Source organism: Haloferax elongans ATCC BAA-1513, from assembly GCF_000336755.1.
GTDB classification, from domain to species: domain Archaea; phylum Halobacteriota; class Halobacteria; order Halobacteriales; family Haloferacaceae; genus Haloferax; species Haloferax elongans.
Map to the genome: position 1 here is coordinate 113769 of NZ_AOLK01000021.1, position 55982 is coordinate 169750.

Below are 55982 nucleotides of genomic sequence, written 5' to 3' on the forward strand. Positions count from 1 at the left end.
GACCGAGAGACACAGAGGTCTCTCGGAGGTTAGTGTTCGTGAGAAGTGCTCGGTAGGGGATTTGAACCCCTGTCCTCGGCTCGAAAGGCCAAGATGATTGGCCGGACTACACCAACCGAGCCAACTGCATTCACGAGTGGTAGTTGGATTATTTTAAGGGTTGCGTTCCGAGTCGAGTGAGTGAGAGGTACCCACCCACGCCCTGCGGTTACTCGCCGGTGAACTCGGGGTCGCGGTCGCTGGTGAACGCCGCGATACCTTCCATCAGGTCAGACGTCGTAAACAGCAGGCCGAAGCCCTGTGCCTCGACTTCGAGGCCAGCGTCGGTGTTCTCCCATCCGTTGTGCATCGCGCGCTTGGTGTAGCGCTGTGCAATCGGCGGGCCCTGTGCGAACTTCTGGGCGTACTCGAACGCCTCCGTCTCGAAGTCCTCGTTGTCCACGACTTCGTTGACGAAGCCGAAGTCGGCCATCGTCTCGGCGTCGTAGCGCTCGGCGGAGAAGATAATCTCCTTCGCGCGACCGGTGCCGACGATGCGCTGGAGACGGACGGTGCCGCCCCAGCCGGGGATGAGACCGAGGTCGTGTTCGGGCTGGCCGAACTGCGAGCGCTCTGTGGCGATACGGAGGTCGGCGCACATCGAGAGTTCCATCCCGCCGCCGAGACAGAAGCCGTCGATACCGGCGACGACCGGCTTGTCCATCTCTTCGAGCTTGCCGAAGGTCTGCTGGCCCTTGCGGGAGAGTTCGACACCCGAGACGGCGTCGCCGCCGCCCGCGGCGATGCTCGTTACGTCGGCACCGGCAGAGAAGGCGCGGTCGCCAGCGCCGGTCAGGAGAATCGCGCGCACCTCGTCGTCGTCCTCGAGCGTGTCGAGTGCGGCCGAGAGGTCGTCCATCAGCTCCGTGCTGATGGTGTTGAGACGGTGCGGGCGGTCGAGCGTGATGTGGCCGACACCCTCACGGATTTCGACGGCGATGTTGTCGAACTGGAGGCTGTCGTCCGCCTCGTCGCTGCCGTCGTCGTAGAAGCCTGCGCCGGATTCTGCGAGTTCGCGGAGGTAGTCGACGGCTTCGTAGCGCTCCTCACCGGTCTCCTCGTGGAGTTCGTCGAGCGTCTCGACGAGCGTCTCGATACCGGCGTCGTCGGCCATCTTTGCGGGGCCGTCGGGGAAGCGCCCGCCGAGTTTGACGGCGCGGTCGATTTCGCCCGCGGGAGCGACGTCGTTGCCGACGAGGCCCGCGACTTCGTTTGCCATGAGCGCGAGGAGTCGCTTCTTCACGTCCTCGCTACCCTCACCGTGGGGAACCTCTGCGCCCTCGCCGTCTTCGTAGTCGTAGAAGCCCTTGCCGCTCTTCTGGCCGAGGTCACCGTCTTCGACCTTCTCAGAGAGGAGTGGGCACGGCTCGTAGGCGTCGCCGAGCACGTCGTGCATGTAGTCGAGGACGTGGTAGCCGACGTCGATGCCGACGTAGTCGGCGAGTTCGAAGCTTCCCATCGGGAGCCCGATGTCGTACTTCGTCGTGGAGTCGACTTCCGCCATCGTCGCGTCGCCCGAGTGGACAATCCACGCCGCTTCGTTCATCAGGGGGACGAGGATACGGTTCACGATGAACCCGGGGCTGTCCTTGCGGACGCGGACGGGTGTCTTGCCCATCTCTTCTGCGAGGTCCTCGATGACATCGAGCGTCTCGTCGTCAGTGTGCGCGCCGGAGATGACCTCGACGAGGTCCATCCGAACCGGCGGGTTGAAAAAGTGCATCCCGCAGAAGTGCTCTGGGCGCTCGGTCACTTCGGAGAGGTCTGTGATGGAGAGGCTGGACGTGTTGGTCGCGAAGATGGTGTGCTCGGGTGCGTACTCTTCGAGTTCCGTGTACACCTCCTTCTTGATGGACATCTTCTCGGGGACGGCCTCGATGACCACGTCGGCGTCGGCGACCGACTCTTCGAGGTCGACGACTGGTGTGACGCGGTCGAGTGCGGCGTCGGCGTCGTCCTGCGAGATGCGGTCGTTCTCCGCGAGCTTGTCGAGCGACCACTCGATTTGGTCGTAGCCTTTCTGGACGAACTCTTCTTTGATGTCGCGAAGGACAACGTCGTACCCAGCGAGGGCTGCCACTTCCGCGATGCCGTGGCCCATATTGCCCGCGCCAAGAACAGTGATGCTGTTGATATCGTCTACCTTCATGGACGAACGTTACAGTGTCCATTGGTTTCAACGTTTCCCTCGCGCAAAAAGTAAACGCAATAGCTGTTTACTACGCCACTCACTGCCCAATGCGACGACGGCGCGGGTGTCATCGACACGCGGGAATCAAATCACACTGTCACCTGGTGGCTCTGCCCGCTGGCTTCAGGCCTCGCCGCGACTCGCTCAGTCGTCCACGACTCGCCAGAGGTAGAGACTGGCGTAACTCCGGTACGGTGCCCACGTCTCGGCGTGTTCGACCATCGCCGCGCGTGAGAGCCCGTCAACGTCCACGTCGAAGACGTGTTCCATCCCGCGCCGAATCCCGAGGTCCTCGACCGGGAATACGTCCTCGCGCGCAAGCACGAAGATGAGGAACATCTTCGCCGTCCAGACGCCGACGCCGCGAATCTCAGTCAGGGCGTCTATGACCTCCTCATCGTCCATCGTGCGCAGTGAGTCGGCCGACAATCCGTCTTGGAACGCTTCGGCGACGTTGCGCACGTAGCCGACTTTCTGCCCCGAGAGACCGCAGTCGCGGAGGACAGACTCCTCGGCGGCGAGGAGTCCAGCAGGCGTCACCTCCACGCGGTCGAACAGCCGGTCTCGAATTGTCGCTGCCGCGGTCGTCGAGAGTTGTTGGTTGACGATGGAAACGACCAACCGCTCGAATGGGTCGGCTGCTGGGTCGAGCGAAAGTGGGCCGTGAGTTTCGACCACGTCGCCGAGGTGCGTGTCTGCCCGGAGTTCGCGGTAGGCGTCGTCACTCATCGAGTTTCGATTACGCGTGCGAAAAGAAAAGCCCAGTTGTCGCGGAAGGAAGACCGACCTCGACTGGGTTACTGGTTACTCTTCGAGGAGTTCTTCTTCTTCGTCGTCGCTGCCCGTCCGGTCGGCGTCGACACGGCGACGAACGTCGACACGGTAGTGTTCGAGGATGTCGCGGCCGAGAAGCAGCGGGTAATCCATGTGCGAGCGGTCTTCGACACTCGCAGTGACCGTGTGCTGGGCGCCACCGATACCGATGACGAGGTCGACGACCGGGCGTGCCTTTCCGCCCTTGACGCTGCCGGATTTGACGCGCGTCATGCTCTTGATGGGGCCAGCACCGATTTCGGCGGCGAGGCTCGTATCGATGCTCGTCCGCGTCGCGCCGGTGTCAGACTTTGCGAGCGCCTGCTGGGACCCGCTGGTTCCGTTGACGACGACTTCCTCGATGTAGCCGATGATGGGTGCTTCGCCGTCGACGATGGGCGATTGGTTCGGCATACAGGACGGGGTGGAGTCGTCGAGAGTCGCCGCGAGGTCTCGCACGCGGTCATTGTCGACGTCGCCGCCCGCTCGTTCGATAGCGAGCTTAGCGATGTACGGCGCGGGGCTCTTGCCCGTCGCCTGATAGAGTCCTTTGAACCCGGCGGTCGGGTTGGCTTCGAGGACGAACCAGCCGTCTTCGCCTTCGACGAGGTCCACACCGACGTAATCCATGTCCATCACGTCGGCCGTGTAGAGTGCCGTCTCCTTGGCCTCCTCAGGCATCTCGTCGGTTGCGTCGAGTACGTCGCCGCCGAGTGCGACGTTCGTTCGCCAGTCGCCTTCCGGTGCGTAGCGGTACATCGCGCCGATGATTTCGCCGTCGACGATGTAGACGCGAAGGTCGCGGTGGCGCTCGTCGTCGCGGTCGATGAGCTTCTGGAGGAACGCCTGTCGGTTCCCGACCTTCGGGTTCACTGGCTCTGTGAGGTCGACCTTCCACGTCCCGCCGCCGTGAGTACCGATGGCCGACTTGTAGACACCGACGTCACCGAAGCGCTCGCGGCCCTTGTTCAGACGGTCGTTCGAGAGCGCGAGCAGTGCGTCTGGTACTTTGATGTTCCAGTTTGCGAGTGTCGCGGCTGTGGCGAACTTGTGAATGGCTGCGAGGACCGCATCCGGCTCGTTGAGCATCGGTCGGATACGGTTGAAGGTGGTCGCAAGGCCGAGCAGTTCGGCCGGTTCTTCGGTGTTAGAGAGTAAGAGTCGATTCGCGATGATGTCCACCTCTGGTTCGACTGTCACCTCTCCATCTTCGATGTTGACCGCCGCGTTCTCGCGGCGAAGCCAAACTGGTTCGTGGCCAAGGTCCTCGACAGCGTTCAGGATTGCCTTCGTCTCTTTGCTGTTGTGAAGCGAAAGCACCCCGACGCGAACTGCATCTTCGTTAGTGGTGGACATACTCATTCCATACAAGTCCGGTTTCAAAGGTATGACGGTCGCAGTATCTGTCTCCACAGTGCTGTCGTCGTTCGTTACCACGGGGCGCTCGGCGCGACGGTTTATAACCCCGGACACCGCATCGACTGGCATGGTCGACAACGAGGCCTTCACCTACAACGGAGGGAAGGTCGAGCCCGGGGAGACACAGAACATCCGGTACGGTATCTCCGAGACGTATCTGGGTGACCCGGTCCGCATCCCTGTCACCATCATCAACGGGGAGCGACCGGGTCCGACAGTCTTCCTCTCTGCTGCCGCCCACGGAGACGAACTGAACGGTATCGAAGTCGTCCGCGAGGTTGCCTACGAGTGGGACCTTTCGGACCTCGCCGGGACGCTCGTGGGCATGCCCGTGGTGAACGTCCCCGCGTTTATCGCCCAACAGCGGTATCTTCCGATTTACGACCGCGACCTGAATCGTTCGTTCCCCGGGTCGGAGACGTCCACGGGGGCAAAACGGATGGCCTACCGAATCTACCAGAACTTCATCGCGCCGTGTGACCTCGGCATCGACTTCCACACGTCGACGCGCGGGCGGACGAACATGCTCCACGTCCGCGCCGACATGTCCGACCCCGACGTGGCCCGCCTCGCGAACTCGTTCGGGTCGCACGTCATCATCGACAGTTCGGGCAGCGACGGCATGCTCCGAACCGAGGCCGCCGCCCGCGGGACTCCGGCCATCACCGTCGAGATGGGTGAAGCCCACCGATTCCAACGCGAATTAATCGACGAGGCGCTCGCTGGCGTCGAGAGCGTCTTCGCCGAGTACGGTCTCCGCGAAACCTCGACTGTCAACTGGCCGGGCTGGCGAACTGTCATCTCGGATGAAAACGAAAAGACGTGGCTCCGCGCCGACGCGGGCGGCATCGTCGATATGCACCACGACCGCGGCGCGCTCGTCCACGAGGGAGACCGCATCTGTACTATCACCAATCCGTTCAAAGACGACAATGTCACCGTCGAAGCGCCCTTCACCGGACTGCTCGTCGGTGTACTGGAGAACCCCGTCGTCTACCCCGGAAACCCACTGTGTCACCTAGTCGAACTCAAAGACGACGTGCGGCGGGTCGTCGAGCGAGAACAGTCGGCAGCGTCAGAGATGACTCTGTGACATAGTGACACAGTAACGAGAATCCTCCGTGGTTGGCGAGTATTGCGAACCTGCACGATACATCATACACGTAAGTTCTATACCCTCCCCTTCCCGACACTCACAAGAGCATGAGTCAGTCTTACAATCGGGGCCTCATCGAGGACTTCGGTCGATGGCGGGAGTTCTCGGCTGGCATGTGGGCCTGGATATTCCACAAGTTCACCGGCTGGGTGCTTGTGGGGTATCTCTTTACTCACATTGCCGTGTTGTCGACGGCCCTCTCGGGCGCGGCGCCGTACACGAACACCATTCAGGCGCTAGAAAGTCTGCTCGTCGTACGTATTCTCGAAGTGGGGCTGCTCGCTGTGGCGGTGTTCCACATCCTCAACGGACTCCGACTGCTGTTCGTTGACCTGGGCGTCGGGCTGGAAGCACAGGACAAGAGCTTCTACGCGTCGCTTATCCTCACGGGTGTCATCGTCGTCGCGAGCGTGCCGACGTTCCTCGCAGGGGTGAGCATCTAATGGCAGAACGATACACGTCCTTCGAACCCGGTGGAACTCGATGGCTTTGGCAGCGCCTCACAGCTGCGTTCCTCGTCATCGTGTTGGCGTTCCACTTCTTCCTGCTTCACTTCGTCAACCACGCCGACGAAGTCACCTTCGCGATGTCGCAGGCGCGAATGCAGGAGTTGACGTACTTCTCGCTGATGATTCTGTTCCTCGTCACGGCGACGTTCCACGGGGTCAACGGCGTCTACAACGCCCTCGTCAATCAGGGCCTGTCCGGGTCTCGCAAGACCGCAGTGAAGGCGATTCTCGGCATCGCGAGCCTCGTCCTCATCGTGCAGGGCGTCCGCACCGCAATCGCGTGGGCCGGAGGTGTCCCCATCTAACCATGAGCACGCAAGTTCCCGAGCAAGTCGAAGACGAATCGTCCGCCGAGTCGGTGTCGCCCGGCAAGCAGAAGCGCGACGCGAAAAAGCGCGAACGCGCCGAGCGTCTCCAAGAGCAGCGCGAGGCCGAAGCGGCCGAAAAAGCGCGCACCGCCGACGACACCTACCACCTCAAGGTCTTCCGATACGACCCCGAGGTGGAGGGCAAACAGGAACCACGCTTCGACGACTTCTACGTCCCCTACAAGCAGGGGATGACCGTCCTCGACGCGCTGATGTGGGCACGGGACCACTACGACTCGTCGCTTACCTTCCGGCACTCCTGCCGGCAGGCTATCTGCGGGTCCGACGCGCTGTTCGTCAACGGGTCCCAGCGACTCGGCTGCAAGACGCAGCTTTCGGACCTCTCCGAACCAGTTCGCGTCGAACCGCTCCCGCACGCCGACGTGGTCAAGGACCTCGTCGTCGACATGGAGCACTTCTACGACCAGATGGAAGCGGTCGAACCGTACTTCCAGACCAACTCGCTGCCTGCCGAAGACGAAGAGCAGCGGCAGACTCGCGAGAACCGCGAGAAGGTGAAGATGTCCACCCGCTGTATCTGGTGCAGCGCGTGTATGTCCTCGTGTAACATCGCGGCCGGCGACAACGAGTATCTCGGCCCGGCGGCCATCAACAAGGCCTACCGCTTCGCGATGGACGAACGCGAGGGCGAGGACATGAAACAGCGCCGCCTCGAAATCCTCGAACAGGAACACGGCGTCTGGCGCTGTCAGACCCAGTTCTCCTGTACCGAAGTGTGTCCGAAGGACATCCCCCTCACGGAACACATTCAGGAACTCAAGCGCGAGGCTATCAAGAACAACCTGAAGTTCTGGTAACCCTCTCGGTGAAACCCTCAAGTTCGACTACCCCTACGACACTCTCAAACACACCATGTACGAACACGACGTTATCGTAGTCGGCGCGGGCGGCGCAGGCCTGCGCGCGGCGATTGCGGCACACGAAGAAGGAGCCGACGTTGCTATCGTGTCGAAGCTCCACCCGGTCCGAAGTCACACGGGCGCGGCGGAAGGTGGCATCAACGCCGCCCTCCGCGAAGGCGACTCGTGGGAGGACCACGCGTACGACACGATGAAGGGCTCCGACTATCTCGGCGACGCGCCGGCAGTCGAGACGCTCTGTAAGGACAGCCCGAAAGAGACCATCCAACTCGAACACTGGGGAATGGCATTCTCCCGTGACGACGACGGACGCGTCAGTCAGCGCCCGTTCGGTGGCCTCTCGTTCCCGCGGACGACCTATGCCGGTGCAGAGACCGGCCACCAGCTGCTCCACACGATGTACGAGCAGCTCGTCAAGCGCGGCATCAAGGTCTACGACGAGTGGCACGTCACGCGACTCGCCGTCTCCGACGAGGACGACCCCGAGGACCGCACCTGTCACGGCATCGTCGCCTACGACGTACAGACCGGGAAGATAGAAGGCTTCCGCGCCCGCAACGGCGTCATCCTCGCGACCGGTGGCCTCGGTCAGGTCTACGACCACACGACGAACGCGGTTGCCAACACCGGCGACGGCGTCGCTATGGCCTACCGCGCCGGTGCGCCCATCGAGGACATGGAGTTCATCCAGTTCCACCCCACGACGCTCCCTTCGACGGGTGTCCTCATCACCGAGGGTGTCCGCGGTGAGGGTGGTATCCTCTACAACAAACACGGCGAGCGCTTCATGTTCGAGTACGGTTACGCGAACAACCTCGGCGAACTCGCCTCCCGCGACGTCGTCTCCCGCGCCGAACTGACGGAAGTCAACGAAGGCCGCGGTATCGAAGACGAGTACGTCCACCTCGACATGCGTCACCTCGGCGAAGAGCGCATCGTCGACCGCTTGGAGAACATTATCCACCTCTCGGAGGACTTCGAGGGCGTCAACCCGCTCGAAGCGCCGATGCCGGTCAAGCCCGGCCAGCACTACGCGATGGGTGGCGTCGAGACCGACGAGAACGGCGAGACGTGCATCACCGGCCTGTATGCGGCTGGTGAGTGTGCGTGTGCTTCCGTCCACGGCGGCAACCGCCTCGGTGGCAACGCGCTGCCCGAACTCATCGTCTTCGGCAAGCGCGCCGGGCACCACGCCGCGGGCAAGGACATGAAGGACGCAGAAATCACGACCGGGAAGGTCGGCGACTACGAACCCGCCGATGTCGAAAGTCCAGTCCAACTCGGCGAGGCCGGACTCGGTGGCGACGCCGTCGCAGACGGCGGTGCGACCGCCGACCTCTCGGGCGACGAAGTCGTCCAGCGCGCCCTCGACGACGAGCGCGAGACCATCGAGCATCTGTTGGAGAAAGAAGACGGTATCCAGCACGCCGAAATCCGCGAGCGCGTCCAGAAGTCGATGACGGAGCACGTCAACGTCTTCCGTGAGGAAGAGGCCCTCAAGGACGCCCTTCGCGACATCCGCGAGGCCCGCGAACTGTATCAGGACGTGTACGTGGCCGACAAGTCGCGAACGTTCAACACGGACCTGTTGCAGACGCTGGAGACGCGGAACATCCTCGACATCGCCGAATCCATCACGGTCGGCGCGCTCGCGCGCAACGAGTTCCGCGGTGCACACTGGCGCAAGGAGTACCAGGAACGCCGCGACGAGGAGTGGCTCAAGCACACGATGCTCTCGTGGAACGACGGCGAGCCAGAACTCTGGTACAAGCCGGTCATCCTCGAAGGCGAGAACAAGACGTACGAGCCGAAGATTCGGAGCTACTGAGCGGTCTCGTCCCGCTCACCCGACTCGATTCGCCTGTGACGCACCCGAACGACGACCACTCCTCTTTCGACGCCTCGACCGAGGAGCGGCCGCGCTGGGTACGACTCCGCGCGCTGTTCGAGATGGCCCGCCCGGAGCAAGTGCTGTTGATGGCGCTCGTGTACGCGCTCGGTGTCGCGGCCGCAGTCGCTTGGGGTGCGTCACTCGACTTCGGCCACCTCGGGGTCGCGTTCGCGGCCTTCACTCCAGTCGCGCTCACTATCCACTACGCAAACGAGTACGCGGATTACGAGACTGACCTACTGGCCGACCGCACGCCGTTTTCGGGAGGGAGCGGGTCGCTCGCCCGAACAGGGCTGCCGCGGTCGCTCGCGCGCCGGGCGACACTCGCTTCGGGGGTGCTCTCGGTGGTCGTCGTCGCCGGTGGGGTCACCGCCGGACTCCTTTCGATTGCCGAGGCTACGCTTCTTGCTGGAATCTTCATCCTCGGCGTCGAGTACTCGCTCCCGCCGCTAGCGCTCGCATGGCGGGGTGTTGGCGCAGTCGATAACGCCATCCTCGGCGGACTGCTCCTTCCGGTCTACGGCGTCCTCGCCGCGAGTGGGAGTCTCACCGTGGTCGATGTCGTCCCGTTCGTCCCGTTTACGCTGTTGGTGTTCGTCAACCTCCTCGCAACGACGTGGCCCGACCGCGACCCTGATGCGGCCGTCGGGAAGCGGACGCTCGTGACGCGACTGTCCACGCGAACACTTCGAGGCCTCCACGTCGGTGGGGTCGTCGCCGCGTACGGGTCGCTTCTGGTGGCGACTGGAACCGTGATTCCAGTTCCGGTGACGTTCGCAACGCTCCTCGCGCTCCCGTTTTCGGTTTGGGGCGCAGTCAGATACACACGGAGCCGGTCGCCGTTTCCGGCCGTTGCGGCGATGGTCGTCGCGGCCGCGGCGCACTTTTGTGCGTGGGCTGTGTTCGTTGCGTGACCGTGCAGTGTTCACCGCTCTTTCTGTCCACTGATTCCCGTCCTTCGACTGTCGTCGAAAGCACCCCCCGTCGATAGCCGTCTTTTCTACAATGTATGTTCGTGATGAACACAACGATTCGCTCGAATTCGAGTACCTCGCGGCCTCACTCGCGCCTGCTTGATTTCGACGATTGTTGTAGAGATGTTTTATTATCGTCGAAGACAAGCACAGCACAACCACCATGCAACAGACGGTTCCGACCATCGAAGTTCCGGGTGAGCTCAATTCCCCCGCGGCAAAGCTCGTGTACCTCTATCTCACGACACACGACGGTGCGTCTATCACCGACCTGCAGGATGGACTCGAAATGAAGAAAATCTCACTCTACAGCATCCTCGGGACGCTCTCCAAGCGTGGCTTCGTTCGACAGGACGAAGAGCGCTACCACATCGCCAACTAAGTTCGTCGCGAGCGGGCTTCCCGGACTTGCGCGCCGTCACGGACCATATCTTCGCAGTTCGGACACACCCGTGGGTGCTCTGTTCCCTCGGGAGCGAATACGCGAGCGTACGCGGGCGTCACGAACGAACCGCAGTTCTGACATTCCGGCATGATATCTAGTATCCTTCAGGAATGTTGCATAAGTTTTCTCCCTAGAGCAACGCGAGCAACGCGCCAAAGAAGATGAGGGCGAACAGGAGAAGCGTCACTGCCAGCATGAACCGATCTGTTCCTTTCATACCAAGAGGACGTTCTCCGTGAAAATAAAACACTGTGGCGACGTGGTACTTCCTCCGAGAACTGAAGTCTGGAGGAAAATATCCTGTACAGCCTGCCGGTGTTCGGCTTCTGACACCCGATTTTCTCCCACGATAACGAGGGGGGTAGAACTAAATTCCCACACACCATTCACCCCGTAACGCGCCTAATGGAATTCGTGTACCCGCTGGCAGGACTGCTCGCCGGTCTCTTTCTCGGAGCCGTCGCAGTCATGACTGCACTCTCGTACACGCCTTACGGTCCCTCCACGTTCGACACCGCAATCACCGCGTTGATCGGTATCACTCTGCAACTCGGTAATCTCCTTTCTATCTCATCCCTCGCCGCGTTCGCCTTCGAGGGGCTCCACTCGGTCGGAATTCACTACCCGCTCATCGTCCCGGCGACGTTCGCGTACGTCCTGACACACGTCACCGTCTACTACTCGTGTCTCAGAATCACCGAACTCCAGCGCGAGCCGCTCGACCCGGACGTTATCATCAAGCATAATCCGTTTCGGGCGCTCATCCTCGGCGTCCCGGGGTCACTCCTTCTCGTCCGTGTTCGGCCACCGTCGGGTCGCAACTGACCGGTTTGGGGTCGACTGTCGGCAGACGTGGCCGTCACTGGACCCCTGATAAACGTGGCTGTCACTGAACGCCTGATAGACGTAGCTGTGACTCGGCACGTGAGTACGGACGCCGCCCGTTTGAGCCGACGAACGTGGTGTGAACTTGGACCGTAGTTGCGTCAGGTAACCACGGTGCGGCGACTGCGACGACGCCCTTATTGACAGATATTTCACAACTTTATAAGAATAATGGTTCATTTACTGTCTGGTTTCGGAGACCGAACGAAGAACTGTGCCGCAACTGCAGAAGGCGCCGGGAAGCAACCATGGCAGGCATGCATCGGACGACGCCTCCGGGACGGATGTCCCAATTCGAAGTAGGTTCCCGGCCGATTATAAATCGTCGGACACGACAGTGGAGTCCGTCAAATCAGCTCTGTCTGTGGAGCAACGAGACGAAGAACAGAGCCAGGAGTGGGATTCGAACCCACGAAGTCTCGATTACAAGTCGAGTGCATGAACCGCCCATGCTCTCCTGGCGCGTCAGGTGATTATCGGTCCTCCTTTGAGTGTGTATCGTTTCGCATCGATTTCTCCAGTTGGACCCGATGTGGTTGATAGCCGTGCCGTCGGTAGAATTTTCGGGCGTTTTCGTTCTCAGCCATCACGTCTAGCGCGACGATGTCGGCACCCCACTCACGGAGTTCGTCTTCGGCGGCGGCGAGCAGTTCGCTTCCGACTCCGTCGCCGCGGTGGCCCGGAACGACAAACAGGTTGCTGATGGTACCGCGAGTCACGTCCTGTTCGTACGACCCGGATTCGATGTCGAACATCGCGAACCCGAGGATGTTGGTCGAGTCGGTGGGATGGTCTTCCCGGTCGCTCCGTCTTGCGACCCACTCTTCTTCGTCGCGTGTCTCTGCAGCGCCAACTTCCGCCTCCGCGCGCGCGACCAACACGCCACCGATAGAGAGGTGTCGCGCGAGAGACTCCCGAACCACCGACCTGTTCGCGTCAGCACGGAGGTGAGACCCAAACTCCTGCTGTCCGGCCGCGAGATCGACCCACATGTCTGTGAGGCTATCGAGGTCGGTCAGCGAGGCAGGTGTGACGCGCATGTGTCTTTTTCGCATCCAGACGGCAATTAATTGTCGCTGAAATTGACGCGAATCTCCAACTTGGCCCGGGCTGGCCTGATTGTGACGGCACTTGCTCACCGCTCGCGTGAAGAAAGATTTATGTTCGTTAATCGTCCGCACATAGCATGAGGATAGTTATCAATGGGTATCGCCGAAACATACTCCCGGGGCAGGGAGTTCGCAATCGAGCGTCCGTTCGCACTCGTGCTCGGAGTCATCGCAGCGTACCTGCTGGGTGACCTCCTGCTCGGGCTCGCAACTGGGCAGACGCAGTTCGCCGACATCGGCTCGCTCGCCTGGGACGGACTGATGCGCGGGCTCGTAATTGGCCTCGCAGGCATCGGCCTGTCAATGACGTACAGTATCTTGAACTTCGCAAACTTCTCGCACGGTGACTACATCACCGCCGGCGCGTTCTCCGGGTGGTCGACTACGTACCTCCTCGCGGGACTCGGCCGCGCCGACATTGGTGCGCTGATGTTGGTCGGTGCGGGGGGTTCCGTCTACGGCGGCACGCTCGGCATCGGCATGCTGTCGACGCCGCTCGCAGTCATCGCTGGCATCGTCGTCGCCGGAGGATTCACCATCCTCCTCTCGCTGGCGGTCGACCGTACCATTTTCAAGCCGATTCGTGACGAGGGTGGCATCACGCTCCTCATCACGAGTATCGGTGTCGCGTTCGCACTCCGGTACCTGATGCAGTTCGTCTTCGGGTCTGACGTGCGTGGCACGACTGCACAACCGCCGTCTGTCGGCCTGTACCTCGTCGACGGGACGGTATTCATCGACGCACACGACATCACGCTCCTCGTCATCGCGTCGGGCCTGATGCTGGGCGTTCACTTGCTGCTCCAGCGGACGAAGCTCGGCAAGGCGATGCGCGCGATGGCTGACAACGAAGACCTGGCCCGCATCACTGGCATCCCGACCGAACGGGTCGTCCGTTCCACGTGGATTATCGGTGGCGGTCTCACGGGTATCGCGGGATACATGTTCATCCTCTGGAAGGGGACCCTCGGCTTCAACGACGGGTGGCTGCTGCTGCTGCTCATCTTCGCAGCGGTCATCCTCGGCGGTATCGGGTCCATCTACGGGGCAATCACTGGCGGCCTCGTCATCGGCCTGACCGCGTCGATGTCGGTCCTCTGGATTCCGTCGGCGTTCGCACGGGCCGCAGCGTTCGTCGTGATGATTGTCATCTTGCTCGTGAAACCGTCTGGTCTCTTTAGTGGGAGGTCGACGGCATGAGTGTCCGCGACGACATCGCTGCCCGTATGCCGGGTGGCGACGCGGGACTTATCCTTGCCGTGCTCGCGACGGCGTACCTCCTGTACGTGCTCGCGGGCGTCGTGCTTGGCTACGACCTTCGCGGACAACTGAACTCCCTCGCGACGCTGACGTTCTACATCGGCGTGTTCGCGATGCTGTCGCTCGCGCTCAACCTCCACTGGGGGTACACGGGGCTGTTCAACATCGGCATCGTCGGCTTCATGGCCGTCGGTGTGTACGTGATGGCACTTGTCTCCAAGCCGACGTTCGTCGCCGGTGGTGCCGCACAGGTCGGGGGCCTCGGCCTTCCGCTCTGGGTCGGCATCATTGCCGGGATGGTCGCCGCTGCAGTCCTCGGATTCGTGGTGGCGCTCCCGGCGCTTCGGTTGCGGGCCGACTATCTGGCCATCGTGACTATTGCGATGTCAGAAATCGTCCGGTTCAGCTTCCTCTCGGGTGACCTGCAACAGTTCCAACTCTTTGGGTCGAAAGTCGGATTCGGTGGCGGGTCGGGGCTCATCCTCGACTTCGTGCCGCCGCTCGAAGCGCTGTTCCAGTCTGTGGGCCTGTGGGGCGTCTACCTCGGCTTCGTGGACGCGACGAAGGTTATCGTTCCGACGAACCCGAAGCCGGTCGTCGACGGCCTCGTCTACGGCCTGCTGCTCCTCACGTTCGTCACGGTGTTCTTCTGGCTGCTCAAGCGTACCGGCGAGTCTCCCTTCGGCCGCGTGCTGAAGGCCATCCGCGAGGACGAAGACGTCGCCAACGCGCTCGGGAAGGACACCGACCGCTTCAAAATCAAGTCGTTCATGCTCGGGTGTGCGCTGATGGGCCTCGCCGGTATCCTCTGGCTGATGCCGCAGGGTGCCGTGACGCCGAACTTCTTCCGCCCGCGCGTGACGTTCTTCGTCTGGATCGCGCTCATCATCGGCGGTGCCGGGTCGAACACCGGCAGCGTGCTCGGTGGCGCGACGTTCGCGGCTCTCCTCTACCAGGGACCGCGGTACTTCCAGAACCTCGTGACGACGGTGCTTCCCAACCTCGACTCCCCACCGGGATTCGGGCAGGCGATCGGACCGCTCATCTCGCAACTCGACCCCGTCCCGTTCCTGCTGTACACCATCGACAGTATCCGCCAACTCCAGTTGGTGGTGATGGGTCTCGTCCTCATCTGGCTGATGCACAACCGGCCAGAGGGACTTCTCGGCCACCGCAAGGAGACGGCGTCGGTCATCTCGCTGTCGCGTCCCAAAGCGGCTGCTGCAGCCACTGACGGCGGCTCGGCCGATGGTGACGTCCAGACTGACGGCGGCGTCGATGTCGCCGACAACAACGGAGGTGTTGACGATGAGTGATGCAAGCCAACCCGTCGATGATGTCGCAACCAAGGTCGACGAAGGCGCACTAGGCTCCTTCGCGTCCGGCGTCCAGACCACCGAAGAGTACCCGCTACGTGTCGAAGGACTCCGCAAGTCGTTCGGCGGTATCACCGCCGTCGACGGCGCGACCTTCCAAGTCGAATCCGGGTCGCTCACTGGACTTATCGGCCCCAACGGTGCCGGGAAGTCCACGACGTTCAACCTCATCACCGGGATGATAAAACCCGACGCGGGGACCGTCACGTTCAACGGTGAGGACATCACCGGACTCGACCCACACGAGGTCGCAAACCGCGGGATGGTTCGGACGTTCCAAATTGCTCGCGAACTGAGCGAGATGACCGTCCTCGAAAACATGATGCTCGCCCCGCAACGCCAGCGCGGCGAAGAACTCTGGCGGTCCGTCCTTCCGGGCGTCCGAAACGACGTGCGCGAGCAAGAAGAAGAACTGCTCGAACGCGTCTGGGAAGTCCTCGACTTCTTCGACATCGACCACATCGCCGAGGAGTACGCTGGAAACCTCTCCGGTGGCCAGCGGAAACTGCTGGAGATGGCACGGGCGCTCCTCACGGACCCGGACATGCTGCTCCTCGACGAACCGTTCGCCGGCGTCAACCCGACGCTGGAGAAGAAACTCCTCGAACACATCCACGAACTCCGTGAACAGGGCTACACCTTCCTGCTCGTCGAACACGACATGGACCTCATCATGAACAACTGTGAACACGTCATCGTCCTTCACCAGGGACGGGTGCTCACCGAAGGCACCCCCGACGACATTCGGAGCAACGAAGAGGTCATCGAAGCGTACCTCGGAGGGAACGTATGAGCGTCGACGCGAACCGCAACGCAACGAGCGGCGCTGGTATCGAAGACCGAAGCGACGTGCTCCTCCGCGTCCGCGGCCTCGACGCCGGCTACGGCGACCTGCAAATCCTCACTGACGTCGACATGGACGTCTTCGACGGGGAGTACGTGACCATCGTCGGACCCAACGGGGCTGGCAAGTCGACGACGATGAAGTCTGTCTTCGGGCTGACTGCTCTCATGGGCGGCGATATTCAGTTCAAAGACGAGGACATCACCGGTCGCAAACCGGAAAATATCATCCACGTCGGCGTCGGCTATGTCCCGCAGAACGACAACATCTTCTCGGCCCTGACGGTCGAAGAGAACCTCGAAATGGGTGCGTACATCCTCGACGATGTTCCGCAAGACGCGATTCGAGCGGTGTACGACCGCTTCCCCATCCTCGAAGAGCGCAAGCACCAGAAAGCTGGCACCATGTCCGGCGGGCAGCAGCAGATGCTCGCAATGGGTCGCGCGCTGATGCTCGACCCCGACTTGCTCCTCCTCGATGAGCCATCGGCGGGTCTCGCACCCGACCTCGTCGAGGAGATGTTCGACAAAATCGACGAGATTAACGAGGCGGGGACGGCCATCCTGATGGTCGAACAGAACGCAAAAGAGGCGCTTCGACGCTGTGACCGCGGCTACGTCCTCGCGAACGGACAAAACCGCTACATGGACACGGGGACGGCACTCCTCGAAGACGAACAGGTCCGACAGGACTTCCTCGGCGGATAACTCATCCTCCCGAACACGGACTCATTTTTTGACGCTGCCTGCCAACAGCCGTGCTATTCGCTCACTCGCGACAGGTGTAGCACGATTCGACCGCTGTTGGATTCCAGAACAGCAGCCACGACTCCCCACGCCTCTGGCCCTCTCGGCTTCACAGCCAGCTTTGTGGTTCAAACCTGCTCAACCACGCTCGACGTGTCAGAACCTCACTCAGCGTCTTGTGGCGGCGCTGTATGTCTGACGATTGTTGACTATCAGCATGAACGAGGCGATGCAACCGCTCACGACGGAGTGTCGAAAGAAAAGTCGGGTCTGTGTATCCGCTTAGTTGTCCGGGCCGGACAGCGCCGTCTCGATGACCGAAGAGTACGACGACTCGCCGATGTTGAACGCGACTTGGTTGTAGACCTCTCCGTCGAACTGGTCGCTGAAGACGTTCGAGAAGCGCTCGGAGAGCTGCTGGCCGTAGTCGTTGTTGACGAACAGCGTCGACACCGTGCTGACTTCGAGGCGTTCGGCCATGACCTGCGCCATGACGCGCCCCTGCAGGAAGTCCGACGGTGCCGTCCGGAAGATGAAGTCGTTGTCTTCGAGGTTCGAGACGGACAGTGCCGTCGAGGACGGTGAGCAACCGACGACTTCGTTCGGAATGAACGCCTGCTGTGAGACAGGGACGTTCACACCGGAGGACGCCGACCCACACACCGAGGGGACACCCGCGGAGACGAGCGACTGCGCGGCGGAGACACCAGCGTCCGGGGACGTTTGGGTGTCTTCGATTTGCGCGTTGACCGAGATTCCCGCCGGGTTGGCCTCGTTGACCTGCTTGACCGGAATCTGTGCCGCCTGAATCATCGGCTGACCGACTGCTGCGAGGTCACCGGTCTCCGGCAGGAGAATCCCAACCGAAATCTCACGGTCGGAGCCACCGGGACCGCTGTCCGCCATCGGGCCAGCGCCGTCAGGGTTCTCGCCCGCGAAGCTCTGCTTGTCGACGCCGGTCGTCGCGTTGTTCTCGGCGTCGAACTCCCAGATGGAGTAGGCTGCCTCTGCCGGGTCGCCCTTCTCGTCGAAGTTGACAGAGGAGGACGCACCCTCGTAGCTGATGTCGTCGCCGTTTGCGGCCGCTTCCATCCCCTCGATGAGGTTGTCTGGGCCGACTGTCATTCCGCCGGGATTGGCCATCCGGCGCATCTGGTCTTTGACCGCCGGACCGGAGTTCTCACCGGCTGCGGCGTTCGCCAGTAGCTGCACTGCGACGGAGTCGTAACACTGCGACGTGAAGACGCCGGGTGCTGCTCCGTACTCGTCTTGGAACAACTGGTTGAACGTCTCTTGGTTCGGACCACCTGCCGCCGGTGCCGTCCCGGTCACGTTCTCCATGTCGTTACCGACCTGTCCGGGCATCGAACCCGAGCGCAGGCCGTCAGGAACGAGAATTTCTTCGCTCCCGTCGGAGGCGCTGTAGTAGTCGCGGAACAGTTGGATACCACTCTCGGGGTACCCAATGACGACGAGCCCATCTGGGCCGCCGCCTCCGCCGCCGCCACCGATACATCCGGATAATCCTGTCAAGCCTGCCGCTCCCGCGGCTCCCACTCCCTTGAGGAAGTCGCGGCGTACGATATCACGTACCATGTGAATTGCCATGGTGAGAGTGGTTTATAAATTTAACTCTCACCAGTCCGTAATCCGCTCCAATTGCGGGATACGGCGGTACGAGAATTGTATGTTAGGTACAGACAAACACCGCGTTTTATATACTAATGTGAGAGACGCTGCGAATCGCTGCGTTCAAACCTATTCGCGGGTGTTTTTCGTTCGATGACCATCCCGTCGTTCGTCATCGGTATCGCCGGGGGCAGCGGTGCCGGTAAGACGACTGTGGCCCGACTCATCACGGAGAACGTCGGTGAGTCAGTCACCCGAATCCCGATTGACAACTACTACAAAGACCAGAGCCACCTCGAGATGGCCGAACGCGAGCAGGTCAACTACGACCACCCCTCGGCGTTCGAGTGGGACCTCCTTCGCGAGCAACTGGCCGAACTGCTGGAGGGCAGGGCCGTCGAGATGCCGCAGTACGATTTCGAGATTCACAACCGAAAGCCCGAGCCCGCGGCGGTCGAACCGACCGACGTCATCATCCTCGAAGGGATTCTCGCACTCTACGACGAGCAGGTCAACGAGATGCTCGACCTTCGGCTCTACGTCGAAACCGACGCCGACGTTCGTATCCTTCGGCGCATCCAGCGCGACGCCATCGACCGTGGCCGTGACTTACAGGGCGTCATCGACCAATATCTCTCGACGGTCAAACCGATGCACGAGCAGTTCATCGAACCGACGAAGAAACACGCCGACCTCATCATCCCTGAAGGGGCCAACAGCGTCGCGGTCACGCTCCTCGAAGAGAAAGTGCAGGCCGAGGTCGAAGGCGACGCCACGCGCACGTGGGAGCGCGAAGCTATCGAGCAGGAAGTCAAAGAACGGACCTCGTTCGACTGAGTCGGTGGTGTCGCTCTGCTCGCGTTTGGCCGAGCGTTCGTCGAACCGAGAGAAGAGACGGGAAATTACGCGGTCGAGTTATTGACGAACTGTTCTGCGCCTTCGTAGAACCAGAAGTCGTTTTCGCGCATCGCTTTGCCGACCGCTTTGTGGAATTCGATGAAACCGCCGAACTCCTCTCCTTCGACGTGCTCGAAGATTTCCGACAGCGAGACGACGCGCTCGTGGTCGAGTCGGATGGGCACGTCACCGAATTCGTCGACGAACTCCGCCTTGTTCAGCGGGAAGTCTGCTTCTTCGTCGATTTTCTTCGCGATAATTGCCTGGCCGTACTTACGTCCGCCTTCGCTTCCTTCCTCACCGTCGGGGTCGTGTGGCCAATCCATATCCGAGTGTTGGCAGGCCGATTCAAAGCCGTTACGCATTTGTTGGTATCTGTCATGCGAGATTCACCGAGGCGGAACGATTTCCGTCTTCGCTCCAACGGGCTACGTGTATGACAACGACCACTCTCCTCGTCGGCGGACTTACCGCAGTTATCCTGCTGTTGGTGTGTAGCGCGTTCTTCTCCAGTTCTGAGACGGCTATCTTCTCACTGCCACAGGATTGGATTCGACAGCAAGCGGACACCACCGGTGACTCCCGTGCGACCACACTCGCCGAACTCTCTGGCGACCCGCACCGACTGCTCGTGACGCTCCTCGTCGGCAACAACGTCGTGAACATCGCGATTTCCAGTATCATGACAGTGCTGGTCGTCAGTTATCTCCCACCCGGCCTCGCGGTCGTCGCAACGACGCTCATCAGCAGTTTCGTCATCCTCGTGTTCGGTGAAATCGTCCCCAAATCCTTCGGCCTCGGAAACGCCGAACGGTGGGCGACGACGGTCGCACCAGTCATCCGGCTCGTCGAAATCGCACTCTTTCCCCTCATCGTCGTCTTCGACTGGATTACGCGCCGCATGAACACGCTCATCAGTGGCGAGAGCGCCATTGAAGCGCCGTATCTGGAGTAAGCGAGTTCCTGCGGCGGTGTTCTCCACAAGTATGCTGCGTGGTACCGTGAGGCAAGAAATAACATGCTGGCCCCCTATTCTCAGGGGAGTATGCGAGCGACCGAGCACCCAACGTTCGAATCAGAGGCCAGCAAGCGGATTTACGAGTACGTCGAGCGCCACGGGACCGCAAAACGAAACGTGCTCCTCGATATCGCACCTGTCTCGTCCGACGAGTTCGGGGCCGAACTCGACCGCCTAAAAACGCGTGGCTATCTGGAGGAAGACGGCGGGACGCTCCAGTTAGCGCTCGACGTGGGTGCAATCGAAGAACACCAGACCGACGTGGGAGTGGTCACTATCCGACCGGGTCGCCAGCAGGATTTCGAGGGGCTCATCGATGCGATTCGGGACGTCACCTCGGAGAAGACCTACGTCATCGCCGAAGGTATCGCCGAGCAACTGCTCTACGAGGAGGCTGTCACGCGCCACAACCAAGTGGCTTCTCGGGTGTTCTTCGTCGCAACCGTCGACGGCGAGGTCGTCGGGTGGACGCATCTCGACCTCCCGCAGGTCGAAAAAGTTCGAGAGACCGCCCAGCAGACCGTCGGCGTCAAAGAGGACTTCCGTGGCTCGGGTATCGGGAGCCTGCTCCTCCAACGCGGCCTCGATTGGGCGGAAGCAAACGGCTTCCGCAAAGTCTACAACAGCATTCCAATGACGAACGACCGCGCCATGGAGTTCCTCGGCGACCACGGGTGGGACACCGAGGCGATTCGCAGAGAACACTACACCATCGACGGCGAGTTCGTCGACGAAGTGATGATGGCGTATCGGTTTTGAGCAGGTTCTCTTCGGTCGTACTTTCGCAGACTGCGGTGGGACTGGGATTTGAACTCACTCGCAAATCAGAGATTTGCTCGCTTCTCAAATCCCAGCCGTCTCCGATTTCCACTCACAGAGCCGCGCAGCTGTAACTGCGCGGCGGTTGGTTCGTGGAAAATGCGGTGGGACTGGGATTTGAACCCAGGATTCCGTGTGGAAACCTGCTTTCAAGGCAGGCGCGTTAGGCCACTCCGCCATCCCACCTTCACCCGCTACTTTCAGACGGGGTACCTAAGATGTGTCGCTCTCGGTCAGTCGACGACGAGTTCGAGCACGCCGTCTGTCTCCTCGACGCGAAGCCCACGGTCGAAGACGAACGTCGTCGTGTGTTCGGGGACGACACGCTCCGAGGCGACGCGTGAGCGGAGCATCGGAACCAACGTCGCGAGGTCCGCACCGGTTTCGACGACCGGAAGCATCGGGATGTAGTCGAGACCCAAGTCCGCCTCGTCGGCGCGCTCGGCGAGGGTCTGGACTTCCGGGGTGTCGTAGGCGTCGGTGAAGTCGATAGGCTCACGGAAGCCCGCGAAGTGAACCCGGCCTTCGGTCGATGGACCGAGGACGACTGGCGTGCTGCGGAGTTTCATCGCTGCGCTGTCGATGTGGGTGCGGCCGAGTTGCGGGACGACGGGGCGAACCACGGCCGCAGAGTGGACCGCCTCCTCTTCGAGCAGGTGGGTGACGGTGTTGCCAGCGCGGGCCGCGAACGTCGAACCGACCTGTGGTTCGAATCGGACGTCTTCGGTTCCGCCGAGGGCGTCGGCAACGAGGGCACGAATCTCGGCCTCCGCGCTGGTGTCGCCGACGAACTCTTCGGGAAGTTCGTCGTCTGGACGGTAGTTCACGAGAAGGTCGCCACCAGAGCGCTCGACAGCGATGCAGATGTCTTTGAGCATCGCGGCGTACAGGTCCGCGGCCGCCGCTTCTGAGAGCGGACTCGTCGCTGCGAGGTCAGACAGCACCAATCCCGGCCGCGGTGGCTCCGCGAGTACGGCGATGACGGTCATGTACGTCTCTCTGCCCGGCGAACCCTTCAACCCGCCGCTTGTGGTTGCCGAGTCAGCGACTCCGACGCCCCTTCGTCTGCCGGTAGTCGCGGTCGAACACTTCCTCGATGACGTGCGTGACGAACGCTTCGGTGTCCGCGTCGGTTTGCCGTGTCGGGGCTTTCATCGGGACGAGTTCGAAGCCGCGGCCGCGAATCGTGGTGGCGTGTTCCGCGTCGATATCGAAACTGTCCCGCGAGCGAGTCGTGTAATCGAACGCGAGCGCCTCCAGTGCGGCCTGTCCTACGGGGACGATGATGTGCGGGTTTATCATCCGAATCTCGGCGTTCAAAAACGGCTCACAGGTCGTGATTTCGTTCTCAGTCGGCCCGCGCTCGGGGTGCCGACACCGGGTCAAATAGGTGAGATAGACGTTCTGAAGGTCCGGTTCCTCCGCGTCGGGGTCTGACCGGGAGAACCCCAGCTCACCGAGAATACGCTGGACTCGCTTCCCCGCGTCGTCGCCGGTGAAGGGGACGCCGGTTCGTTCCGCCCCCGCACTCGGCGACTCGCCGACGAACAGAAATTCCGCGCCTACGTCGCCGTAGCCGTGGACGACCTGCTCGCGCACCTCACAGAGCGCATCGCAGTTGGTGCACTCGGCGTCCATCGAGAAGGGGTTCCGGAACTGGCGTTGATTGGCGTCCACACGCGTGCTTGCGCCTCCGGGACCAAAACCGGCGCGGTCGAGTCAGAACGTGTTCGGCGCTGTGTTACTCTCTCAGATACGGTCTCTAACGCGCCGACAGAGCGTCATACAGTACGAGCCACAGGTGCAGAGTGAAAGTAAAAATACACGACACGACACCTTGCGTCCTTGGTGGTGGCGTATTCGTACGATTCTGGCACCTACTGCAAGTGAAACTAAAGGACGAACAACGCGGGGTATGGCGTCGCGAACCAGACTGCGATGGGGTCGGCTGCGACCGCGATTAGCGGTCGAGTCCGCCCTGCGCCTTGATGTCCATGATGTGGCGGACGTTGAGGTAGATTTCTTCGGGCGACGTATCGCCTTCGGGGTCGTAGAGGTCGCTCACGCGGTAGAGGATGGCTGAAACTTGCCTGCTCTCGGAGGACTCGCCGTAGATGTCCTCGGCGATTTCGCGGATGAACTCGACCTTTTCGGGGTCGTTCGGGAACTCGGCGTCCGAGTCAGGGGCCATCTCCCAGTCCACGTCGTCAGTGGACGTCTCGCCCTTGGACCGGTCGTCTGCGGGTGTCTCGTCGCTCATTGCTTGCTAATCGGACGGCGCTGTACGACACCGACCATGTCGGCGACGTTCTCGGTCATCACGCGGAAGGCGTCCGCGGTTTCGTTCCCGTCTTCGAGGACGATTGGTCGGCCGCCGTCGCCACCCTCACGAACCGCTGGGTCGAGGGGGAGCGCGCCGAGGAACGGCAGGTCGTTCGAGGCGGCGAAGTCGCGGCCGCCGCCCGCGCCGAAGATATCGTGGTTATTGCCACAGTCCGGGCAGCGGAACGTGCTCATGTTCTCGACGATGCCGAGGACGTTCGTGTCGTGCTTGCCGAACATCCGCAGTCCTTTGTTCGCGTCGTCGAGCGCGACGTCCTGCGGGGTCGTAACGACGACTGCACCGGTGAGTGGGAGCGTCTGGAGAATCGTCAGTTGCGTGTCGCCCGTTCCCGGCGGGAGGTCGAGAACGAGGTAGTCGAGGCTTCCCCACTCCACGTCTTCGACGAGTTGCGTGAGGAGTTGGTGGACCATTGGCCCGCGCCAGATAACGGGGTCGTCCTCGCCGACGAGGAACGCCATCGACATGAGCTTCATCCCGTAGCGTTCCGGCGGGACGATAGTCTGGTCTTGTGTCGCCTGCGGTGCTTCCTCGGCGGCGACCATCCGCGGGACGTTCGGTCCGTAGATGTCGGCGTCGAACAGACCGACACGCGCACCGAGTTTCGACAGCCCGGCCGCGAGGTTGACCGCGACGGTCGATTTGCCGACGCCACCCTTTCCGGACGCGACGGCGATGATGTTCTTGACTCCCGGGAGGACTTCCTCGTCGGGGTCGCGGTCGGTCGGAATCTTGGCAGTGAGGTCGGCCTCCAGCCCTTCGTCCGAAAGCACTTCGCGGATGCGACGACCGATTGTCGTCTCCGACGGGGAGTACGGTGCCCCGAGCGCGAGCGAGATGCGGGCGGTGTCGCCATCGACTTCGACGGCGTTCACCAGTCCGAGCGAGACGATGTCGTCTCCGAGTTCGGGGTCCTCGACCGCACGCAGGAGGTCGCGTACGTCGGCTTCGTCCATGCCCGTTCATCCGGCGGTGTGGCCGATAAGGGTTTTGTAAGCCGGTGTCGGGGAGTGCCTGTGATATCCTGCTGCTGTCACTGCTGCCGAGGGGAAAGAATTTGAGGAAGTGTTGTTATATCAACACGAATGCCCTCCTCGAACGCTGACGGTTCTGTCCCCGATAGTTCTCGGCGGAAATTCCTCGCCACGGTTGGTGCAGCCTCGCTCGTCAGGATAGCCGGCTGTTCGGAAACGAATCGGTTCGCGACAATCACTGGGTCGTGGCCGACCCGCGGTTACGATGCCGCCCGCACAGGTGCACCCGAAGACGTGTCTGGACCGAAGCCACCACTCAACCGCCGGTGGAAAGCGGATTTTCCCGGCGACTGGAACAAGACGTCTCCGGTCGTCGTTGGCGACACGGTGTATCTCGGCTCGATAGTCGGGGGACTAAGCGGCGAGGTAGCTGAGACGTTTCTCAGCGCCTACGACGCCAGTACCGGCGAGAAGCACTGGTCCCGGTCGATAGAGCGCTACACGCCCGAACAAAACCGTCGGTACGGTGATTCGCTCACGGCGACGGAGGATGCGCTCTATCTCCAAACGTTCCGCGGCCTCCGGGCACTCGATTTCGACGGACGCGAACAGTGGGTCTTCGAGAACACTGGCCCTGACTTCGGAGACACCTGCCACCCCATAGTCGTCGATGGTGTGGCGTACACCGGTGCCTACGGGTCTACTACCGGCGGCGACGAGGGAGAATCCGCTGGCTTGGAAGGAGTCTTTGCAGTCGATACCGAGGACGGAAGCTTGGTGTGGCGGTTTACACCGGAGAAGTACGTGTCCGACAGGACGTTTAGCCCGACAGCAGCAGATGGGACGGTCTTCGTCTCGTTTTGGCAGAGTGCAGTCGTCGCTCTCGATGCCACTGACGGGTCGGTACTGTGGAAACGGGAGATACCTGCAGACACGCCGGTGACGGTGCGTAATGGGGTCGCCTTTGTCGCCACCGATGCTGAATCGGACGACTATCGACTGTACGCTCTCGACGCCACGACGGGCGAAACGGTATGGAACCGGTCGGTAGGCGGTGCGTGGCCCGGCCGTGGGATATCTCACGACGGTGACGCACTCTATCTCTCCAGTGACCGGTATCTACTCTCTCTCGATGCTGAGACCGGCGACGAGCGGTGGCGCGCGTTCAGAGATGCAAGTGATGGGGCGTCGAAAATCGACTGGATTGACGACGAACACGGCTTGATTGCCGGGTGGGGTATTCCTGTTGTGGTCGGCGATATCGTCTACACCAGTGACGGAGAGTACGGGACGCTCGTCGCACTCGACAGAGAGACGGGAACACTGCTTGATGCAGCACCCAAACGTCGGTTGGGGGCGAGTGAGTCCAGATGCTCGCCTGCAGTCGCTGATGGAGTCGTTTACTATACGACTCCCCACTGGCTGTACGCGGTGGACGCGAACACCGTGGAGTTCTGGCGAAGGTAACTACAAGCGATTACATCCGGCGCACTACCGACAGCGAATTTATCAACGTACACTCCCAGTGTTCGACACATGGTCTTGGCAGACGACTTCGGGAGAGAGGTAACCGGTGTCCGTGTCTCGCTGACAGACCGGTGTAACTTCGACTGCGTCTACTGCCACAACGAGGGGTTAGGCGACACGCGCGGGCCGATGGACCCCTCCGACTCGGAGATGAGCGCCGACGACGTGGTTCGGTTTCTCGAAGTCGTCGAGGAATACGGCGTCGAGAAGGTGAAGTTCACCGGCGGCGAGCCGATGCTCCGCGCCGACCTCGAAGAGATACTCCGCCGGACGCCCGATTCCATGGAGACGTCGCTGACGACCAACGGGACGTTCCTCTCCGGTCGCGCCGAAGACCTCGTCGACGCCGGTCTCTCTCGGGTGAACGTCTCGCAGGACGCCCTCGACCCCGAGGCGTTCGCCGAGATTACGAAATCCGGCGCGTACGACAAGGTGATGGACGGCGTAAAATCGGCTGTCGACGCCGGTCTCACGCCCGTCAAACTCAACATGGTCGTGTTCACCCACACCGCCGGATACGTCGAGGAGATGGTCGAGTACGTCGCCGAGAACGAGGGCCTCCAACTCCAACTCATCCAGTACATGCCCGAACTCACCGGGCGACCCGAGTGGAACATCGATATCGACCGCGTCCACGGATGGCTCGACGACATCGCCGACGAGACCGAGCGTCGGGACATGCACCATCGCCGACGCTACCACGTCGGAGAGGGAATGGTCGAAATCGTCGACCCTGTCGAGAACCCCGAGTTCTGCGCGAACTGCCACCGCGTGCGCGTCACGCACGAAGGATACCTTAAGGGGTGTCTGAACCGGAACGACGACCTGCGCTCGATGGGCGAGATGACCCGCGAGGAGATTCGAAAAACCTTCGAAGAAGTCGTCGCTAACAGGGTGCCGTACTACGGCGAGTATCTCGTCCGCGACGACGACGGCGACTGGGTCGTCAACGAAGAGTACATCGGTGCCTGACCGGCGCGCGTTTGCCGAACTCCTGTTACTTCGCTTTCTCAACGTTGCTATCGGCAGTCTGTGTGTACATGTATCGTCGTTATCTCGAAGGAATAAATCCTGAATAGATTTTTTGAAGTTTCGTTCAATTTATATGACCTCAGTCCACAGTAGCTGGTGTTGATTGTACGTTCAGTCAACTGGGTCGATGACTCAGTTCGAGCGTGTATCAACGCACCCCGAATCCCCCCTCAACCACCACACATACCCGTTGAACGCTACGAACCTCCCCACACCTCTCAGTCCCACACCCCATGAAATTTTCACGAACACTCGTTGTCTTGCTGGTCGTCCTGGTCGCGATTCCGAGTCCAGCGATGGCCGGTATCGTCGGCGAACCGAATCTCCAAGGATACGCTCCAAGTAACAAACTCGTCCCCGGTCAGGAGACGTCGCTCGACGTCGTCGTCACGAACTACGGCGGCGACACCGAGTACCGAAAGTTCTCCTCGTCAGAGAGTTCTGCCTCGCTGAGCGACCAACAACGCAATAAACTCGAAGCGAAGGTTCGTTCCGCGCGCAACGTCAGGCTCACTCTCGAAGACGGTGAGGCACCGCTCGAAGTGAACACGGCGACGCTCCCCGTCGGCGACATCCCGCACGCGACCCAGCGTGACGCGACGTTCTCCGTCTCAGTCAACGAGAACGCGACGCCCGGGACCTACGAGATGACGATGGTCGCCGAGTACGAGTACGACGAATCGGTCCGTGACAACGGTGACGTCCAGAACGAAGAAGAGACGACGACCAAGATTCCGGTCACTGTCGTCATCGAGGAAGCGCCTCGATTCGAAGTCGTCTCCGTTGATACCACCGCGCAGGTCGGTGGCAGCGGAACGACCACTGTCACCATGCGCAACGTCGGCAGCCAGACGGCCTTCGATTCGTCCGTCTCGCTGACCTCGCAGAACGCCGAAGTCACCTTCGGACAGGCGTCCACCGCCAGCCGCTACGCCGGTGAATGGGCCGTCAACGAGACGCGCAGCCTCGAATTCGAGACCGGCGTCGCCTCGTCTGCGGCAGTCCAGCAGTACTCGCTCTCGGCGGTCGTCAACTACGAGAACGAAGACGGCATCCCGAAGAAGTCGAAGAACCTCGCGACTGGCGTAACTCCGATGGCCGAACAGTCGTTCTCGCTCGAAGCGACCGATTCGACCCTTCGTGTCGGCCGCGAGACCACCGTCTCCGGGACCATCACCAACGACGGTCCGCAGACGGCCAGTGACGCCGTCGTCGTCGTCTCCTCGAAGTCTCCGAACACGAACATCAAAGAGACCGAGTACGCCCTCGGCACGCTCGAAGCGGGCGAGTCGAGTGACTTCTCGTTCTCTATCGAAGTGACTGACTCGGCAGACGCCGGGCAGCGTCAACTGAGTTACACCGTCGAGTACCGCAACGTCGACGGCGACACCCAGCGCTCCGACGCGCTCTTGATGAACGCCGAGGTGAAGCCCAAGCAGGACCTCTTCGACGTCTCGGTCAAGAACGGCTCGCTCGAAGCGGGTAACTCAGAGACGGTGACGCTCGTCGTGACCAACAACGGCGACGAGACGTTCCGCAACATCGACGCCAAGGCGTTCGCCGACAGTCCGCTGTCGCTCACGGACGAGACTGCCTTCATCGAAGAACTCGGCCCCGGCGACACCACGGAGATTACGCTCGGACTGAGCGCCAGTTCGTCTGCGAACCCGAAGACCTACTCGTTCGACATCGACTTCGAGTACGAAAACGAAGACGGTGAGCGCAAACTCTCCGACTCGTACCCTGTGGCCATGACGGTCACTGAATCGACGCGCGGCGGCGGCCTTTCGATGCCGCTCGTCGGTGGTCTCGTCGTCGCCGGTCTCGGCGTCGTTGGCTTCCTCTGGTACCGGCGGTAATCGACCTTCCACTCCCCCACCATGATTGATTACGAAGTGTACGTCGACCGCCTCGGCGAGTTCATCGTCACGAACCCCGGCAGGGTTGTCGCCCTGTTCTTCGTGGCGACGCTCATCTTCGGGGCCGGCCTCGGGAACATCTCGACCGACGCTGGGACCTCGCAGTTCACCGATAACTCGCCCGCACAGGAGGCACTCGACGACGTCGACCGCGAGTTCTCGCCCCCGTTCGAAACGAGCAGCGGGAGTACACAGCTCATCCAACAGGACTCGAACGTCCTCTCGAAGCCGGCGATGCTCGACATGTTGCGCTTACAAGAACGCATCATGGACCGGTCGCATCTCCGCGCTACCTCGGCGTCGAGCGTCGCCTCGACGGTCGCACAGACGCTCGACCCCTCCGCGAAGACGCTCGACCAGCAGATAGACGCGCTCGAATCGGCGTCGCCGTCTGAGGTTCGCGCCGCAGCGAAGAAAGCGACGGCGAACCCGCAAATAGCGTCGCTCCTGAGCGACGACTTCAACCGCGAGTCGGTCCGTGCCTCGTCGACTATCGGCGTCGTCAGCCACGAGGTTCCCGGTATCTCGTCGAGTGCAGGGACGTCCGGGACGAGCCCGATGACCGGGATTCAAACCGAGATTCAGTCGATGGCTACCACTGCCGACAGCGACATTCGCGTGTTCGGTAGCGGTATCATCTCCAGTGAACTGAGCAACGTCATCTCCGACTCGCTGTTGCTCGTCGTTCCGGCGGCGGTGCTTCTCATCTTCGGCTTCCTGGTCATCGCCTACCGCGACCCTATCGACCTGCTCTTGGGCGTCGTCTCGCTCGTGATGGCGGTCATCTGGACGTTCGGGTTCATGGGTCTCGCAAGCATCCCGTTCAGCCAGATGCTCATCTCGGTGCCGCCGCTCCTCTTGGCGGTCGGTATCGACTTCGGCCTCCACGCGGTGAATCGCTACCGCGAAGAGCGGGTGAAAGACGTCGAGCCGGTTCCCTCGATGGCGACGACTGTCCGACAGCTCTCGGTTGCGTTCTTCATCGTCACCGGGACGACAGTGCTCGGGTTCCTCGCGAACGTCACGAGTGACCTCGCGCCCATCCGCGACTTCGGTCTCGTCGCGGCGGTCGGTATCCTGTTTACGTTCTTCGTCTTCGGTGTGTTCCTCCCTGCGGCCAAGCTCTACGTCGACCAACTCCGCCACAAGTACGGGGTTCCGGCGTTCGGGTCCACACCGCTCGGAAGTGAGGGCGGTGCCCTCGCCCGTGTGCTCTCGGTCGGCGTCACTATCGGACGTACCGCACCGCGTGCCTTCCTCGTGGTCGTGCTCCTCTCGACTGTCGCTGCCGGTGCGTACGGGACCGGCGTCGACACGTCGTTCTCACAGGAAGACTTCCTCCCACCGGAAGAGCAAGCAGGCTACCTTCAGCAACTTCCTGAACCGTTCAAGCCCGGCGTGTACACGGTCACGCGCGACATCAACTACCTCGAAGACAACTTCGAGAGTACGCAAGGTGACAGCGTCACACTGTACGTCGAAGGACAACTCAGGGAAGACTCATCGCTAGAGATGATTCATCGCGCGGGTGAGGACCCGCCTGAGACCTTCGTCGAGGAGGACCGCCGCGCCGAGACGACGAGTATCGTCACGGTTATTCAGAACTACGCGGCCCAAGACCCTGAGTTCGCGGCCCTCGTCGACCGGAACGACGCTGACGGAAACGGCGTTCCAGACGACAATCTCGAGACGATATACGACGAGTTGATGGCCTCTCCCGTCTCGGGACAGGCATCGTCGTACCTCACCGAAGACTACCGCGCGACGCGCATCGTCTACACTGTCGAGGGTGACGCAGAACAGAAGGCAATCGTCGCAGACGGGAAAGTCGTCGCTGACCGACTCCGCATGGACGCGACGGCGACGGGGAACACAGTCGTGTTCAAGGCCGTCTCGGACACCATCTTCATGTCCGCCATCGAGAGTCTCACGGTCGCCCTCCTCGCGACGGCGGTCTTCCTCGTGTTCATCTACCAAGTCCTCGAAGGCCAGTGGACACTCGGTGTGGTCAACCTCGTCCCAATCGGGGTGTCACTCGGGTTCCTCGCGGGGTCGATGCGATACTTCGGTATCCCGCTGAACGCTCTGACAGCGACCATCCTGTCTATCGCTATCGGGTTGGGTATCGACTACTCTGCTCACGTCGTCCACCGATTCGCCGACGAGTACAACACCGGACAGGACCTCGACGAGGCGCTTCGGCTGACCGTCAGCGGGACTGGTGGTGCACTCACCGGGAGTATGCTCACCACCACGACCGGACTGGGTGTGCTGGCTATCGCTATCACGCCCGTCCTCGGTCAGTTCGGTGTCGTGACCGCGATGAGTATCTTCTACTCGTATCTCGCGGCGCTGGTCGTCACCCCACCGACAATCGTCGTCTGGGAACAACTGACCAGTCCAGAATCGACCGCTTCGGCGGCCACCGCAGACTAATGCCCACCGACCGAATCGCCATCCGAACAGCCCACGTTCGCCGCGTCACGTCGACTCGGCGAACACCCCACACCAACCGCCCTGTCTCGCAGGTCGGTTGCTCCTGCCCTGCCCCCCACACGCCCGAATCGCACGCTGACCACCCACTGCCGTCCGAATCGCACGCTAACTAGCCCACCACACAGACCTCCGATATACGAACGGAACGCTCATGACTCAGAACCAACCGAATGCAACCATGTCTGAACTGACGAAGGTTCGCCCGTGGCTCGCCGCGATACTCGGTCTCGCGATTACTGGCCTCGGCCATCTCTATCTGCGGCGCTGGCGGCGTGCCCTGCTTTGGGTCGCGCTGTCGTTTGCTGTCCTGATGCTGTTCGTCCCGACAGAATCGGTCACGGCCCTGTCGAACGCGGCGAACGGAAGTGGCACGCTCCCCCCACTGACCGACATCCTTCCGGTGCTTTCGGTGAGCCTGATGAGCGTCGTCGACGCGTTCTTCATCGGCCTGAAGCAGGTTTCCGAGCCGTCCGGCGTGCTGACTGACGACGATACCGAATCGGTGGCGTGCCCGCAGTGCGGCCGCGAGGTCGACGCCGACCTCGACTTCTGTCACTGGTGTACGACTCGCCTCGACGAACCGACTGACGACTGAACATACAGGATTCACACACTATGCACGAAGACCGAATCGACACTGGACGAAGCGAGACGGAGCAGGCGATTATGGACGCCACGCTCAACGCGCTCGCTAAACACGGCTACGCAGACCTTTCGATACAGAACATCGGCACGGAGTTCGACAAGAGCACGTCACTTCTGTACTACCACTACGAGAACAAGGACGAACTGCTCTTGGCATTTCTCGACTACGTTATCGACCTCTACATCGCCACGATAGACCGCCACGCTGACGACCCCGACGCGGAGATACGGAAGTTCGTCGGCTACCTGCTGCCCTCAGACGACGAACCGTGTGAGGGGGCGACTGAACCCGAGATAGACGAACTGGAAGTTTTCCAGCGAGTCATCTTCGAACTCCGAACACAGACCCTCCACGATGAGGACTACCGCGAGAAGTTCGGTGAGATGGAGTCGTACATGATTGAAACCGTCACGATGCTCATCGAACGGGAGATAGATGCCGGAAACTACCGCGAGATGGACGCTGAGATGATGGCCGAGAATCTGATGGCGTTCCTGTTCCGCACGCTCGACATGCGCGTCACGCAGACGCGCCCCGAGTCCGCAGAGGCCATGCGGAAGTCGGTGTACTTCCTTCTCGACCACGTGATGCCCATCGACGGCCAACCAGGTGACGTGGCGACCTCGGACGTCGACCTCGACCTCTAAGGCGTCCTGGTATTTCTCTTCTCCCGTCTCGACCACGTGAATCGAACCTGCGACCCGCTCAGGCTGCTATTCTGCTTCGTTTTCGACGAAGTCGATGATTGCTTGCGCACCCTGGAACCCGTCGTCGAGTCGCCCGACTAGCTCGCCGTCGTCGAATCGGAGGAGCGTCGGAACACTCCGAATGCTGTAGCGCTCAGCAATCGTCATGTCGGTCTGCGGGTTTATCATCGCGACGACCACGTCGGTCGCTTTGGCGACCGTTCCGAGCACCGGTTCGATGCTCTGACAGAGCGTACACCCCTTGGTGTAGATGTCGAGCAGCACACGGTCGTGGTCGGCAACGAGCGCGTCCAATTCGTCGGCGGTCTCGATGCGGATGGGCTTTGTCGGCGTGGCAGTCGAGTCTGAGGAACTCATTGCACCGAATACGTAATCGATTGTGTTATGATTTTGGTGAGCAATCATAGCACACCGCAAAACAGCCGCGAGCGTGGCGGTCTCCGGCAGTCCCACGACAGCTCCCTTTCGTGATGTTTAAGTAATGCCCACGTCTCGTATCGCATGCAATCGCTGTAGGGGCGTCGGCCCCGAGTCCGAATGGGCGAAAATAACACGAACGCAGTGTTGCGGTAGCCAAGCCTGGCCCAAGGCGCTGGGTTGCTAACTCAGTGGCGTCAAGCCCCCGGGGTTCGAATCCCCGCCGCAACGCTCACAACACGACTTTCCAAGTCATGAGTGCAGAAGAACCACAGGATAGCTCTCCGGAGGAGGGTGAGGACCTCCGTTACTTCATCCGAATTGGTCAGACCGACCTTGACGGGACGAAGACGGTGGAGCGAAGCCTGACAGACATGAAGGGTATCGGCAAGCGCACAGCGCGCATTATCGCCGACGCCGCGGATGTTGACCGAACGGCACTGTTCGGTAAACTTCCCGAAGACGAGATCGACTCCGTCGTCGATGTCGTCCAGAACTTCGAGGAACACGTCCCAGAGTGGATGGTCAACCGACAGCGTGACTTCTACTCCGGCGAGACGGCCCACATCACCGGGTCGGACCTCGAAGAAAAGCGGCGTCACGACATCAACCGCATGAAGATGGTCAGCTCCTACAAGGGCGTTCGACACCAGCGCGGCCAGAAGGTTCGCGGCCAGCGGACGAAGTCCACTGGACGTACCGAAGGCACCATCGGTGTCAACGTCGAGGAGATCAAGGAGGCGCAGGCTGAAGAATGACGACCGGAAACAACACTAAGTTCTACGAGACACCCAACCATCCGTTCCAGGGCGAGCGTATCGCTCAGGAGGCCGACCTCCTGTCTCGCTACGGTCTCTCGACCAAGGAAGAACTCTGGCGTGCGCAGTCCGAACTGCGTAACATCCGCCGTGAGGCACGTCGCCTCCTCGGTGAGGCCCAGGGTGACGTCGAAGAGGCAGAGGCGCTCGGTGACGAGTTCATCACGCGCCTGCGCCGCTACGGCATTCTGTCTGCGGAAGACGACATTTCCCAGACGCTGCGTCTCGACGTGACGGACATTCTCGAACGCCGCTTCCAGACGGTCGCCTACCGCAAGGGTCTCGCACAGACCCCGCAGCAGGCCCGTCAGTTCATCGTCCACGGACACGTGACGATTGACGGCGCTCGTATCACCGTCCCGTCCCGCAAGGTCGAAGTCGACGAAGAAGACGCCGTGAGCTTCGACGAAACGTCGCCGCTCTCGGACGAACTGCACCCTGAGCGCGCGGAGGCCCAAGAATGAGCGAAGCAGAATCCGGTGACAAGTGGGGAATCGCCCACGTACACGCATCGTTCAACAACACGCTCATCACGGTCACTGACATCACGGGCGCCGAGACGATTGTCAAGTCGTCCGGTGGTTCCGTCGTCAAGCAGAACCGTGACGAGGCATCCCCGTACGCGGCCATGCAGATGGCCGAGAGCGTCGCCGACCAGATTAAGGCGGCTGGCATCTCGGGCCTGCACGTTCGCGTCCGTGGTCCCGGTGGCAACCGAAACAAGAGCCCCGGCCCCGGCGCACAGGCAACGATTCGCGCCCTCGCCCGTGCCGGTCTCGAAATCGGTCGCATCGAGGACGTGACGCCGATCCCGCACGACGGGACTCGCGCGCCGAAAAACAGCCGACTCTAACACACAATGGCAGACGACTTCGAGGTCGAGTTCATCGAACGCGAAGACCGACGCGCCCGCTTCGTCGCGCGCGGTCTGACCCCGGCGCTAGCCAACGGTATCCGCCGGGCGATGATCGCCGACGTGCCGACGTTCTCCATCGAAACCGTTCGGTTCGTGGAGAACACGTCGGTGATGTTCGACGAGATGATCGGGCTTCGCCTCGGTCTGGTTCCGCTGACCACGCCCCTCGACGAGTTCGAGCCTGGTGACTCTGTCACCGTCGCGCTCGAAGTCGATGGGCCTGCGACCGCGTACTCTGGAGACATCGAGTCTGCAGACGACATGGTCGTCCCAGCGGACGAAAACGTCCCAATCATCGAGCTGAAGGAAGGCCAGCGCCTCGAATTCGAGGCTGACGCAGTCCTCGGCTACGGGAAGGACCACGCCCGAAATCAGGGTGGGGTCTCCGTCGGCTACCGACACCTCCAGCGCGTGGAGGTCGTCGGCGACGCTGGCGAGTTCGATGAGCAGGAACCGAACATCCTTCGCGGCGTCATCGAAGAGGCCGCGGCGGAACACGCAGCCGACGAGGACGCCGAAGACGGTGACCTCGTCGTCACCGATGAGTTCGGGAACGACCTGACGAAGCGGTACCCCGGCAAGGACGTCGAAGTGCACGACGTGCCGGGTGCTTTCGTCTTCAGCGTGGAGACGGACGGTTCCTTCACCGTCGACGAGCTGGTTACGCGCGCCGTCGCCTCGATTGGCGACCGCGCTGCTGAGCTCGAAGAGAAGGTCGCACTATAAGTATGAATACTGCCCCGTACACACACCGACGTTCGCCCCGCCCGGGAGCGGCCGCACTCGCCACACACACGGCGTGCGACCGCACCACGGCACCGGGTCGGACCGAAGGTGTTTTTACGGGGCATGAAGTAGAGCGGAATGCGTGCAGGGATAGCCAAGTCTGGCCAACGGCGCAGCGTTCAGGGCGCTGTCTCATAGGAGTCCGCAGGTTCAAATCCTGCTCCCTGCACTCCGCTTTCTCTCTGGAGGTAGACAATGAGTAAGACGAACCCGAGACTCAACAGTCTCATCGCCGAGCTGAAGGCGGTCTCGCGTGAGTCCGGTGCCAACGTCTGGCAGGATGTCGCGGACCGTCTCGAAAAGCCACGGCGCACCCACGCGGAAGTCAACCTTGGTCGTATCGAACGATACGCTCAGGAAGACGAAACCGTCGTCGTGCCCGGCAAAGTGCTGGGTAGCGGTGTGCTGCAAAAGAACGTCACAGTCGCGGCCGTGGACTTCTCGTCCACCGCTCGAAAGAAGATCGAGCAGGTCGGCGACACCGTGACACTGGAACAACTCGCTGAACAGAACCCCGAAGGGTCCAACGTACGGGTGATCCGATGAGCCTCGCAGAATTCGACGCCGACGTTGTCGTCGACGCACGAAACTGCATCATGGGCCGCGTCGCTTCCGAGGTTGCACAGCGCTCCCTCGCAGGCGAGAAGGTCGCCGTCATCAACGCGGAAGACGCCGTCATCACTGGGTCGGAAGACGACGTGATGGGCGTTTACCGCAAGCGGGCCGAAATCGGTTCGGACCAGGGTCCGTACTACCCGAAGCGTCCCGACCGCATCTTCAAGCGTGCCATCCGCGGGATGGTTCCGTACAAGAAGCCCCGCGGGCGCGAGGCGTTCTCGAACATCCGCGTCTACGTCGGCAATCCGTTCGACGAAGACGGTGAGATGCTCGACGACACCTCGCTGGACCGCCTGTCGAACATCAAGTTCATCTCTCTCGGAGAGGTCTCCGAGAAGCTGGGTGCTAACGTCACATGGTAACGAACACGTCAGGGAAGAAGAAGACCGCCATCGCCCGCGCCACCGTGCGCGAGGGCGAAGGGCGAGTCCGTATCAACTCCCAGCCGGTCGAGCTGGTCGAACCGGAGATGGCCCGCCTGAAGATGCTGGAACCGTTCCGCATCGCAGGTGAGGACCTCCGCTCGAAGGTCGACATCGACGTGCGTGTCAGCGGTGGCGGCGTGGCCGGTCAGGCCGACGCAGTCCGAACCGCGCTCGCGCGTGGGCTGGTGCAGCATCTCAACGACGCGGAGCTTCGCGACGCGTACATGGACTTCGACCGCTCGCTGCTGGTTAACGACGTCCGCCAGTCCGAACCCAAGAAGTGGGGCGGACCAGGCGCGCGCGCTCGCTACCAGAAGTCTTACCGCTGAGGTGATCAACCCATGATGATTCCCGTCCGGTGTTTCACCTGCGGCAAAGTGATCGGCGAACACTGGGACGAATTCAAGGCCCGTGCTCGCGAGGGCGACGAGGACCCCGCAGACGTCCTCGACGACCTTGGAGTCACTCGTGCCTGCTGCCGGCGGATGATGGTATCGCACAAGGACCTCGTCGACGTCGTGTCACCCTACCAATGATGCAACGGTACAACCGATACGAGAAGGCCCGAATACTCGGTGCACGTGCGCTGCAGGTCTCCTACGGCGCGCCTGTGCTCGTCGAGAGCGATCAGACCGAACCGATATTAATCGCGGCTGAGGAGTACGACGCAGGAGTCCTTCCGTTCACCGTAAAACGAGAGGGTCAGTAAGAACATGACTCGAATCACATCCGTATCCCTACGCCGTGTGCTCGATTCCCGTGGAAACCCGACCGTCGAAGCCGACGTGCTCACCGAATCCGGTGGGTTTGGTCGCGCTGCGGCACCGAGTGGGGCGTCCACCGGCGAGTACGAAGCAATCGAACTTCCCCCGACGGAAGCGATTGCGGCTGCACGCCGTCACGCCGTCCCCCGACTCGTAGACGAGGTCTACGCCGGGAACCAGCGTGAGGTCGACGCCGCACTTCGTGGTGCTGACGGAACCGAGGACTTCTCGGAAATCGGTGCCAACAGCGCCGTCGCGATTTCGATGGCTGCCGCCAAGGCTGGAGCCGACGTGCTCGGTGCCCCGCTGTACCAGCACCTCGGTGGTGCCTTCCGCGGTGAGAACTTCCCGACACCGCTCGGGAACGTCATCGGTGGCGGTGAACACGCGAAGGAAGCGACGAACATCCAGGAGTTCCTCGCCGCGCCGGTCGGCGCGCCGAGTGTCTCCGAGGCAGTCTTCGCCAACGCACAGGTTCACGCCCGTGCGTCCGAGATTCTCGATGAACGCGGCATTCCTGCCGCAAAGGGTGACGAGGGTGCATGGGCACCTGCCGTCTCCGACGAAGAGGCGTTCGAGATTATGGACGAAGCGGTCTCCGACGTCGAGGACGACCTCGGCTTCGAGATCCGCTTCGGACTCGACATCGCAGCCTCCGAGATGTTCGAAGATGGCGTCTACCACTACGGAGACGAGACGAAGACGCCCGACGAGCAGATCGACTACGTGGCCGAAATGGTCGACGAGTACGACCTCGTCTACGTCGAAGACCCCCTCGACGAGAACGACTACGAGGGCTTCGCGGAACTCACAGACCGTGTGGGCGACCGCACACTCATCTGTGGTGACGACCTCTTCGTGACCAACGTCGACCGCCTCTCCGAGGGAATCGACGTGGGCGCTGCGAACTCCATCCTTATCAAGCCGAATCAGATTGGGACGCTTTCGGACGCGTTCGACGCCGTCGAACTGGCGTCTCGAAACGGGATGGACGCCGTCATCTCGCACCGTTCTGGTGAGACCGAAGACACGACCATCGCACACCTCGCCGTTGCGACCGACGCACCGTTCATCAAGACGGGCACGGTCCAGGGCGAGCGAACTGCAAAGCTGAACGAACTCATCCGCATCGCGGACGACGCAGCATGAGCGACAACGACAACGACGCGGTGGAGGTCGTCGACGAGGAAACCGAGACGGAGGCCGAAGAGGTCGCCGAGACGGTCACCGACGAGGCCGCCACCGAAGACGAGACAGCAGAGACCGCCGAGGCGGCCGACGAGGCTGCCGAGGCTGAAGAAGCAGCGCAGGAACCGGCCTTCGACGAGGACGTCATGCCCGACGAAGACGCCGACCTGCTCATCCCGGTCGAAGACTACCTGGCCGCCGGTGTCCACATCGGTACCCAGCAGAAGACCCAGGACATGGAGCGGTTCATCCACCGCGTCCGTGACGACGGTCTGTACGTCCTCGACGTGAGCCAGACGGACTCGCGAATCCGCACCGCCGCGGACTTCCTCGCGAACTACAGTCCCGAGCAGATTCTGGTCACGTCCTCCCGCCAGTACGGTCGGTTCCCGGCAGAGAAGTTCGCCGACGCAGTCGGCGCCCGTGCCCGCACGGGTCGCTTCATCCCCGGAACGCTGACGAACCCGGACTACGCCGGTTACATCGAACCCGACGTGGTCGTCGTCACCGACCCCATCGGAGACGCACAAGCGGTCAAGGAGGCCATCACGGTCGGCATCCCTGTCATCGCGATGTGTGACTCCAACAACCAGACCTCGAACGTTGACCTCGTCGTTCCGACGAACAACAAGGGTCGCCGCGCACTGTCGGTCGTCTACTGGCTTCTCGCCAACGAGACGCTCGACCGCCGCGGTACCGACACCGTCTACGCCCTCGAAGACTTCGAGGCCGAACTGTAAGACGGGTCGCCCGTTTCAGACCGACCTTTTCTGACCACTCACGCGCCGAGCGACGGTGTCGGCTCGCGATAGCTGTCTTCCTGAGAACCATCGCCGCAAACTGTTTTGGGTGCTGTTCACATACGTCAATCTATGGGAACACTCCTCCATCAGCTCACGGTTCAGGAACTCGCGGCCGACCTCGACGCCGGGAAATCGTTCACTGTGGTCGACACCCGGCCGCCGGAGAGCTTCGATGCGTGGCACATTGAGGGGGCGGTAAACGTCCCCTACCACCCCATCGACGGTCTCGGCGAAGGATGGGACTGGAAGCGAGTCGAAGCACTCGCTGCAGAGGGTCAACTCGTCACTATCTGTGGGAAAGGACTCTCTTCGACATCACTGGGCTTCGAACTCAGACGCCGTGGATACGACGACGTCTCAGTCGTCAAGGGCGGAATGGAAGACTGGAGCAAGCTCTACGAGGTGGTCGAAGTCGAGACAGACGATGACGAACTGTTTATCGCGCAGGTCCAGCGTCGCGCGAAGGGGTGTCTCGGCTACGTCGTGGGGGCGCGGTCGGCTGGCGAGGCTGTCGTCGTAGACGCGACGAGACAGCACCACGAGTTCGAACTCGTCGCTGCGGACGAACAGTTGACCATCGCTGGCGTCCTCGACACGCACGTCCACGCAGACCACATTTCTGGCGGTCGGGCGCTGGCTGACAGGCTCGACGTTCCGTATTATCTCGGCAGCCACGCAGCAGACAGAGACGTCGCCTCTGAGTTCGTCTCACTCGACGAGGGCGACACGATTACACTCGTCGACGTGGACATCGAGGCGCGATACGCGCCGGGGCACACCTCGGACATGATGAACTACCTCGTGGATGGTCGCTACCTCCTGACCGGGGATACACTCTTCGTTGAATCGGTCGGTCGGACCGAACTCCAGTTCGGGGAGGTTGCCGAGGCCCCATCGACAGGCCCTCAAACGCAGTCTGGTGACGCGGATGCGGCGACAGGGGCAAAACTCCTCTACGAGACACTCCACGAGTCAATTCTCACCTTACCCGACGATACGCGAATTCTCCCCGGTCACGTCTCGGTCGATTCTGAGGGTGTCTACGGCGTTGCCAGCCCGGGTGAACTCGTGAGTGCGATGCTCGGCGAACTCCGCCGCGACCTCGACCTCCTGTCGATGGACGAAGAGACGTTTGTCCACCGAATCGTCGACGACACGCCGGAGAAACCGCCGAATTACGAGCGCGTCATCGCCATCAACACCGGCCGTGAGACAGTGACGGGCGAGGAGGAAGCGACGGAACTCGAACTCGGACCGAACAACTGTGCAGCGTGACTGAAATCGCACTCCAGCGGCGCTAGGCCAGTTCGACGACGCCTAACCGCCCGTCGAACAACTCGTGGTCGAACCACGCCATCCGTCGGTCGCTGTAGCGTTGTTCGCCACCGAGCGAGAGCGACTGGCGCGCTCTATCGAGGTCGGTGACGCCGACGAGGAACGCACACGGCCCCTCGCCGACTTCTTCGACTCGCTTGGCGAGGACGCCATCGCCGGGTTCGCAGAGTGCGACGGGCGACCCAGGCAGCACAGCGAAGTTCGAAAACGGGCCATTAATCTCGACTGGCGAAGCGTATCGGTGTCGGCGGGCGAACAACTCCGCAGTCGCGTCGCGGTCGCGAGTTGCGACGATAACTGTCTGTAGACCGCGAACCGGTGTGTTCGGTGCGGCGCTCGGAACGCGGTACTCCCGCGGTGTCCGGTCTCGAATGGTGAACGGAAGCCGCCAGTCGTCGCCCTCGAAACACATGTCCCACTCGACCAGTCGCCCGTCCGGTCGTTCGCGGGCGGCTTCGTGCGGTCCGTCGACGGGGAGCCCGGCGTCGATAGCTGCCTTTGACGTTTCTCTCACGTCGTCGACGTCCACACACCACGCGGTGGGGCCGGCGGACGTAGCGAGGTGTGTCGGCCAGAAGTCAGCGTTCTCTGCGTCGGTGCCGAGCGTTGGTGCGATGAGTTCGAGATACGAGCCATCCGGGAAGGGAACGACAGCCATGTGTGTCGTCCCAGTGCTGTGTTCGCCGCCGTAGGTCGGTGTGAGCCCCACGTCGTTGGCGGCGGTCCGAAGGTCGTAGAGTTCGAGACCACCGAACACACAGTGGTCGATGGTTCGGGCCATACAGACCTAACGCGAGAGGGCGCCTAATCTTTAGCGGGCACGCCAGGCAGGACGTTCGTCTCTGCTGACCGTTTTGTAGCTCGTCCGAAGCGTTTTGGCCGGTGACGCCCACGTTCCCGTATGAACTTCTTCCGGAGCGTCAGAGCGGTCGCGGACGCCTCGGCGACTGGGACAGGCACCATCGACTGGGACGCGGTCGGGGAAGCCGCGAAAGCCTCAGTCGACCCAGGGTCGATAGACTTGTCGGCTGACGAGCGCGACGGCTACGCGACCGACGTTCGCGACGCCCGCGACAGACTCCGGCGCGTCGCCGCTGTCGACTTCGAGGTCCCCGAGGTCGTCGAGGTTCAGAACCGCCACCACTGGATCGACGCGAACGTCGAAACGTTCCGTCGGGTCATGGTCCCCTTCGAGGAACACGGCCCGGTGTTCCTGCCGGGACTCACCCGCGCGGTCAACACCGGAACGTTCGCACTCGTCCTCTCGTTCCTCGGAAACAACGTCCTCGGGCAGTACGACCCGCTGCTTCTCGCCGACAACGACGACCACGGTCTCTACTTCGTCCATCCCAACATCCGCCGGGTCGCCGACTCACTGGACGTCGACTACCCGCGATTCCGCCGCTGGATTGCGTTCCACGAAGTCTCGCACGCCGCGGAGTTCGGCGCTGCACCGTGGCTCTCGACCCACCTCGAATCGCGGATGGAACGCGGTATCGACGCACTCGTCGAGGGGGACCTCGACCGAGAGGCGTTCCGGGAACTCGATACGGCGATGACAGCCGTCGAAGGCTACGCGGAGCTTCTGATGGACCGCGCGTTCGACGACGAGTACGAAGACCTGCGCCGAAAGCTCGACGAACGTCGTCGCGGTGGCGGCCCCGTCGCAAAACTGGCTCGCAGATTCCTTGGGCTCGGACTCAAGCGACGACAGTACGAACGCGGCGCTCGATTCTTCGAGGCAGTCGCTGACGAGCGCGGCCTCGCGGCCGCTTCGCGTGTTTGGGACCATCCAGAGAACCTGCCGACAGACGCAGAATTGGACGCGCCCGAGCGATGGATCGCACGGGTGTCGCCCTGAGGAGACTGCAACTCCATCAGAAATGCGCACCCGAGAGCCGAACGTCGTTCGGTTCGCGCACGCACCTTGGGTAGGGCCCCGTGCTGTTCCAGGAGCCCAATCCTGGAACCCCACGAGGCATCCGGTGTAGAACCAGGTCGTTGCCCCTGCCCTGGTTACCGGCGAAAAATTGTCCTCATGGGAGTAATATATAGTCTGCGATTCTTTGGCACACGTTTTGTTTTGTTTACGATTCTGTGTACTAATTGTACAATTGACATGATTTTTGAATGTCAGAAATAGGAGTCACCGACGACGATTGACGTCGGTGAACTCGCGACCCCACTGCGCCATGTATCGCGTCAGGAGCCATCCGACGACGAGTCCGGCGATGGTGGCGAGGCCCGCTTGAACGAGTGTCGCATCTGCGGTCACTGCGATGAGGCCGGAGGAGACGCCGACGAGCGCGATGAGTCCCAGTTTGAGGCGGTTGTTCGCGAGACGGGTCTCCTCGTCGCTTAGGCTCGGTCCGACCATTGGTCCTCCGGGTCGTCCAGCGGGGAGACCGACAACGTGTCTGTGGACGAATCGTACATGTTGGAAACGTAGGCTCTCGGACGATTTGAAACCGCGGGCTCGCCGGAAAGAGTTGTTTCGAGATGAACGCCGAACCGAGGCGCGTCAGTGGAATCCGCGGCCAACTTCGTCGGTCTCGATGAGGTCGTCGAGTTCCGACGAGAGCAGGTCGTCGGCGTCTGTGAACTCCGCCGAGAGGTCGTCGAGGCGGTCGGGCCGGTTGTCGAACTCGTAGTCCATCGGTCCGAACGCGGGGCTATCGAGCGCTTCCATCACGTCGGTGAAGAAATCGTCGGGCGTCGTCGGTGCCTCTGCGTGCACCTTCACCGTCTCTTCGAGGCGGGTCGCCATCGACTTCGCTTGCGACTCGTCTTCCGGTGGGCGCTGGACACCGAACCGGCCGGTGTCCTCGTCACGCTCGCGGTGTGGAAACAGCGAGTCGAGGCCGTCGTCGATACGACGGGCGACGCGCGCTCCGACCCCGCGAACGTCGTAGGGGTTCTTCGCGTAGGTCTTGAGGTGGTAGACACCGGCACTCGGATGGCCGAGATAGAGGTCCTCGCCGATTCCGCCGCGTCGCTCTCCGGCCACGGCCCGCCAGTCGTCCGGGTTGCGACCGTCGTCGACGACGTCCGAAAGGATGTCTTGCCAATCTCTAACCCGCATACGTGGTCATATCGGTGCGGAGAGAAAGAACGTGACGGTTGCGGCGGTGTCGAACGACAGGCCATCGCGGTCAAACGACCGACGCCTATTTGCCCGCGCCTCACCGAGCAATTCGACGTGAACCTTCGCGGTCCGGTCGTCGAGGTCGGCGAGCCACGGGAGGTCGAAACGCAATACGGAGAGCGGTCGCTGGCCGAAGTGACGCTCCGCCCAGAACGCGGCACGGCCGACCCACTGACCGTCACGCTCTGGGGGAAGTGGACCCACGCCGCCGAGCACGCCGAACCGGGCATGGACCTGCTCGTCACCGACGTGGAGGAATCTGAGTACCGCGGTGAGACGACCTACGCCACCTCCGGCGACTCCTTCGTCGTCGTCGAACCCGACTTCCTCGTCGACGTGACCGACATTCGCTCGTGGGTGCAGTGCTCGCGGATGTACTACCTGAACAAACTCTCGGGCATCCCGCTGAACTACCCCGTGGTCAAAGGGACCATCGTCCACGACGTGTTCGGCGACCTGCTCCGCGGCCGCGACCTCGACTCCTCCATCGACGAACGCATCGAAGAACGCGGGCTGGAACTCGGTCTTCTCGGCCGCGAAGTCGAGGAAGTCGCAGACGAGGTCCGGCGCAACGCTGCGGCCATCGAAGGGTGGCTCTCACAGGGCGTCCTCACGGACGAAGACGAGTGGCGTTCGGAGTACACTCTCATCTCGCCGACGTTCGGCATCAAAGGACGCGCTGACGCCCTCCGCCGGGGCGCACCGGTCGAACTCAAGACAGGGAAGAACCTCAACCGCGACCCGCGATTCCAGGACAAGATTCAGGCAGCGGCGTACGCGCTCATCCTCGACGAGCGGGGCGTCCCGGTCGATACGGGGACGCTTCTGTACACCAAGAACACGACGCTGGACCGCACCGAAGAGTCGGGTGACCTCTCGCCCGCGAAGGACTTCTCTATCGGTCGCGGCCTCCTCGAATTCGTCGTCCGCACCCGCAACGAAATCGCGGCGATGGAACACGACGTGTCGGTGCCGACGGGCTACGAGTCGAACTCGAAGTGCGAGTACTGCTTCGAGAAAGATACCTGTATGGTCGTCTCCGGTCGCCTCGGACAGGAATCGAAAGCCGGGGCTGTCGGCACGCCCGTCCCCGAAGACGAACGCGAGTACTTCGACCGCTTCTACCGGGCCATCGAAGAAGAGCGCCGGGCGGTCCACGACGAGTACCGCAAACTCTGGGAACAGACCGCCGACGAACGCGCCGACGACGACCGGGCGATTATCGGCCTCGAACCCCTCGGCCGCGAGGAGCGCCCCGACGGGACGTGGGAACTCCGCGCGAAGAAGACGGACGACGCCGTCTCGAAACTCCGCGCGGGTGACGTTGCGCTCGCCAGCGACGGCGACCCGGTGGAAGGCCACGCCGAACTCGCGCGCATCGTCGAACTCGGCGAGGAAGTCGTCGTCACGACCGACGAACCGGTCCCGCTGCGCCGCCTTGATGTGTACCCCTCGGAACTCACCGTCGACCGTCTCCTTACCGCGCTCCACGATGCTGTCCTCAAGGGGTCGCCCGACCGCAAGGACGTGCTGTTCGGCCGCCGCGACCCCGAGTTTTCGGACCGCTCGGCAGACACGACCTACATCGACAACAACGAGAAACAAGACGAGGCAGTCAGTCTCGCGGTGGACGCCGACGACGTGGCACTCATCCACGGGCCGCCGGGCACGGGGAAGACCTACACCATCGCTCGGACCATCCGCGCCCTCGTCGAAGACGGCAATCGCGTTCTCCTGTCGGCCTTCACGAACCGCGCCGTGGACAACGCACTCGAAGCCCTGCGCGACCAAGGATTCGAGGATATCGTCCGTGTCGGAACCGAAACCGGGGTTCGCGAGGACATGCAGGACGTTCGGCTCTCTCGAAGCGGCGACCCGAACACCCTCGCAGGCGCGCTCCACGACGCGCCGGTCGTCGCCGCGACGACTGCCACCTGCGGGTCGCGCGTGATGCGCGAACAGTCGTTCGACGTGGCGCTCGTGGACGAAGCGTCGCAACTCACCGAACCCGGCACGCTCGCCGCCGTGAACCTCGCAGACCGGTTCGTTCTCGTCGGCGACCACAAGCAACTGCCGCCGGTCGTCCGCGCCGAAAACGACCTTCAGACCTCGCTGTTCCAGCGCCTCATCGAGACCTACCCGGATGCGTCGGTGATGCTGGACCGCCAGTACCGGATGTCCCAGCGCATTCAGGCGTTCGCATCCGCGGAGTTCTACGATGGCGCGCTCCGCCCGGCGACCGGGGAAGTCGCGGCCCAGCATCTCCACGACCTCGACGTGGACGCTACCGACCTCCCCGAAGTCATCGCCGACCCGGTTTCGTTCGTCGACCCCGACGGGCGTCGCGTCGGCAACACGAACCCGACCGAAGCGGACCGCGTGGCAGAGATAGTCGCCGCATACGAATCCGCGGGCGTCGCGCCTGAGGACATCGGCGTCATCGCACCCTTCCGCGCGCAAGTGGCTGAAATCTCTCGCCGAACCGACGTGACCGTCGATACGGTGGACCGCTTCCAGGGCTCTTCGAAGGAAGTCATCATCGTCTCGTTCGTCGCCACCGGCGACCTCGACGGCCCGCTGTTCGAGGACCACCGCCGCATCAACGTCGCTCTCACGCGGGCGAAGAAGGCACTCTGTCTCGTCGGCGACGCGGACGCGCTCGAATCCGACCCGTTCTACGGGCGGATGTTGCAGTGGGCGCGGCGGTAGTTGCCGCCCGCTCTCCAGACATCGACTTGCCGACAGATTCACCTTTCTGCTGCCGAAGTCCGAGGCATGGACCTCCCCCTCGGAGACGGGACGCTCTCTATCTCGCTCCCGTCGTGCGACGTGGACGTTGCTCGCCCGCCCGGTGGCGACCCGGTCGACCCCCGGAGCGCCGCCGAGGAAGCGATGGAGACACCCCACGGCCCGCCGCTCGCCGGACTGGTCGATTCGACCGACGACGTGGCAATCGTCGTCACGGACGTGACTCGCGACACGCCCGACGACGTGCTCTTGGACGTCCTCTTCGACCATCTTCCGGTCCCGCGCGAGAACGTCACGGTCGTCGTCGGCCTCGGCCTCCATCGCCCGATGACCGACGAGGAACTCCGCGACGGCCTCGGAGAGTACGCGGACCTCGCGGTGAATCACGACCCCGGTTCGGTAGTCACGCTCGGCGCTGTCGATGGCTGTCCGGTCGCAGTGCACCCCGCCGTCGCATCGGCCGACATCGTTCTCTCGACTGGGATGGTCGAACCCCACCAGTACGCAGGCTTTTCGGGCGGGGCGAAGACCGTCGTCATCGGTGCCGGGTCGGAGTCGATTATCCGCTACACACACGGCCCGACGATGCTCTCGCGCGACGGGGTCCGTCTGGGTCGCGTCCGCGGCAACCCCTTCCGCGAGACGTTGGACCGGGCCGGACTCGTCGGTGGCCCGGACTTCTGTCTCAACGTGACGAAAGGGCCTGACGGGTTCCTCGGCGCGGCCGCGGGCGACCCAGTCTCGGTCGTCCGGTCGCTGGCCGAGACTGCGCGCGAAGCGCTCTCGGTCTCAATCGAAGACGAGTACGACGCAGTCGTCTGCGGCGTAGGCGCGCCGAAAGACGCGAACCTCTATCAGGCGACTCGTGCCGCGACCTACGTCGCCCTCGGCGACCGCAACCCGCTTCGGGAGGGCGGGCGACTCGTCGTTCCCGCCGCGCTCCCCGAGGGTGCGGGCGAGGGGACCGGCGAACAGCGGTTCTACGACGCGCTCTCGACCGCCGAGGATGCCGCATCGCTCTACGAGTCGATGCGTGCGGGATACGAACCGGGCGCGCAACGGGCGTTCGTCGTCGCGCGCGTCCTCCGTGAGTTCGACGTGTTCGTGACGAACTCGGCGTCGCCCGATGTCGTCGACGACTGCCTCATGCACGCCCGCGAGTCGGTCGAAGACGCAGTCGAGGACGGGAGCCGCGTTCTCGTGGTCCCGGACGCGCTGAACACGCTTCTCGTGTGACTACTTCGGCAGTGGCGACGCTTGCAGCTCCGCTGGTCAGGACACGTCGAGTTCGACGTCGTCTTCGCCGATTTCGTCGAGGACACGGTCATGAAACGCCCGGAGCGCCGCGCTCTCGTCTTCGGCGAGAACCACGTCACTCGCCATGAGCGTCGCGAGGCCGAAGGCTCGGGGCGTTGGGGTCGAGACCTGCTGGTCGAAGACCTCCATCTCGCCTGCAGCGATGGCGGAGACGGCGTCCTCGATGGCTGCGAGGTTGAGTTTGTCTTCGAGAATTTCGCGGTAGGTCTCTTCCATCACGGCGAAGTCGTCTAGGTTCTGTGCGAACGACAAGAGCATCTCTGAGGAGACTTGTTGCTGGGCGGCGGACTTCTCGTAGCCCTTGTAGCGCTTTAGAATCATCAGCGAGCGCGTGGCGTTGATGCGGAAGTAGCGCTTCAGGAGGTCGGTCCCGCCGAGTGCGGCCCGCAGGTCTTCGACCACGGTGTCGGGGTCGAGGTCGCGGAGGATGCTCGCGAGGTCGATTTTGCGGTTCAGCGGCATCGACAGCGAAAAGCCGTTGTCGGCGACGGCGACCTGCACGTTCGCGTTGGTTCGCCGAGCCGCGTGGTACGCGAGGAGGCGCGAGAGGCCGTCGTTGAACTGGCGGCCGAGGGTGCAGTGGACGTAGAAGTGTCGGCGGTACGTCTCGCGGTCGAGTTCCTCTTCGACGACGAGGCGGTCCGGGGTCGAGACGCTTTCTGCCCCGGCATAGCGGCGTTGCTCGTCGAACATTCGCGTGATAGCGCGGACGCTGTTTTCGTCGAGCGGGAAGTCCCGAAGCCACGCGCGAACCGTGGGCTGGCCGCCGGACTGGAGGCGCTCCATAATTTCGGCTTGGAAGGACGCAATCTCCCGTCCGAGGTCGTACGAGAGGGGCAGGCGCTCGGAGAACCACGAGGGGACGGTCGGCCGCTGGGCGGTTCTATCCACGTACACCTTCGACCCGCGGCGGTACCGATAGGCGAAGTTGTCGCCGCCGAGGACGAACACGTCGCCTTTCTCCAGCGTGTCGAGATAGCCCTCGTCGAGGGTGCCGACCCACTCGTCCGACCCGCGGGTGACGACATCGCAGGTAAAGGAGTCGGGAATGGTGCCGATGTTGGTCATGTAGATGACGCGTGCCATCCGCCCGCGCTTGCCGACGAGGGGTTCGCCGACCGAGTACTCCGGGTAGTGGTGCTCGCCGTCCGGGGGGTCGTTGGTGTCGCGCCAGACCTTCGCGTAGACGTTCTTGTCTTCGAGGCCGTCGTAGTCGGCCGTCAGGTAGCGAAACAGATGCTCGAAATCCTCGTCAGAAAAGTCCCGATAGGGGTACGCGTGGCGGAGCGTCTCCCGGACCTCGGACTCCGGGCGAATCTCGTTGATGGCCATGCCGTAGATGTGCTGAGCGGCCACGTCGAAGGTGTTCTCGGGGACGAACACGCGGTCGACGAACCCTTCTTCGGCCTTCTTGAGCATGACCGCGCACTCGACGAGTTCGTCCCTGTCGAGGGCGATGACCCGGCCTTCGACAGTTTGGCCGAGTTGGTGACCGGCGCGGCCGACGCGCTGGAGGAGCGAGGAGACCGACTTCGGCGACCCGACCTGCACCACGAGGTCGATGTGCGGCATGTCGATACCGAGTTCGAGGCTCGTCGAGGTGGTGACGACCTGTAACTCACCGGCTTTCAGCTTCGACTCGATTTCCTGCCTGCGCTCTTTCGAGAGGCTGCCGTGGTGACACCCGGAGTTTGTCTCGTCGATGTCGTCGAAGCCCTCGCGGAGGTTGTGAAGGACGCGCTCGGCCCCGGAGCGCGTGTTCGTGAAGACGAGCGTGTTCGTGTGGGCAGAGACGAGTTCGTGGAGGCGGTCGTAAAAGCGCGATTGGACCTCGTTTCGCGGGGTGCGAATCAGGTCGTCAGTCGGACACTCAAGTTCGAGGTCGAAGTCGCGGACGAAGCGCGTGTCGACGATTTCGTAGTCTCGCGGCTCGCCGCCTTCGCAGCCGACGAGGTACTCCGCGACAGTGTCGAGGGGTTCGACGGTAGCAGAACAGCCAATGCGCGTCGGCGACGACTCGGCGAGGTCTCCTAACCGCTCTAAGGAGACAGAGAGGTGCGTCCCGCGTTTGTTCTCGGCGAGGCTGTGAATCTCGTCGACGACGACGTACTCGACGGTTCGAAGTTTCTCTTTGAACTTCGGCGAGTTCAGCAGGATAGCGAGCGTTTCGGGCGTCGTATTCAGGATGTGCGGCGTCTCGTCGAGCATCTTCTGGCGGTCTGCCGACGAGGTGTCGCCGTGGCGGATGGCGTGGCGAATGTCGATTGTTTCGCCGCGCTCGGCGGCGATGTCGGCGATTCCGCCCAGTGGCTCGGTCAGGTTGCGGTGGATGTCGTTGGCGAGCGATTTGAGGGGCGAGACGTACAGACAGTACACCGAGTTGTCGAGACCGTCGGGTGATTCGCGGTCTCGATGGAACAACTCGTTGATGATGGCCGTAAACGAGGCGAGTGTCTTGCCGGACCCGGTCGGAGCGCAGATGAGGGCATTTTGCTCCTCGTGGATGAGGGGAATCGCCCCGCGTTGCGGTGGGGTGAAAAAGCCGCCGTTGCCGGGGACGAACTCGCCGAACTGGTCGACCCACCACTCTTGGACGGCGGGTTCCAAGAGGCCGAGTACGTCCTCGTCGGCGACAGCCACGGCTTCGGGGTCGAAGTCGTAGTCATCGGCCCGCGACGCGAGGAGGGACCGGCCGCGTTGGCTCATTGCGTGGGGGTTAGCCTGCGTAGGTATGAGGGTTGTGCCCTCGGCTAGTCGCTCATCTTCGGGTCGAACACGTGCCGGAGTGCATCACCGAGCACGCTGAAGGCAACGACTGTGATACAGAGCGCGACAACCGGAACCGCAGAGACCCACCACGCTCGCGGGAAGTAATTCATCCCAGTGCGAATCGTCACACCCCACGACCCCGTGGTGACGACTGTCAAGTCCATGTAGGACAGCGCCGCCTCGACGAGGAGTAACATCGGAATCTGTCTCGTGACGGCAGTGACGATAGAGCCGGAGAGCTTCGGAAGGATATGGTTGCGGAGGATGTGCGGTGTTCCAGCGCCGACCACGACCGCCGCAGACACGAACTCGCTGGCCCGGAGGTGGACCGTCTCGTTGCGGACGATTCGCGCGACGCTCCCCCAGCTCGTGAGCCCGAAGACGGCGACGAGCAGGAACTGGCTTTCACCGTAGAGGAAGCTCGCGATGAGGTAGATAACGAACGCTGGAAGCGTCTGCTGGATATCGACGATTCGCATTAGTACTTCGTCCATCCAGCCGCCGGTGTACCCGGCGAGGACGCCGACGAAGGTCGCGATGGGAACGAGCAGCGCCGCGACGATAGTCGCGAACGTGAGCGCCTCGCGCGTCCCGAAGAGGGCGAGCGTCAGCACGTCGCGGCCGATACTCGTCGTTCCGAGTGGATGCACCAGCGTCCCCGAACAGCGCCCGTTAGCGATGGTTCCGAGACAGTCGTTCGAGAACGTACTCGGAATGGTGGTAAAGGCCGGTGGCTGGTGGGTCGCGGCGAGGTCGAACGACCGCTCGATGAAGAGCGGGGCGACTAGTCCGGTGACGACGAAGCCGACGACCCACAGGAGGCTGAACAACACCAGTGGACGTCCCTTCGCGTAGTCCCAGACTGGCTTCGCCCGACTCGGCTCGGCCAGCAATGGGATGACGCCGTAGACGGCAAACAGGAACAGCGCTGCAATAAACAGGAAGTCGATTCTGCGGAGACCGTCGAGGTACGGCAGCGACTCGACGAAAAACGAGTACCACGCGAGCGCCGCGAAACTCACGAGTCCGACGATGACGACAATCGGTCGCAGCCCGAGACCGTTTGCCGAGTCGCTGCCGGTCCAGCGGCCCGAGAGGAGGTCGCTCATGCGGCACCTCCATCGTCACCGATTCGCGGGTCGAGAACTGTGTTTGCGACTTCCTGAAGGAAGTTCACACCGATGCCGGTGAGGGCGACCACCATCGTCATTCCCAACACGACCGGCATGTCGCGGTCGAGGATGGCCTGGTAGGTGAGCAGGCCGATTCCGGGGATGTTGAAGACGAATTCGATGACGAAGATGTTGATGACGAGGATGGCGATGAGGTCCGCCAGAGACACCGCGAGCAACGGTACGGCGGCGACACGGAGGACGTACCACATGACGCGCCACCGACTGATGCCGATTGCCTGATGCTGGCGGACGAAGTCGGACTGGAAGTACTCCCGTCCCTTGGTGCGGGCGTACCTAAGCTGTCCAGCGAAGACGTTCGCCGCGACGATTATCGCGGGCGGAACGAGAAACAGCGCGGTCTGGGGCGTAAATGGCCCGTCAGTCGGGAGGATGTCCGGGAACCAAGATATCTCCGGCGCGATTGCGGTGAGGAACATCGCGGCGAGCCAGAAGCTTGGCACGCCAAAGGCCACGTACGAAATGACTGACAGGCCGCGTCGCGACCGCGACTGGTCGTCGAGCGACCCGGACAGTCCTGCCCAGATACCGCCGATGGTCCCGAACAGGACGCCGGGAACGACGTACGAGAGCGTGTAGGAGAGGCCGTCACGCACCATCATGAGAACGGGGCGACCAGTTGCGAGCGAGCGACCCCAGTCGAACACCGTGATGTCGACCATCCACCGAATGTAGCGGACTGTCACCGGCTTGTCCAGATTTCGGGCTGCTCGGTACGCCTGCAGTTTCGCTTCAATTTTGTCTCCTTGCCCTGTCCGAGCAAGCTGGTGGGCGATGAACGCCTCACCAGGGTCTGGAGTAAGCGCGACGATGAGGAATGCGAGCGATACCACTGCATAAACGCCAAGAACGGCGAAGACACCGTGGGAAAGTAGTGTGCGAATACGAGACACAATTACACACACGACATGATTCCTATATGATATCAAATTTATCATTATTGTTCGTTGGTAGGTTAGGACACAAGTACTATCTCACGAAGCGTGGTATAATATCGTATGCGCGTCACGTTTCTCGGTACTGGGAGTGCGATGCCCGTCTCGGGACGGGGACAGACCGGGTTGTTGCTCGAATCTGAGACGAATGCGGTTCTCGTCGACTGTGGTTCGGGTGTCCTCGAACGACTCGCCGAGACTAAAGTCGGATACGAAGGAATCTCGTCGGTTCTCCTCACGCATCACCACCTCGACCACGTCTCCGACCTCATGCCGCTCATCAAGGCTCGTTGGCTGGCTGGCGAAGACGACCTCGAAATCGTCGGCCCCGAGGGGACCGAGGCACTCGTCGAGGGACTACTCGACGTACACGACTATATGAAGGGCAAACTCGACCTCCAGATTCGAGAGGTCGGCCCCCACGAGTTCGGCATCGCCGGATTCGACGCTATGGGCTACGAGGTACGTCACTCGATTTCGACGCTCGCCTACCGGTTCACGAACGAGAAAGGAGAGAAGGACTTCGTCTTCTCCGGCGACACGGAGGCGTTCGAGGGACTCGTCGAATTCGCCGACGGCGCGAGCGTCCTCGTCCACGACTGTTCGTTCCCCGACGACATCGAGGTGTCGAACCACCCAACGCCGAGTGCGCTCGGCGGAGTACTCTCCGGTAGCGACATCGAATCGGTCTACCTCACGCACCTCTACCCACACGCCGACCGCGTGACAGACGAACTCGTCGAGAGCGTGAAAACCCACTTCGACGGCGACGTGGCGGTCGCAGAAGACGGAATGGTGCTCGAATTCTAGCCGAAGACTGACGGCGACCCGCGAACGACGGTTCTGCGCCTATTCGCCGCGCACGACAGTCCCCGGTGACTCACCGGCGACGAACGCAGATAGTCCATCCGGGCCGAAGATGTGCGCGGGCGCACCGAGCGCGAGCAATTTCTGTACCTTGGCGGCCATGCCGCCGGTCACGTCTGTCGAGTCCGACCCGCCGAGTGCGTCGGATACGTCTTCGAACGCCGTAATTTCGGGAACCACGTCGCCGTCGGTGTCGAGCACGCCGGGGACGGTCGAACACAGGCCGACGCGGTCGGCGTCGAGTCCGCTTGCCAGCGACACCACGAGGTCGTCGCCACTGACGATGGTCGCGCCCTTCTCGGCGTGAGAAATTACGTCGCCGTGGAGGACCGGGACGAACCCTTCGTCGAGCATCGCCTCGGTGGCAGAAAGCGACAGCGAGAGCGACCCGTCTTTCTCGCGGGCACCGGCCGAAAGCGGGTGGACCGGCAGCGCGGCCACGTCGCGGTCGGCGAGGGCGTCAAGGACGGCGTCGTTCAGGTCCTTCATCGCGTCGTGGATTGCGCGGATGCCACGGGCGTTGTCGGTCCCAGACTCCGAAGAGACACCGTGTTCGGCCGCGTGATGGTGGCCGAAGCTCCCGCCGCCATGGACGACGACGACCTGTCCGGTCTCGGCGAGCGAAGCGACTGCGTCGGCAGCGGCCGCGAGACCAGCGTCATCCACCGTCTCTGGCTCGTCCTTGTCGGTGACGACGCTCCCGCCGAGTTTGAGGACGACGAGGCTCACGCCGACTCCTCCGTGAACGAGTCGCCGTCTCCTGCTGGGTCGGCAGTCTCTGGCGGTTCTTCGACGCGAACGCCCTCGGTCGCGAGTTCGGCGCGGAACGCATCTTCGCATCCGGGTGTAAATCGCAGCGCCGTCATCGTCTCTGGCGTCGGGTCGATGGCGACGATACAGCCGCCGCCGCCCGCACCAGTCAATTTCGCCCCGTGTGCACCCGCCTCGCGGGCCGACCAGACCATCGAGTCGAGCGAGCGCGAGGAGACGCCGAGCGCTTCCAAGAGCCCGTGGTTGAAGTTCATGAAGCCGCCGAGTTCGGAGAGAAACTCGTCGGACGGGTCCTCGTCCGGGTCGGCGTCGGCGAGTAGTGTCTCGCCGCGGCGAACGATATCGCCGATAGTCTCGACGGTGTCGGCGGCGAAGTCGTACTGCTCGCGGAGGTCGCGGACACCTGCGACGAGCGTGCCGGTGTCGCCCGCGCCACCGTCGAAGCCGATGACGAACGGGAGGGCGGGCGCGTCGATGGTTCGGCAGTCGTCGCCCTCGACGCGGACGGCACCACCCATCGCACAGCAGAACGTGTCTGCGCGCGAGGCCTGTCCGTCTTGGACTTCGTACTCCGCCTGATAGGCGCGGTCAGCAATCTCGCGCGGTGAGAGTTCGACGCCGAGTTCGCGGGTCGCGGCGTCGATTCCGGCGACGACGACGGCCGCAGAGGAGCCGAGGCCAGCCCCGAGTGGGATGTCACTTTGGACGGTGATGTCGAAGCCAGCGTCGGGCGCGTCGGCGGCGTCTCGTGCCTGTTCGACCGCCGCGTCGATGTAGCCGACCGCCGCCTCGACGAGGGGGGCGGGAACGTCCACGTCTGGACGGTCGCTGGTCGAACCGCTGTACTCGACGGTAAAGCCGTTGAGACTCAGGTCTTCGGCACGGACGCGAACGTGGTCGTCGTCCCGGGCGGTCACGGAGACGGTCGCGCGTCGCTCTACGGCGCACGGAATGGCGGGTTCCCCGTAGACGACGGCGTGCTCCCCGAAGAGATACACCTTGCCGGGGGCGCTCGAAACGGTCATGTTCCGGGCTTTCTGTGGGACTCGCTTAAGCGTATCCGACCGGTGTCGCCACTGTGTTACGGCATCGCCCACCGAACAAAATGAGGGTGTGACGCGCGCTCAGGCACCGAGTTCGACTTCCTCGCGGTCGTCGAGGTCGGCGAGTTCGTCGAGGTCTTCGCCTCCGCCGCGGAGGTAGCGGACGCCCGCAGCGATGCCGATGAGGAGGACGAGACCGAACAGGAGGCCCAT

Annotated in this window: 58 protein-coding genes and 5 tRNA genes (1 of these 63 only partly in view); 39 read left to right on the plus strand and 24 right to left on the minus strand. The window is 62.4% G+C overall.

All coding sequences use genetic code 11. The features are described 5' to 3' along the window. Positions 1-46 precede the first annotated feature (46 nt). From C453_RS13370 to C453_RS13385, 4 genes are all read right to left on the minus strand, one after another. Positions 47-121: transfer RNA gene (locus tag C453_RS13370), tRNA-Glu, on the minus strand. Positions 122-208: 87 nt separating this feature from the next. Next, positions 209-2188: a 3-hydroxyacyl-CoA dehydrogenase/enoyl-CoA hydratase family protein gene (locus C453_RS13375; protein WP_008325172.1), complete on the minus strand. Its 1980-nt coding sequence runs from the start codon at positions 2186-2188 to the stop codon at positions 209-211. 186 nt (positions 2189-2374) lie between these two features. Beyond that, the gene (locus C453_RS13380; RefSeq protein WP_008325173.1) at positions 2375-2959 is read right to left on the minus strand and encodes a DNA-3-methyladenine glycosylase family protein; all 585 of its coding nucleotides are present in this window, start codon (positions 2957-2959) and stop codon (positions 2375-2377) included. A 75-nt stretch (positions 2960-3034) separates the two neighbouring features. Further along, a complete protein-coding gene (locus C453_RS13385; protein WP_049907705.1) occupies positions 3035-4399 on the minus strand; it encodes a putative ATP-dependent zinc protease in 1365 nt (454 codons plus the stop codon). Positions 4400-4529: 130 nt separating this feature from the next. On the opposite strand from C453_RS13385, the gene C453_RS13390 reads away from it, so the two are divergent. From C453_RS13390 to C453_RS13420, 7 genes are all read left to right on the plus strand, one after another. After that, on the plus strand, positions 4530-5555 hold the full coding sequence (locus C453_RS13390) for a succinylglutamate desuccinylase/aspartoacylase family protein (protein ID WP_008325177.1): 1026 nt from the start codon (positions 4530-4532) through the stop codon (positions 5553-5555). A 110-nt stretch (positions 5556-5665) separates the two neighbouring features. Then, positions 5666-6061 (plus strand): succinate dehydrogenase, cytochrome b556 subunit, encoded by a 396-nt coding sequence (gene sdhC / locus C453_RS13395; RefSeq protein WP_008325178.1) that lies wholly within the window; start codon positions 5666-5668, stop codon positions 6059-6061. After that, positions 6061-6432 (plus strand): succinate dehydrogenase hydrophobic membrane anchor subunit, encoded by a 372-nt coding sequence (locus C453_RS13400; RefSeq protein ID WP_008325180.1) that lies wholly within the window; start codon positions 6061-6063, stop codon positions 6430-6432. Before sdhC ends, C453_RS13400 begins: the two co-directional genes overlap by 1 nt. A gap of 2 nt (positions 6433-6434) precedes the next feature. After that, a complete protein-coding gene (locus tag C453_RS13405; protein WP_008325181.1) occupies positions 6435-7313 on the plus strand; it encodes a succinate dehydrogenase/fumarate reductase iron-sulfur subunit in 879 nt (292 codons plus the stop codon). Positions 7314-7368: 55 nt separating this feature from the next. Continuing rightward, positions 7369-9204 carry an FAD-binding protein gene (locus tag C453_RS13410; protein WP_008325182.1) on the plus strand — a complete coding sequence of 612 codons (1836 nt, stop codon included), beginning with the start codon at positions 7369-7371 and terminating at the stop codon, positions 9202-9204. A 35-nt stretch (positions 9205-9239) separates the two neighbouring features. Next, the gene (locus C453_RS13415; RefSeq protein WP_008325183.1) at positions 9240-10181 is read left to right on the plus strand and encodes a prenyltransferase; all 942 of its coding nucleotides are present in this window, start codon (positions 9240-9242) and stop codon (positions 10179-10181) included. A gap of 223 nt (positions 10182-10404) precedes the next feature. Then, positions 10405-10623, plus strand: coding sequence for a helix-turn-helix domain-containing protein (locus C453_RS13420; RefSeq protein WP_008325185.1), 219 nt, complete (start codon positions 10405-10407; stop codon positions 10621-10623). Here the strand turns inward: C453_RS13420 and C453_RS21130 are convergent. Then, a complete protein-coding gene (locus C453_RS21130) occupies positions 10620-10775 on the minus strand; it encodes a DUF7563 family protein (protein ID WP_449404891.1) in 156 nt (51 codons plus the stop codon). The two genes, C453_RS13420 and C453_RS21130, sit on opposite strands and share 4 nt — an antisense overlap. A 316-nt stretch (positions 10776-11091) precedes the next feature. On the opposite strand from C453_RS21130, the gene C453_RS13425 reads away from it, so the two are divergent. Then, positions 11092-11511: a hypothetical protein gene (locus C453_RS13425; protein ID WP_008325186.1), complete on the plus strand. Its 420-nt coding sequence runs from the start codon at positions 11092-11094 to the stop codon at positions 11509-11511. Positions 11512-11959: 448 nt separating this feature from the next. On the opposite strand, the gene C453_RS13430 is transcribed toward C453_RS13425, so the two are convergent. Beyond that, positions 11960-12033: transfer RNA gene (locus C453_RS13430), tRNA-Thr, on the minus strand. An 11-nt stretch (positions 12034-12044) separates the two neighbouring features. After that, positions 12045-12611, minus strand: a complete 567-nt coding sequence (locus C453_RS13435; protein WP_008325187.1) for a GNAT family N-acetyltransferase — start codon at positions 12609-12611, stop codon at positions 12045-12047. A 330-nt stretch (positions 12612-12941) separates the two neighbouring features. Between C453_RS13435 and C453_RS13440 the strand changes: the two genes are divergently transcribed. Genes C453_RS13440 through C453_RS13455 form a run of 4 tightly spaced genes read left to right on the plus strand, consistent with a single transcriptional unit; the run spans position 12942 to position 16867 of the window. Further along, positions 12942-13880 carry a branched-chain amino acid ABC transporter permease gene (locus C453_RS13440; RefSeq protein WP_193788070.1) on the plus strand — a complete coding sequence of 313 codons (939 nt, stop codon included), beginning with the start codon at positions 12942-12944 and terminating at the stop codon, positions 13878-13880. Further along, positions 13877-15256 (plus strand): branched-chain amino acid ABC transporter permease, encoded by a 1380-nt coding sequence (locus tag C453_RS13445; protein ID WP_008325189.1) that lies wholly within the window; start codon positions 13877-13879, stop codon positions 15254-15256. The genes C453_RS13440 and C453_RS13445 overlap by 4 nt, the downstream gene beginning before the upstream one ends. After that, positions 15249-16109: an ABC transporter ATP-binding protein gene (locus C453_RS13450; protein WP_008325190.1), complete on the plus strand. Its 861-nt coding sequence runs from the start codon at positions 15249-15251 to the stop codon at positions 16107-16109. Before C453_RS13445 ends, C453_RS13450 begins: the two co-directional genes overlap by 8 nt. Next, positions 16106-16867, plus strand: coding sequence for an ABC transporter ATP-binding protein (locus tag C453_RS13455; protein ID WP_008325191.1), 762 nt, complete (start codon positions 16106-16108; stop codon positions 16865-16867). The genes C453_RS13450 and C453_RS13455 overlap by 4 nt, the downstream gene beginning before the upstream one ends. Before the next feature lie 321 nt (positions 16868-17188). Here the strand turns inward: C453_RS13455 and C453_RS13460 are convergent, their stop codons facing one another. Next, entirely contained in the window at positions 17189-18502 is a 1314-nt protein-coding gene (locus tag C453_RS13460; protein WP_049907692.1) for an ABC transporter substrate-binding protein, read from the minus strand. 186 nt (positions 18503-18688) lie between these two features. Between C453_RS13460 and udk the strand changes: the two genes are divergently transcribed. Then, positions 18689-19372 carry a uridine kinase gene (gene udk, locus C453_RS13465; protein ID WP_008325194.1) on the plus strand — a complete coding sequence of 228 codons (684 nt, stop codon included), beginning with the start codon at positions 18689-18691 and terminating at the stop codon, positions 19370-19372. Between the two features lie 65 nt (positions 19373-19437). Here udk and C453_RS13470 read toward each other — a convergent pair whose 3' ends face one another. After that, entirely contained in the window at positions 19438-19758 is a 321-nt protein-coding gene (locus tag C453_RS13470) for a DUF5785 family protein (protein WP_008325198.1), read from the minus strand. Between the two features lie 110 nt (positions 19759-19868). Between C453_RS13470 and C453_RS13475 the strand changes: the two genes are divergently transcribed. Both C453_RS13475 and C453_RS13480 read left to right on the plus strand, forming a co-directional pair. Further along, on the plus strand, positions 19869-20387 hold the full coding sequence (locus C453_RS13475; RefSeq protein WP_008325199.1) for a CNNM domain-containing protein: 519 nt from the start codon (positions 19869-19871) through the stop codon (positions 20385-20387). 90 nt (positions 20388-20477) lie between these two features. Then, the gene (locus C453_RS13480) at positions 20478-21209 is read left to right on the plus strand and encodes a GNAT family N-acetyltransferase (RefSeq protein WP_008325200.1); all 732 of its coding nucleotides are present in this window, start codon (positions 20478-20480) and stop codon (positions 21207-21209) included. 162 nt (positions 21210-21371) lie between these two features. On the opposite strand, the gene C453_RS13485 is transcribed toward C453_RS13480, so the two are convergent. The 5 genes from C453_RS13485 to C453_RS13505 form a co-directional block, all read right to left on the minus strand. After that, positions 21372-21455 (minus strand) — tRNA-Ser (locus C453_RS13485). 47 nt (positions 21456-21502) lie between these two features. Beyond that, positions 21503-22258 (minus strand): glycosyltransferase family protein, encoded by a 756-nt coding sequence (locus C453_RS13490; RefSeq protein WP_008325201.1) that lies wholly within the window; start codon positions 22256-22258, stop codon positions 21503-21505. Positions 22259-22310: 52 nt separating this feature from the next. Next, complete coding sequence (locus C453_RS13495) at positions 22311-22946, minus strand: uracil-DNA glycosylase (RefSeq protein WP_008325203.1); 636 nt, start codon at positions 22944-22946, stop codon at positions 22311-22313. A gap of 283 nt (positions 22947-23229) precedes the next feature. Then, on the minus strand, positions 23230-23529 hold the full coding sequence (locus tag C453_RS13500; protein WP_008325204.1) for a hypothetical protein: 300 nt from the start codon (positions 23527-23529) through the stop codon (positions 23230-23232). Continuing rightward, positions 23526-24566: an Mrp/NBP35 family ATP-binding protein gene (locus C453_RS13505; protein ID WP_008325205.1), complete on the minus strand. Its 1041-nt coding sequence runs from the start codon at positions 24564-24566 to the stop codon at positions 23526-23528. Before C453_RS13505 ends, C453_RS13500 begins: the two co-directional genes overlap by 4 nt. A 129-nt stretch (positions 24567-24695) precedes the next feature. On the opposite strand from C453_RS13505, the gene C453_RS13510 reads away from it, so the two are divergent. From C453_RS13510 to C453_RS13535, 6 genes are all read left to right on the plus strand, one after another. Next, entirely contained in the window at positions 24696-26051 is a 1356-nt protein-coding gene (locus C453_RS13510; RefSeq protein WP_008325206.1) for a PQQ-binding-like beta-propeller repeat protein, read from the plus strand. A gap of 69 nt (positions 26052-26120) precedes the next feature. After that, a complete protein-coding gene (moaA, locus tag C453_RS13515; protein WP_008325207.1) occupies positions 26121-27083 on the plus strand; it encodes a GTP 3',8-cyclase MoaA in 963 nt (320 codons plus the stop codon). Positions 27084-27376: 293 nt separating this feature from the next. After that, on the plus strand, positions 27377-29002 hold the full coding sequence (locus tag C453_RS13520) for a COG1361 S-layer family protein (RefSeq protein WP_008325208.1): 1626 nt from the start codon (positions 27377-27379) through the stop codon (positions 29000-29002). A gap of 21 nt (positions 29003-29023) precedes the next feature. Next, positions 29024-31498 carry an efflux RND transporter permease subunit gene (locus C453_RS13525; protein ID WP_008325209.1) on the plus strand — a complete coding sequence of 825 codons (2475 nt, stop codon included), beginning with the start codon at positions 29024-29026 and terminating at the stop codon, positions 31496-31498. Between the two features lie 238 nt (positions 31499-31736). Then, entirely contained in the window at positions 31737-32153 is a 417-nt protein-coding gene (locus tag C453_RS13530) for a zinc ribbon domain-containing protein (protein WP_008325210.1), read from the plus strand. Positions 32154-32173: 20 nt separating this feature from the next. Further along, a complete protein-coding gene (locus C453_RS13535) occupies positions 32174-32851 on the plus strand; it encodes a TetR/AcrR family transcriptional regulator (protein ID WP_008325211.1) in 678 nt (225 codons plus the stop codon). A gap of 66 nt (positions 32852-32917) precedes the next feature. Here the strand turns inward: C453_RS13535 and C453_RS13540 are convergent, their stop codons facing one another. After that, positions 32918-33268 (minus strand): thioredoxin family protein, encoded by a 351-nt coding sequence (locus C453_RS13540; protein ID WP_008325212.1) that lies wholly within the window; start codon positions 33266-33268, stop codon positions 32918-32920. 206 nt (positions 33269-33474) lie between these two features. Between C453_RS13540 and C453_RS13545 the strand changes: the two genes are divergently transcribed. The 14 genes from C453_RS13545 (at position 33475) to C453_RS13610 (ending at position 40921) form a co-directional block, all read left to right on the plus strand. After that, positions 33475-33559, plus strand: a tRNA-Ser gene (locus tag C453_RS13545). A gap of 23 nt (positions 33560-33582) precedes the next feature. Next, positions 33583-34086, plus strand: coding sequence for a 30S ribosomal protein S13 (locus C453_RS13550; protein ID WP_008325213.1), 504 nt, complete (start codon positions 33583-33585; stop codon positions 34084-34086). Beyond that, entirely contained in the window at positions 34083-34610 is a 528-nt protein-coding gene (locus tag C453_RS13555) for a 30S ribosomal protein S4 (protein WP_007543533.1), read from the plus strand. Before C453_RS13550 ends, C453_RS13555 begins: the two co-directional genes overlap by 4 nt. Then, the gene (locus C453_RS13560) at positions 34607-34999 is read left to right on the plus strand and encodes a 30S ribosomal protein S11 (RefSeq protein ID WP_007543530.1); all 393 of its coding nucleotides are present in this window, start codon (positions 34607-34609) and stop codon (positions 34997-34999) included. Before C453_RS13555 ends, C453_RS13560 begins: the two co-directional genes overlap by 4 nt. A gap of 6 nt (positions 35000-35005) precedes the next feature. Then, the gene (locus C453_RS13565; RefSeq protein ID WP_007543529.1) at positions 35006-35788 is read left to right on the plus strand and encodes a DNA-directed RNA polymerase subunit D; all 783 of its coding nucleotides are present in this window, start codon (positions 35006-35008) and stop codon (positions 35786-35788) included. 144 nt (positions 35789-35932) lie between these two features. Continuing rightward, positions 35933-36017 (plus strand) — tRNA-Leu (locus tag C453_RS13570). Positions 36018-36043: 26 nt separating this feature from the next. Beyond that, positions 36044-36394: a 50S ribosomal protein L18e gene (locus tag C453_RS13575; protein WP_007543527.1), complete on the plus strand. Its 351-nt coding sequence runs from the start codon at positions 36044-36046 to the stop codon at positions 36392-36394. Beyond that, on the plus strand, positions 36391-36828 hold the full coding sequence (locus tag C453_RS13580) for a 50S ribosomal protein L13 (protein WP_007543526.1): 438 nt from the start codon (positions 36391-36393) through the stop codon (positions 36826-36828). The genes C453_RS13575 and C453_RS13580 overlap by 4 nt, the downstream gene beginning before the upstream one ends. Further along, a complete protein-coding gene (locus C453_RS13585) occupies positions 36822-37220 on the plus strand; it encodes a 30S ribosomal protein S9 (protein WP_007543525.1) in 399 nt (132 codons plus the stop codon). The genes C453_RS13580 and C453_RS13585 overlap by 7 nt, the downstream gene beginning before the upstream one ends. Before the next feature lie 12 nt (positions 37221-37232). After that, positions 37233-37427 carry a DNA-directed RNA polymerase subunit N gene (locus C453_RS13590; RefSeq protein WP_007543524.1) on the plus strand — a complete coding sequence of 65 codons (195 nt, stop codon included), beginning with the start codon at positions 37233-37235 and terminating at the stop codon, positions 37425-37427. Next, on the plus strand, positions 37424-37600 hold the full coding sequence (locus C453_RS13595; RefSeq protein ID WP_049907693.1) for a DNA-directed RNA polymerase subunit K: 177 nt from the start codon (positions 37424-37426) through the stop codon (positions 37598-37600). The genes C453_RS13590 and C453_RS13595 overlap by 4 nt, the downstream gene beginning before the upstream one ends. 4 nt (positions 37601-37604) lie before the next feature. Continuing rightward, a complete protein-coding gene (gene eno, locus C453_RS13600) occupies positions 37605-38804 on the plus strand; it encodes a phosphopyruvate hydratase (RefSeq protein WP_008325218.1) in 1200 nt (399 codons plus the stop codon). Next, entirely contained in the window at positions 38801-39583 is a 783-nt protein-coding gene (rpsB, locus tag C453_RS13605; RefSeq protein ID WP_007543521.1) for a 30S ribosomal protein S2, read from the plus strand. Before eno ends, rpsB begins: the two co-directional genes overlap by 4 nt. A 132-nt stretch (positions 39584-39715) precedes the next feature. Then, positions 39716-40921 (plus strand): MBL fold metallo-hydrolase, encoded by a 1206-nt coding sequence (locus C453_RS13610; protein WP_008325220.1) that lies wholly within the window; start codon positions 39716-39718, stop codon positions 40919-40921. A gap of 22 nt (positions 40922-40943) precedes the next feature. Here the strand turns inward: C453_RS13610 and C453_RS13615 are convergent, their stop codons facing one another. After that, complete coding sequence (locus C453_RS13615) at positions 40944-41762, minus strand: VOC family protein (protein ID WP_008325221.1); 819 nt, start codon at positions 41760-41762, stop codon at positions 40944-40946. Positions 41763-41882: 120 nt separating this feature from the next. Here C453_RS13615 and C453_RS13620 point away from each other — a divergent pair, with 120 nt between their 5' ends. After that, positions 41883-42842 (plus strand): zinc-dependent metalloprotease, encoded by a 960-nt coding sequence (locus tag C453_RS13620; protein ID WP_008325222.1) that lies wholly within the window; start codon positions 41883-41885, stop codon positions 42840-42842. Between the two features lie 285 nt (positions 42843-43127). Here the strand turns inward: C453_RS13620 and C453_RS13625 are convergent, their stop codons facing one another. Together C453_RS13625 and C453_RS13630 are read right to left on the minus strand one after the other, a co-directional pair. After that, positions 43128-43358 carry a hypothetical protein gene (locus C453_RS13625; RefSeq protein ID WP_008325223.1) on the minus strand — a complete coding sequence of 77 codons (231 nt, stop codon included), beginning with the start codon at positions 43356-43358 and terminating at the stop codon, positions 43128-43130. 144 nt (positions 43359-43502) lie between these two features. Further along, positions 43503-44063, minus strand: a complete 561-nt coding sequence (locus C453_RS13630; RefSeq protein WP_008325224.1) for a hypothetical protein — start codon at positions 44061-44063, stop codon at positions 43503-43505. Between the two features lie 117 nt (positions 44064-44180). On the opposite strand from C453_RS13630, the gene C453_RS13635 reads away from it, so the two are divergent. Then, entirely contained in the window at positions 44181-46835 is a 2655-nt protein-coding gene (locus C453_RS13635; RefSeq protein WP_008325225.1) for an AAA domain-containing protein, read from the plus strand. Between the two features lie 66 nt (positions 46836-46901). Next, a complete protein-coding gene (locus tag C453_RS13640) occupies positions 46902-48110 on the plus strand; it encodes a lactate racemase domain-containing protein (protein WP_008325226.1) in 1209 nt (402 codons plus the stop codon). Between the two features lie 36 nt (positions 48111-48146). Here C453_RS13640 and C453_RS13645 read toward each other — a convergent pair whose 3' ends face one another. From C453_RS13645 to C453_RS13655, 3 genes are read right to left on the minus strand one after another with little or no spacing between them, the layout of a single operon-like run. Further along, entirely contained in the window at positions 48147-50897 is a 2751-nt protein-coding gene (locus C453_RS13645) for an ATP-dependent helicase (RefSeq protein ID WP_008325227.1), read from the minus strand. A gap of 44 nt (positions 50898-50941) precedes the next feature. Next, positions 50942-52069, minus strand: coding sequence for an ABC transporter permease (locus C453_RS13650; protein ID WP_008325228.1), 1128 nt, complete (start codon positions 52067-52069; stop codon positions 50942-50944). Beyond that, the gene (locus C453_RS13655; RefSeq protein WP_049907694.1) at positions 52066-53091 is read right to left on the minus strand and encodes an ABC transporter permease; all 1026 of its coding nucleotides are present in this window, start codon (positions 53089-53091) and stop codon (positions 52066-52068) included. The genes C453_RS13650 and C453_RS13655 overlap by 4 nt, the downstream gene beginning before the upstream one ends. A 60-nt stretch (positions 53092-53151) precedes the next feature. On the opposite strand from C453_RS13655, the gene C453_RS13660 reads away from it, so the two are divergent. Then, the gene (locus C453_RS13660) at positions 53152-53898 is read left to right on the plus strand and encodes an MBL fold metallo-hydrolase (protein WP_008325230.1); all 747 of its coding nucleotides are present in this window, start codon (positions 53152-53154) and stop codon (positions 53896-53898) included. Positions 53899-53937: 39 nt separating this feature from the next. Here C453_RS13660 and C453_RS13665 read toward each other — a convergent pair whose 3' ends face one another. The 3 genes from C453_RS13665 to C453_RS13675 form a co-directional block, all read right to left on the minus strand. Further along, the gene (locus C453_RS13665; protein ID WP_008325231.1) at positions 53938-54684 is read right to left on the minus strand and encodes an isopentenyl phosphate kinase; all 747 of its coding nucleotides are present in this window, start codon (positions 54682-54684) and stop codon (positions 53938-53940) included. Next, positions 54681-55751 carry a mevalonate kinase gene (gene mvk / locus C453_RS13670; RefSeq protein WP_008325232.1) on the minus strand — a complete coding sequence of 357 codons (1071 nt, stop codon included), beginning with the start codon at positions 55749-55751 and terminating at the stop codon, positions 54681-54683. The genes C453_RS13665 and mvk overlap by 4 nt, the downstream gene beginning before the upstream one ends. Before the next feature lie 99 nt (positions 55752-55850). Further along, positions 55851-55982: the end of a hypothetical protein gene (locus C453_RS13675; protein ID WP_008325233.1), read on the minus strand. Its footprint extends 171 nt past the window's final position; 132 of the gene's 303 nt are visible here — the last part of the coding sequence; its start codon lies beyond the right edge, outside the window; the stop codon is at positions 55851-55853.

Bases quoted from the DNA above. Each gene is read 5' to 3' on its own strand.
- C453_RS13520 (WP_008325208.1), top strand. From the start codon at position 27,377: ATGAAATTTTCACGAACACTCGTTGTCTTGCTGGTCGTCCTGGTCGCG.
- C453_RS13425 (WP_008325186.1), top strand. From the start codon at position 11,092: ATGGAATTCGTGTACCCGCTGGCAGGACTGCTCGCCGGTCTCTTTCTC.
- C453_RS13375 (WP_008325172.1), bottom strand. From the start codon at position 2,188: ATGAAGGTAGACGATATCAACAGCATCACTGTTCTTGGCGCGGGCAAT.
- C453_RS13470 (WP_008325198.1), bottom strand. From the start codon at position 19,758: ATGGATTGGCCACACGACCCCGACGGTGAGGAAGGAAGCGAAGGCGGA.
- C453_RS13595 (WP_049907693.1), top strand. From the start codon at position 37,424: ATGATGCAACGGTACAACCGATACGAGAAGGCCCGAATACTCGGTGCA.
- C453_RS13490 (WP_008325201.1), bottom strand. From the start codon at position 22,258: ATGACCGTCATCGCCGTACTCGCGGAGCCACCGCGGCCGGGATTGGTG.
- C453_RS13550 (WP_008325213.1), top strand. From the start codon at position 33,583: ATGAGTGCAGAAGAACCACAGGATAGCTCTCCGGAGGAGGGTGAGGAC.
- C453_RS13555 (WP_007543533.1), top strand. From the start codon at position 34,083: ATGACGACCGGAAACAACACTAAGTTCTACGAGACACCCAACCATCCG.
- C453_RS13410 (WP_008325182.1), top strand. From the start codon at position 7,369: ATGTACGAACACGACGTTATCGTAGTCGGCGCGGGCGGCGCAGGCCTG.
- C453_RS13640 (WP_008325226.1), top strand. From the start codon at position 46,902: ATGGACCTCCCCCTCGGAGACGGGACGCTCTCTATCTCGCTCCCGTCG.
- C453_RS13455 (WP_008325191.1), top strand. From the start codon at position 16,106: ATGAGCGTCGACGCGAACCGCAACGCAACGAGCGGCGCTGGTATCGAA.
- C453_RS13420 (WP_008325185.1), top strand. From the start codon at position 10,405: ATGCAACAGACGGTTCCGACCATCGAAGTTCCGGGTGAGCTCAATTCC.
- C453_RS13525 (WP_008325209.1), top strand. From the start codon at position 29,024: ATGATTGATTACGAAGTGTACGTCGACCGCCTCGGCGAGTTCATCGTC.
- C453_RS13500 (WP_008325204.1), bottom strand. From the start codon at position 23,529: ATGAGCGACGAGACACCCGCAGACGACCGGTCCAAGGGCGAGACGTCC.
- C453_RS13390 (WP_008325177.1), top strand. From the start codon at position 4,530: ATGGTCGACAACGAGGCCTTCACCTACAACGGAGGGAAGGTCGAGCCC.
- C453_RS13590 (WP_007543524.1), top strand. From the start codon at position 37,233: ATGATGATTCCCGTCCGGTGTTTCACCTGCGGCAAAGTGATCGGCGAA.
- sdhC (WP_008325178.1), top strand. From the start codon at position 5,666: ATGAGTCAGTCTTACAATCGGGGCCTCATCGAGGACTTCGGTCGATGG.
- C453_RS21130 (WP_449404891.1), bottom strand. From the start codon at position 10,775: ATGCCGGAATGTCAGAACTGCGGTTCGTTCGTGACGCCCGCGTACGCT.
- C453_RS13505 (WP_008325205.1), bottom strand. From the start codon at position 24,566: ATGGACGAAGCCGACGTACGCGACCTCCTGCGTGCGGTCGAGGACCCC.
- C453_RS13510 (WP_008325206.1), top strand. From the start codon at position 24,696: ATGCCCTCCTCGAACGCTGACGGTTCTGTCCCCGATAGTTCTCGGCGG.
- C453_RS13435 (WP_008325187.1), bottom strand. From the start codon at position 12,611: ATGCGCGTCACACCTGCCTCGCTGACCGACCTCGATAGCCTCACAGAC.
- C453_RS13400 (WP_008325180.1), top strand. From the start codon at position 6,061: ATGGCAGAACGATACACGTCCTTCGAACCCGGTGGAACTCGATGGCTT.
- C453_RS13625 (WP_008325223.1), bottom strand. From the start codon at position 43,358: ATGGTCGGACCGAGCCTAAGCGACGAGGAGACCCGTCTCGCGAACAAC.
- C453_RS13535 (WP_008325211.1), top strand. From the start codon at position 32,174: ATGCACGAAGACCGAATCGACACTGGACGAAGCGAGACGGAGCAGGCG.
- rpsB (WP_007543521.1), top strand. From the start codon at position 38,801: ATGAGCGACAACGACAACGACGCGGTGGAGGTCGTCGACGAGGAAACC.
- eno (WP_008325218.1), top strand. From the start codon at position 37,605: ATGACTCGAATCACATCCGTATCCCTACGCCGTGTGCTCGATTCCCGT.
- C453_RS13445 (WP_008325189.1), top strand. From the start codon at position 13,877: ATGAGTGTCCGCGACGACATCGCTGCCCGTATGCCGGGTGGCGACGCG.
- C453_RS13380 (WP_008325173.1), bottom strand. From the start codon at position 2,959: ATGAGTGACGACGCCTACCGCGAACTCCGGGCAGACACGCACCTCGGC.
- C453_RS13530 (WP_008325210.1), top strand. From the start codon at position 31,737: ATGTCTGAACTGACGAAGGTTCGCCCGTGGCTCGCCGCGATACTCGGT.
- C453_RS13385 (WP_049907705.1), bottom strand. From the start codon at position 4,399: ATGTCCACCACTAACGAAGATGCAGTTCGCGTCGGGGTGCTTTCGCTT.
- moaA (WP_008325207.1), top strand. From the start codon at position 26,121: ATGGTCTTGGCAGACGACTTCGGGAGAGAGGTAACCGGTGTCCGTGTC.
- C453_RS13615 (WP_008325221.1), bottom strand. From the start codon at position 41,762: ATGGCCCGAACCATCGACCACTGTGTGTTCGGTGGTCTCGAACTCTAC.
- C453_RS13480 (WP_008325200.1), top strand. From the start codon at position 20,478: ATGCGAGCGACCGAGCACCCAACGTTCGAATCAGAGGCCAGCAAGCGG.
- C453_RS13610 (WP_008325220.1), top strand. From the start codon at position 39,716: ATGGGAACACTCCTCCATCAGCTCACGGTTCAGGAACTCGCGGCCGAC.
- C453_RS13655 (WP_049907694.1), bottom strand. From the start codon at position 53,091: ATGATAAATTTGATATCATATAGGAATCATGTCGTGTGTGTAATTGTG.
- C453_RS13450 (WP_008325190.1), top strand. From the start codon at position 15,249: ATGAGTGATGCAAGCCAACCCGTCGATGATGTCGCAACCAAGGTCGAC.
- udk (WP_008325194.1), top strand. From the start codon at position 18,689: ATGACCATCCCGTCGTTCGTCATCGGTATCGCCGGGGGCAGCGGTGCC.
- C453_RS13540 (WP_008325212.1), bottom strand. From the start codon at position 33,268: ATGAGTTCCTCAGACTCGACTGCCACGCCGACAAAGCCCATCCGCATC.
- C453_RS13475 (WP_008325199.1), top strand. From the start codon at position 19,869: ATGACAACGACCACTCTCCTCGTCGGCGGACTTACCGCAGTTATCCTG.
- C453_RS13630 (WP_008325224.1), bottom strand. From the start codon at position 44,063: ATGCGGGTTAGAGATTGGCAAGACATCCTTTCGGACGTCGTCGACGAC.
- C453_RS13580 (WP_007543526.1), top strand. From the start codon at position 36,391: ATGAGCCTCGCAGAATTCGACGCCGACGTTGTCGTCGACGCACGAAAC.
- C453_RS13645 (WP_008325227.1), bottom strand. From the start codon at position 50,897: ATGAGCCAACGCGGCCGGTCCCTCCTCGCGTCGCGGGCCGATGACTAC.
- C453_RS13660 (WP_008325230.1), top strand. From the start codon at position 53,152: ATGCGCGTCACGTTTCTCGGTACTGGGAGTGCGATGCCCGTCTCGGGA.
- mvk (WP_008325232.1), bottom strand. From the start codon at position 55,751: ATGACCGTTTCGAGCGCCCCCGGCAAGGTGTATCTCTTCGGGGAGCAC.
- C453_RS13620 (WP_008325222.1), top strand. From the start codon at position 41,883: ATGAACTTCTTCCGGAGCGTCAGAGCGGTCGCGGACGCCTCGGCGACT.
- C453_RS13560 (WP_007543530.1), top strand. From the start codon at position 34,607: ATGAGCGAAGCAGAATCCGGTGACAAGTGGGGAATCGCCCACGTACAC.
- C453_RS13585 (WP_007543525.1), top strand. From the start codon at position 36,822: ATGGTAACGAACACGTCAGGGAAGAAGAAGACCGCCATCGCCCGCGCC.
- C453_RS13650 (WP_008325228.1), bottom strand. From the start codon at position 52,069: ATGAGCGACCTCCTCTCGGGCCGCTGGACCGGCAGCGACTCGGCAAAC.
- C453_RS13460 (WP_049907692.1), bottom strand. From the start codon at position 18,502: ATGGTACGTGATATCGTACGCCGCGACTTCCTCAAGGGAGTGGGAGCC.
- C453_RS13440 (WP_193788070.1), top strand. From the start codon at position 12,942: ATGCGCGGGCTCGTAATTGGCCTCGCAGGCATCGGCCTGTCAATGACG.
- C453_RS13405 (WP_008325181.1), top strand. From the start codon at position 6,435: ATGAGCACGCAAGTTCCCGAGCAAGTCGAAGACGAATCGTCCGCCGAG.
- C453_RS13565 (WP_007543529.1), top strand. From the start codon at position 35,006: ATGGCAGACGACTTCGAGGTCGAGTTCATCGAACGCGAAGACCGACGC.
- C453_RS13575 (WP_007543527.1), top strand. From the start codon at position 36,044: ATGAGTAAGACGAACCCGAGACTCAACAGTCTCATCGCCGAGCTGAAG.